Genomic DNA, 57671 nt, shown 5'->3' with positions numbered 1-57671 from the left:
GGCTCTTTGTGAAAAACCACCAGAATTATCCAGCCGTGGAGGAGCTTATTATTCCGATACTGCATGCTCAATTATCAGCGCGCTCTATAACAATAAAAAAGAAGTGCATGTGGTTAACACGGCTAATCGCGGAACCACGCCAGATTTACCGGATGATGCAGTGATTGAAACCAATGCGGTGATTGATAAGCAGGGCGCACGCCCGCTGGCGTATGGGCGTTTACCGGTGCGTATTCGCGGGTTAATTCAGAGCGTGAAAGCCTTTGAAGAACTGACTATTGAAGCGGCAATGACCGGCAATACCCAAACCGCGCTACTGGCGTTGGCCGCTCACCCGTTGGTGCCGTCCGTGGCGGTTGCCGGGAATATACTCAAAGATTATTTAGCCGCGAACCGAGATTTCTTGCCGCAATACACTCTTGCCATGGATGAATAGTTATTAAAGGAATATTTCATGCAAAATTTTCTGGAAAACAGAGTTATTCCCGTCTTAATGAAAGTCGGCAATAACGTTATTTTGGTCGCCATTCGTAACGGTATCGCTTTTACATTGCCGTTTATTATTGCCGGAAGTCTGTTTCTCATTATCGCTAATTTGCCCATTCCTGGCTGGAGTGATTTTCTTGGAGTCTATGCCGATAAACTCAGTGTGCCGGTGCAGGCAACCTTCGGGATTATCGGTTTGGTTGCCGCGATTGGCATCAGCTATAACCTGGCGAAGCAATACGACCTCGATGGCTTAAGCTGTTGTTGTATTACGGTGTCGGTTTTTGTGCTGGCCCAGCTTGATAGCCATTATAAAATTAATGTCGATAACTTTGGCGCTGCCGGCTTGTTCTCGGCGATTATTTTGTCGATATTTACGGTCTATACGGTGCGCTTTTTTATCACGCACAAAATCTATATCCGAATGCCCGAAGGTGTTCCTCCCGCCGTGCTGCAATCTTTTATCAGCCTGGTACCAGCGGTGGTTTGTCTGACGTTAGTCTGGTTTGTGCGCGTGATTCTGGATTTTGATATCAATGCCTTCTTTACTTTGCTGCTCAGCCCCCTGGTTCACGGCTTAGATACCTTGCCTGGCATGTTAATTCTGGTCGCGCTCATTTCGTTATTATGGAGCTGTGGTATTCATGGCACCAACGTACTGTCCGGGATCACCAGCCCGATATTTTTAAAATTCATCGCTGAAAACACCCAGGCGTATCTTAGCGACCAGCCCGTTCCGCATATTACTGCCGAAGGATTTTATAACTTCTTTATTTGTGCCGGTGGTTCGGGAGCGACTATGGGGTTAGTGCTGGCCATGCTGCTGTCGAAGAGTCGCTATTATAAATCCATTGGTCGTGTCTCGTTTGGCCCGTCTATTTTTTGCATCAACGAGCCGGTTATTTTTGGCGTACCGATGGTACTCAACCCAATAATGATGTTCCCGCTGATCGTCGCTCCACTGGTGATTTGCACTTGTTCATATCTACTGATGGATTACGGCATTATCGGCAGGCCGGTATTCCAAATCCCCTGGACGATGCCGCCCATTCTTAATGCGTATTTCGCCACGGGCGGGAACATTCCAGCGGCAATCTGGTCAGGCTGCATGATTCTTATTTCGACGCTGATCTACTATCCATTCTTCAGAATAATGGAGGTCAAACAGCTGGCTATTGAAGCACAGGAAGCGGAATTAACGGCTGAAGTGGTACACTAACGGCCCGACGATAACGCGAATAAAAGAACCCCTATGGCTGCGCGATATATAGAAATTAAGAAGAGTATTCAGGAAGATATCCTCAGCCATCGCTATCAGGTTGGCGAAAAAATCCCTTCAGAAAGAGAACTGGCGGCACAATATGGCGTAACGCGGGTTACGCTGCAAAAAGCGATGAATGTTCTTGAACAAGAGGGATTTATCGAGCGAATCCATGGCAAGGGGATGTATGTCACCAAAGTGATTGAAGACAACGTCTATATGCTCAATAGCGGTACCGGGGATTCTATTTTAGGTTTTTCCCGGGAGTTTGGTCAGCAGGCGAAAATCTCAAGCGAGCTGGTGACGCATCAATTAATACCCGCACCGCAGGCGGTAGCGTCGCAGTTGGAGACAAAACAGGATGTTCATTTTATCCGCCGCATCCGCCTGATTGACGACGTTGCAGTGCTGGTTGAAGACTCCTGGATTAACAGCGAAATCATCGCCACCATTCCGACAACGGTGCTTGAACAAGGCTCGTTGTATGAATACATCGAAGAATACACCGGTAAGAAAATTAAGTTTTATAACTCGGTGATTGAAGGCGATTTATTTAATGACGATCTGGCGGCCTTGCTGTCTATTTCACCCGGCCTGCCGATGCTGAAAGTCTCCGGCGTCACCAAACTGGAAGACGGCAAAGCGTTCAACTTTTCGTGTAGTTACAACCGCGCAGATATGTTCAAAATTAAAAATAGCTGGGTGGGTAAATAACAAACACTAAACAGGTTTTGTAGGGTGGATAAACGTCAGCGTCATCCACCATTTGTGCCTGTAATCTAAGGTAAAAAGCGTCAGGTGACGCTTCGCTTATCCGACCTGTAAAAACTAAACCACCGCACCTTCCAGCGCTTTAGTAATCACCTCAGAAAGCTCCTTCACGTCGAACTTCGCGACATAGCCGTTCGCACCCACTTTGCGCACGTGATCTTCGTTGGCACTGCCTGATAAAGACGAGTGAATGACCACCGGGATCTGCTTTAACGAGATATCCGTTTTGATATTTCGCGTCAGCGTAAAGCCATCCATTTCCGGCATTTCGATGTCGGTTAAAACCATACCAATTCGATCGGTTACCGGTTGGCCTGCGGCTTTAGCTTCTGCGGCGATAACCTTGATTTTCTCCCAGGCCTCAAGTCCTGTGGAATACATCTCGACTGGGATCCCCATTCCTTTAAGGCCTTGTTCAAGCATCATGCGGGCGACTTTGGAATCTTCGGCAACAATCGCCACCGCACCAGGTTTCAGTGGATTGGTTTGTCCTTCGATGGCCTTCACATCCACATTGCGCCCTGAAGGAATAATGTCATACAGGATCTGCTCAACATCCAGTACCAGTGCCAGCTCGCCCTTGTACTCTTCGCTATCGAGCGAAGCAATGCTGGTAATGTTGCGGCTGCTGACGCCTGACTCGGCGGCGTGAACCTGGCTCCAGTCGAGGCGGATAATATTTTCAACCGACTCGACCGCAAATGCCTGCGTGCTACGGGCGTATTCGGTTATCAGTAACAGATTCAGACCCGTTTCAGGCGTGCATCCGGTAACGGCGGGCAGGTCGATTACCGGGATAATCTGGTCGCGAATATTGGCCATTCCTAACAGTGGCGACATCATTCCAGCCGCGCGATTGATTTTCTGCATGGGCACAATTTCACGCAGTTTAAAAACGTTAATGCCGTACAGCTCTGATTTATCAGAGTGCTGGCCTTTGCCTAAGCGGAACAACAACAGCTCAAACTTGTTGGATAACGCCAGGTTAGCCCTTTCATCAATATCTTTTTGAAAACTATCCATTTAAACCTCTGTTCGATAACCTGGCGGGTAGTCGCCCCGGCGCTTGTCTAAGTTATCGGCAGAATGAGGGAAAAGTGGAGTGGCTTGAATTAACGAAGTGAGGGAATGGGAGGTGGGATAATGATGAAGTTAATAAAAAAACACCCGGCAAGCCGGGTGTTTTAGAGAAGAGGGATTTTGTTGCCGAATTATGCAGCTGGTTTAACCGCTGGTTTTGCCGCTGGCGCTACTGTGTGAGTCGCTTTTTTGTGGTGCTTTTTGGCAGCCTGAGCTTTCTGAGGAGCGGCAGCTGGAGTCACAGCTTTAGTCGCTTTTTTGTGGTGCTTTTTAGCTGCTTGCGCTTTCTGCGCTACAGGTGCTGCTTTATGGTGTTTTTTGTGGTGCACAGTAGTGGTGCTGTGTTTTACCGGAGCAGGTGCGGCGGTGGTTTCAGCAGCGAAAGCAGCAGAAGACAGACCCATTACAGCAACAGCAATCAGAGTTAATACTTTTTTCATTTTGATAGTCTCGTATTCGTTTATGTATGGGTTGTTGGCCCGTTGAAATAACTTTATTCCAACAAACAAATACGTTCAGTGAGTGATTGGTGTCGGTAAGTAACGGAATGTACAAACCGTTAACACAGCCGCTGCGGATGGGTATATACCGTCGCACGGCCTGGTTTGCTAAAACCGATAAGCGTCAGATTGCAGCGCTGCGCGACTTCTACGGCAAGCGTGGTGGCGGCAGATACTGCAAACAGAATTTCGACACCGCACTGAGCAGATTTTTGCACCATCTCATAGCTGGCCCGGCTGGAGACGAGCACCGCACCATTATTCCAGGCTTCACGGCAACGCACGCCGAGCAGTTTATCCAGCGCCACATGGCGGCCAATATCTTCTTTACCATCCAGAATAGTGCCGTTTTCATTCAGCCACAGCGCGGCATGAGTACAACCAGTGAGTTGCCCGACAGGCTGGTAATCGCGCATCTGGTTTAAAGCTGCATCCAGCTTGTTCAAATCGAAGGTTTGCGTAAATGGAAGAGGCGTTATCGGGCGGCCAATATCATTGAGTTGTTCCACGCCACAAACGCCGCAACCGGTACGCCCGGCAAGGGAGCGGCGGCGCTCTTTCAATCCCATAAAGCGGCGGCTGGAAAGCTCAATTTGCACTTCTAAGCCATTACAAACGGGTAAAACATCAATTCCGTAAATGTCTGCCGGAGATTCAATAATCCCTTCTGATAAAGAAAAACCGAGCGCAAAAAGTTCCAAATCTTTGGGCGAAGCCATCATGACCACATGCGAAATACCGTTGTAGACCAGCGCTACCGGCACTTCTTCTGCCAGCCAGTCTTCTTTGGCCGCGAGCAAATCCTGGCGTTGCCACAGCTCTATAGTCCGCGCACCAGTGACGGCCTTCACAATTTTGCTTTGATTTGGGTTGGAATTGTTCACTTTGTCTTAACCTGATTGGAACAGCCTTAATTCTAATGTGGTATTCTGGAAACACTAACCCTTCTGGAGTAGGGGATATTTCCAGTTCGGTTTGATTGTGGACTTTTGCGGCGCAGACCGCAAAAAAAATACACCTATAAATAATGTGAAAATGTCGAAACAAGGAGCACCCATGCAGGTCAGCAGAAGACAGTTCTTTAAGATCTGTGCTGGCGGTATGGCAGGGACTACAGCAGCGGCACTGGGTTTTGCCCCGGGCGTTGCACTGGCGGAAACACGGCAATACAAATTACTACGTACCCGTGAAACGCGTAACACCTGCACATACTGTTCCGTCGGTTGCGGGCTATTGATGTACAGCCTCGGTGACGGCGCGAAAAATGCCAAAGCATCAATCTTCCATATTGAAGGCGACCCGGACCATCCGGTAAACCGTGGTGCACTTTGCCCGAAAGGCGCAGGACTTGTGGACTTCATCCACAGTGAAAGCCGCCTGAAATTCCCGTCTTATCGCGCGCCAGGCTCGGATAAGTGGGAGCAAATCAGTTGGGAATCGGCATTTGACCGTATCGCCAAACTGATGAAACAAGACCGTGATGCCAACTTTATTGCGCAGAACGACCAGGGAACGACGGTCAACCGTTGGCTCTCCACCGGTATGTTGTGTGCATCAGCATCCAGTAATGAAACCGGCTATTTAACCCAGAAATTTTCCCGCGCCCTCGGCATGTTAGCCGTGGATAACCAGGCGCGTGTCTGACACGGACCAACGGTAGCAAGTCTTGCTCCAACATTTGGTCGCGGTGCGATGACCAACCACTGGGTTGATATTAAGAACGCCGATCTCGTGATTGTGATGGGTGGCAACGCCGCAGAAGCGCATCCCGTCGGGTTCCGCTGGGCGATGGAAGCCAAAATCCATAACGGCGCGAAGCTAATTGTTATCGATCCGCGCTTTACGCGAACCGCTTCGGTGGCGGATTTCTACACCCCGATTCGCTCAGGCTCAGACATTGCTTTCTTGTCTGGCGTATTGCTGTATCTGATAAACAACAATAAATACAACCGCGAGTATGTCGAGGCTTACACCAACGCCAATCTGATTGTGCGTGAGGATTACAGCTTCGATGACGGCCTGTTCTCCGGCTACGACGCGGCAAACCGTAAATACGACAAAACCTCCTGGAATTATGAGCTGGATGAGAAGGGCTTCGCGAAACGCGACCTGACGCTGACCCATCCGCGCTGTGTATGGAACCTGCTCAAAGAGCACGTTTCCCGCTACACGCCAGAGGTGGTTTCCAATATTTGCGGTACCCCGAAAGATGACTTCATTCAGGTCTGTGAATATATCGCAGCGACCAGCGTAAAAGATAAAACCGCATCGTTCCTGTATGCACTGGGCTGGACGCAACACTCCGTGGGCGCGCAGAACATTCGTACCATGGCGATGATCCAGCTGCTGCTCGGCAATATGGGAATGGCAGGCGGCGGCGTCAACGCCCTGCGTGGACACTCCAATATTCAGGGGCTGACCGATCTCGGTTTGCTGTCACAAAGCCTGCCAGGCTACATGACGTTGCCGAACGAAAAACAGCCCGATCTCCAGACATACCTTGCCGCCAACACGCCGAAACCGCTGCTGGAAGGCCAGGTCAACTACTGGGGCAACTACCCGAAATTCTTCGTTTCAATGATGAAAGCCTTCTTTGGCGACAAAGCCACAGCGGAAAACAGCTGGGGTTATGACTGGTTGCCGAAGTGGGACAAGGGCTACGACGTCCTGCAATATTTCGAGATGATGAACCAGGGCAAGGTGAACGGATATCTGTGTCAGGGCTTCAACCCTGTCGCGTCGTTCCCGAATAAAAACAAAGTCATTGCGTCGCTGTCGAAGCTGAAATTCCTCGTGACCATCGACCCGCTGAACACCGAAACCTCTAACTTCTGGCAAAACCACGGCGAGATGAACGATGTCGACCCGTCGAAAATCCAGACTGAAGTGTTCCGCTTGCCATCGACCTGCTTTGCCGAAGAAAACGGTTCTATCGTTAACTCCGGCCGTTGGTTGCAGTGGCACTGGAAAGGTGCAGATGCCCCAGGAGAAGCGCTGAACGATGGCGAAATCCTTGCGGGTATCTTTAGCCGCTTGCGCCATATGTACCAGACTGAAGGCGGTGCGCTGCCAGAGCAAGTGCTGAACATGAGCTGGAATTACCTGACACCAGACAACCCGGCTCCGGAAGAAGTGGCGATGGAGAGCAACGGTAAAGCGTTGCAGGACGTGGTCGACCCGGCAACCGGCGCGGTACTGGTGAAAAAAGGCCAGCAGCTTAGCTCGTTTGCTCAATTGCGCGATGACGGCACCACTTCCAGTGGCTGCTGGATTTTCGCCGGTTCCTGGACTCCAGACGGCAACCAGATGGCACGCCGTGATAACGCCGACCCATCAGGTTTGGGTAACACGCTGGGCTGGGCCTGGGCGTGGCCGCTTAACCGTCGCATTCTGTATAACCGTGCTTCTGCTGATCCAGCGGGTAAACCGTGGGATGAAAAACGCCGTCTGATTTCCTGGGATGGCGCGAAGTGGAGCGGCGCGGATATTGCCGACTACAGCACTGCTGCTCCGGGCACTGACGTTGGGCCGTTCATCATGCAGCCGGAAGGTTTAGGGCGCTTGTTTGCTATCGACAAAATGGCAGAAGGGCCGTTCCCTGAGCATTACGAGCCGTTTGAAACGCCGCTTGGCACCAACCCGCTGCACCCGAACGTGGTTTCTAACCCGGCGGCGCGCGTGTTTAAAGGTGACCTGGAAGCGATGGGCAAGCACGATAAGTTCCCGTATGTCGGCACCACCTATCGTCTGACCGAGCATTTCCACTACTGGACCAAACACGCGCTACTGAATGCCATCGCGCAGCCAGAGCAGTTTATCGAGATTGGCGAAAAGCTCGCGAATTCACTCGGCATTGCTCACGGCGACACGGTGAAAGTCTCCTCCAACCGTGGCTTTATCAAAGCCAAAGCGGTGGTGACCAAGCGTATTCGCCAGCTGGATGTGAACGGCCAGAAAGTGGACACCATCGGTATTCCGATTCACTGGGGTTACGAAGGGGTAGCGAAGAAAGGCTTTATCGCTAACACCCTGACGCCATATGTCGGTGATGCCAACACGCAAACGCCTGAATTTAAGGCGTTCCTGGTCAATGTGGAAAAGGTGTAACGGAGACGAATTATGGCTTATCAATCTCAGGACATCATCCGTCGTTCCGCTACTAACGGCTTCACACCCGCGCCTCAGGCGCGGGATCATCAGCAAGAGGTCGCAAAACTTATCGACGTCACCACCTGTATCGGCTGTAAAGCCTGCCAGGTGGCGTGTTCGGAGTGGAACGACCTGCGTGATGAAATCGGCAGTAATGTCGGCGTTTACGACAACCCGGCTGATTTGACCGCCAAATCATGGACGGTCATGCGCTTCTCGGAAGTGGAGCAAAACGACAAGCTGGAATGGCTTATCCGCAAAGATGGCTGTATGCACTGCGCGGATCCAGGCTGCCTGAAGGCGTGTCCGGCTGAAGGCGCCATCATTCAGTACGCCAACGGCATTGTCGATTTCCAGTCCGAGCAGTGCATTGGCTGCGGTTACTGCATCGCCGGTTGCCCGTTTGATGTACCGCGCCTGAACCCGGAGGACAACCGCGTCTACAAATGCACCCTGTGCGTAGACCGTGTGACCGTCGGCCAGGAGCCTGCCTGCGTGAAAACTTGTCCAACCGGTGCGATTCATTTTGGCTCGAAAGAGTCGATGAAAAACCTGGCGGGCGAGCGTGTGGCTGAGCTGAAAACACGCGGTTATGACAACGCCGGATTGTACGACCCGGAAGGCGTTGGCGGCACCCACGTTATGTACGTGCTGCATCATGCGGACAAGCCAACGCTGTATCACGGCCTGCCGGAGAATCCGTCCATTAGCCCAACCGTGAAATTCTGGAAAGGTGTCTGGAAGCCGCTCGCCGCTATTGGCTTTGCTGCAACCTTCGCCGCCAGCGTGTTCCACTATGTGGGAGTCGGCCCGAACCGTGCCGATGATGAAGACGAAAATTTGCACCATGACGATGACGAGGTGCGCAAACCATGAAAAAACAAGTGACCATTCAACGTTACAGCGCACCCGAGCGCATCAACCACTGGGTAACCGCCTTCTGCTTCATACTGGCGGCGGTGAGCGGGCTGGGGTTCTTCTTCCCATCCTTTAACTGGCTGATGCATATTATGGGTACGCCGCAGCTGGCGCGCATCCTCCATCCGTTCGTCGGTGTGGTGATGTTTGCCTCGTTTATCATCATGTTTTTCCGTTACTGGCACCACAATCTAATCAATCGGGATGATATCTTTTGGGCGAAGAATATTCGTAAGATCGTCGTCAACGAGGAAGTGGGTGACACCGGGCGTTATAACTTTGGCCAGAAATGCGTGTTCTGGGCGGCGATTATTTTCCTGGTGTTGCTGCTGGTGAGCGGCGTGATTATCTGGCGTCCTTACTTCGCGCCTGCTTTCTCAATCCCGGTGATTCGCGTAGCCCTGATGGTGCATTCATTTGCCGCAGTGGCACTGATTGTGGTTATTATGGTCCACATCTACGCCGCCCTTTGGGTGAAAGGCACGATTACCGCGATGGTGGAAGGCTGGGTCACAACGTCCTGGGCGAAAAAACACCATCCGAAATGGTATCGTGAAGTTCGCCAAAAACAGGAAAAACGACAGGAATGAGTATTCGCATAATCCCGCAAGATCAGCTGGAGAAGAGCGACAAACGTGCGGCGGAGACTATCCCGCCGTTACTGTTCCCCCGGCTGAAAAATCTCTACAACCGCCGAGCAGAACGCCTGCGCGAACTGGCGACCGACAATCCGCTGGGTGATTTCCTGCGCTTTGCGGCACTTATCGCACATGCGCAGGAAGTGGTGCTGTACGACCACCCGCTGGAAATGGACTTAACGGCGCTGATTCAGAAATCTTCTGAAACCGGCAAGCCGCCGCTGGATATCCATGTTCTGCCGCGTGACCCGCACTGGCAGCGTTTGCTCAACTCGCTGATTGCTGAGCTAAAACCAGAGATGAGCGGCCAGGCACTGGCAGTTATCGAAAATCTGGAAAAGGCTTCAACGCAAGAGCTGGAAGAAATGGCGACCGCGCTGTTTAACGCTGATTTTGCACTGGTTTCCAGCGACAAAGCCCCATTCATTTGGGCTGCGTTGTCGCTTTACTGGGCGCAAATGGCGAGCCTCATCCCTGGGCGTGCGAAAGCGGAATACGGCGAACAACGCCAGTTCTGCCCGGTTTGCGGTTCGATGCCGGTTTCCAGCATCGTGCAGATTGGCGGCACCAGCGGCCTGCGTTATCTGCACTGCAACCTGTGCGAAACCGAATGGCACGTGGTGCGGGTGAAATGCAGTAACTGCGAACAAACTCGCGACCTGAACTACTGGTCGCTGGAAAGCGAGCAGTCAGCAGTTAAAGCGGAAAGCTGTGGCGACTGTGGCACTTACCTGAAGATTCTCTATCAGGAAAAAGATGCCAAAGTAGAAGCCGTCGCTGACGATTTAGCTACGCTGGTGCTGGATGCACGCATGGAGCAAGAAGGCTTTGCCCGTAGCAGCATTAATCCTTTCCTGTTCCCAGGGGAAGGCGAGTAATTGATGCAGTGGGATGCTTTGCATCCCACTGTGTTATTCGAAAAATACCTTCACTCTGGACAGCGTCTCTTCTGTTACTTCTTCAGGTGCTTTTTCAATGAAACGCATTTGTCTGGCACGGAAATCGATTGATTTAACGTGATGGCAAATGACAATTCCTCGAGTGTGCGTTTTTGTCAGATGTACTTCGAATGCATTGCCACGAACACGAGATGTTATTGGTGCCACAATCGCCATGCCAGACTTGCGGCTAAATTCGACTGGAGACAATACTAGCGCAGGCCGAGTTTTGGCTTGTTCGTGACCTGCAGCAGGATCAAAATCGAGCCACACTAAATCGCCTCTATCAGGCATATAAAGACTCACCTAATCGATCTCCTTGCCAACAGGAGGAGAATTCAGCCACTCACGGTCTTCATCATCTAGCTCGAAACTTCCTTCAGGTGATTGGGCCAGTAACTCACTTAGCGTGTATATCGGCTTTGCGACTCGCAACATAATCCCTCCCTCAACGGCTTCAATATCCACTTTGTCACCTATTCTCATCCCAGCTTTCTCCAGAACAGCAGCAGGAATAATGGCCCCTGCGGAATTACCCCATTTACGAATCAGCGTTTTCACAATGATCACCAAATTAAACAATGTTTAAACTCATTTTAACACGATGGGTAAATCGCACAATGTTTAACCATCTACATTATTTACGGTATCTAATGTTGTTTCGTGAATGAGCTTGCTGGGTACTATAAACTTCAAAAAGCGTACTGTTATCTGCTTTTTCCTGATAGTTTTCATTTGTTCGAGGCGCCTTCCAGAATGCTGAGATAGTGAAAAAACTCGGTTCACGCGATCCCATAAATACGATATAACTGTTCATCCATACAGCATAAAAGGAATTCCGCTATGTCCCTCGAACCCGCAATCGCCGGGCTGGTTGATGAGTTCATCGCCTCCGGTCGTCCTTCTTCACGCCAACAAACTTTTGCCGAACGCCGCGCCGGGTATATCGCCAGCACTGTTTTAGCGGGTGACACGGAAACCCGAGTCGACGTGAAAGACATCAGTCTTAATGGAAGCACGTTACGCATATTTTCCCCGCTCAATGCGACAGGATCCCTACCTACCGTTATCTACTACCACGGAGGTTGCTTTGTTAGCGGTGGGTTTGAAACTCATGACAATCCGTTACGCCAGCTTTGCTATCACAGTGGCTGCCGGGTGATTGCCGTGCAGTATCGCGTAGCCCCGGAGCATACTTATCCGGCAGCGCATGATGACGCTGAGCGTGCAGCGGATGATATCTGGAAAGCGGCTGATCAACTGGAAGTGAACCGTCAACGAATTACGCTCGCGGGAGACAGCGCCGGTGGGCACATTGCCCTGGTCACCGCCCTGCGCCTGAAAAGTGCAGGAAACTGGTTACCTGCGCGGCTGATGTTGATTTACCCAATGCTGGACGCGACGGCGGAATCTGTCAGCTATCAGGAAAATGGCTACGACTACATCATTACCCGCGATACGCTGCTTTCAGGTTACGAAGCCTATATGCCCGATCTAGACCCAATGGATGATGAAGCCAGCCCATTATTTCGTGAAGATTTTGCAGGTTTGCCACCGGTACATATCATCACCGCTGAATACGACCCGTTGCGCAATGAAGGCGAGGTTCTGCATGAGTGCCTGATGGACCAGGGCGTTGAGTCCACCTGTCAGCGCTATCTCGGTGTGATCCATGGTTTTTTCCAGCTTGGAGGCATCAGCCAGGCAGCCCGCGATGCCATGCGTGATGTTGCATGGCGGGTAGGTCAATAAGCTCAATGAACTCCTCGCACCATTCCGGCCAGGTTACGCTGGCCGGGGCTTTTTGTTCAGAGAAACCCGACTCTGCGCACTCAGCCTTCCGTCAGCTCATCATAAAGATTGCGAAGACGGGTTCGTAGATAAAGCACGGCCTTGTGCATGCGGGATGTCGTCTGCGTCATCACGAACCGGCGTGCGACCAACGATAAAAGCTTTCAGCTTCGAGCGACACGCATTGAGCGCCAACATGACTCGAAAATGTCCTGCCGTCCCGGCTTTCATTACCGTTACTCAGCTTGCGTCGGTTTTTGGGCGTTATCATCCGGTTTCTGACGCCAGAATCCACCTCGGCGCTGCTGAACAAATTATTCGCGCTGCTCTGGTGTCATTTGCATCCAGCGTTCATGCATACGACGGCGCTCCCGGCCGTGTCCACGCATATCAAAATCTCTCATCATTTTTACTCCTCATCAGATTAGTTAAGTATTGCTACTGATGAGGTAGAAGAATGAGAAGCATAAATATTGTCAGGAAAATGAAATTTTTTTCTGTGCGGAATGAAGGTGCACGCTCTCCAGCACGGAATTTTTGAAAGGGAAATAGTGGGGGATGAAAATACCAGCCAGCATGTACTGGCTGGTATAAATGGAAAAAATCAGTCTTTCTTAATCATCTGCACGACTTGATCGTCATTAATCTGGCGTTCGTTGCCTTGCTGGTCGGTATAGCTAATCAGGCCAGTGTCTTTATCCACCTCCGGCTTGCCTTGCGTCACAATCATGTCGCCCGTTTTGGTCGACATCACGTAGTCACTTGAACAAGCGGTAGCAGACAGCGCAACACCAGTTAACAGCAAAATTTTCATCAATTTGGTCATGCAGAAACATCCCTTTTAAAGTGAATGGGGATATTACCTGTTGGGAGTAAGACAGATTGTTAAGGTGTATTACGAAGGGTTTAGGGATGATGGCCAATCACCTCGTCGTAAAACAAAAAGCCCACATGGGTTTACCATACGGGCTTTCAGCTTATCGGCGATTTAGAGGAACTCAGGTACTCAAATGAGCTTGTTTTCTGCGTGCGACATCAATAAACAAAAGGCTGGCGGCGAACGACAAACAGGACGCGATAATCAAGACCAGAAGATAGGACGTGACATAGCTATATTCTTTGTCCAGATGGGACAATTGTTCTGAAATCAGGTCGATGTTTTCCACCGTGTAGTTTCTGCACGCATAGAGCCCGTACCAGAAGGCGCTGAAGGCTATCATGCAGGTGTAGCAGAACCAGGTGAGCTTTTTATCAATGTACTCAAGATAAAATTTTGGGTCAGAGTAGGCGACTTTGAGAAGCCCAAAAAAACAGCCAAAGTAGATGCCAATCAACCACTTCAACACATCCCAGTTCATACAAACCTCTTAAATTGCTGCTACCTGTTTCGTCAGGCATTAAAAAAGGGCTACGCGTTACGTAACCCCTTGTTTTCTTTTGCTTACGCCAGATAATTTTTTTTGGCGGTAACAATATCGGCACAGTATGTCACATGCCACAGTGACAAAGAAGTCCGTATAGGTTGTGCGGCGGGGGCGTAGGGTGGATAAGCGATAGCGTCATCCACCATTTTGTCGGGTGACGCTAACGCTTACCCGACCTACAAAACCTAGTGAATTCCTGGCACTGTTTCGCCGCTGATCATTACCAGCCCGCGATCTGTTCTTCCTGCTCCGGCGATTGCTGGCGTTGCAACAACAATATGGTTAGCGCTACGCAATATTCCCGCATGGTTTCCGAATCGGTAGTAAGCGCGCCGCGATAATTATTGGGTTCTGCCACATCCACCGTCAGGCGCTCAATTAAATGCGCGGGCAGCGGTGCTTTTAGCGCAACTTTCAACACTTCTAGCGCGGCAAGCAAACGCCCACACAGCGCCATACATTCGGTGCTGTCGTCGTTTTCAATCAGCGCATTGACATAGTGCTGGCAGGAGTCGAGCACCTGGAAAAGATCATGCGTGGCACCGAGCGGGGTTTTTAATGAAGTTGCAGCTAAGGACGCTGGAATGAGTTTGGGGAATTGGTTGAAAACGCCTGGGAGGAAGGAACTGGAGCGTCTGGAGGGAGTAGATAATAAAATAGAGTAAATTATCTCATTATTAATTAGCGTGATAATTAGAATGTCTATAAATAAGATGGATTGTTATTTATGCAATAGAGTGTTTTTTACATTAAAACAGAGATTACAAATACTACAGCTTTTTGGATTCAGAATGCTTCCCATTATTGCTAATACAATAAAACAACCTATCAACTATTCCACGATATTTTCTCAATGTGAGTTATGAATTTTGTGAATATATAAGAAGTTATGTAACAGGAATAATTTGACTGATGGGGTGATGGCTACTTGCAACTATGAAATAAGAAAGCATGTATTTTGAATGAAAAAAAATGGCGGAAGATCACAGGAGTTGAACCTGCCCGGCACCGCTGGCGGCACCAACTGGATTTGAAGTCCAGCCGCCTCACCGGAGACGACGATCTTCCTGGCCTCGATTGCTACATGGAGGCGGTGCGCATTATACCCAGTTTCCACAAACCACCAAACAATGCTTTCCCCTTTACCCCATGATTCTTCTGAAACTATTAGCCAGATCAATCAAACCGCACGAAAAACACCCACTCTTTGACTCTTAGCCTGCTAAGAGGGCGACATCGCTCACACTTATCAAGAAACGTAATCTGATAACCAGAAATTGGAATTCCTGCAGCCCGCCCGATGCTCTACAACGATAGCCAGAGAATTTTCGCAGTCGTTTGGCCGAGGAATGCAGCAATGAAAAGTCAGATACTTTCCGCGAAGGAAAAGTTTGGGTACGGCCTGGGCGATGCAGCTAGCCATATCATTTTCGATAATGTCATGATGTACATGATGTTCTTCTATACCGATATCTTCGGTATCCCCGCCGGGTTTGTCGGCACCATGTTCCTGCTGGCACGTGCGCTGGATGCGATTTCAGACCCTTGCATGGGGCTGATTGCTGACCGCACCCGCAGCCGCTGGGGGAAATTCCGTCCGTGGATTTTATTCGGCGCCATCCCGTTTGGCATTGTCTGCGTGTTCGCCTACAGCACGCCAGATTTCAGCCTCCACGGCAAAATGATTTACGCCGCCATCACCTACACGCTGCTGACCCTGATGTACACCGTGGTCAACATCCCTTATTGCGCGTTGGGTGGCGTTATCACTAATGACCCAACGCAACGCATCTCCCTGCAATCCTGGCGCTTTGTGCTGGCGACGGCGGGCGGCATGCTGTCTACCGTGCTGATGATGCCGCTGGTGAAATTGATTGGTGGCGAAGATAAAGCCTTCGGCTTCCAGGGTGGTATCGCGGTGCTGTCCGTGGTGGCATTTATCATGCTGGCGACCTGTTTCTTCTTCACCAAAGAACGCGTTGAAGCGCCACCGAGCACCACTTCTGCCCGTGAAGATTTGCGGGATATCTGGCAAAACGACCAATGGCGCATTGTCGGCCTGCTCACCATTCTCAACATTATGGCGGTGTGTATCCGTGGCGGCGCGATGATGTATTACGTCACCTGGATCCTCGGCTCCCCGCTGATGTTCACCGCGTTCCTGACGACGTATTGTGTCGGCAACCTTATCGGCAGCGCCGCCGCCAAACCGCTTACCGACTGGAAATGCAAAGTTAGCGTCTTCTGGTGGACTAACGCCGCACTGGCGGTTCTTAGCTTCGCCATGTTCTTCGTGCCAATGAGCTCCGTGGTGTTGATGTTCGTCTTCATCTTCGTGATTGGCGTACTGCACCAGCTCGTCACCCCAATTCAGTGGGTGATGATGTCCGATACCGTGGATTACGGCGAATGGACCAACGGTAAACGCCTCACCGGAATCAGCTTTGCAGGCACGCTGTTTGTGCTGAAACTCGGCCTTGCCCTGGGCGGTGCGATGATTGGCTGGATGCTGGCAGGCGGCGGTTACGACGCCAGTGCAACGACGCAAAACAGCGCCACCATCAGCATTATTATCGCGCTGTTCACCATCGTACCGGGCATCTGCTACCTGATTAGCGCCATTGTCGCGAAACGCTTCTACACCCTGAAAACGCCGTTCCTGACGAAAATCCTCGGTGAACTGGCAGCCGGTGTGCGTCGCAATCAGCAAGATTTTGAAATCTCACCAGTATCTAAAGAATTCCAGTAGTCAAAGGACTTAAACCATGAAAATTAGTGACGGTAACTGGCTGATCCAGCCTGGACTTGCGTTGATTCACCCGATTCAGGTGTTTGACGTAGAGCAGAACGGTAACGAGATGGTGGTGTATGCAGGCACCAAAGATGTCAGCGAGCGTGGCAATCAGCTTGATACCCCGTTGTTTACGCTGCGTTTCTTCTCGCCGCAGGAAGGTATCGTTGGGGTGCGCATTGAACACTTCCAGGGCGCGGTGAATAACGGCCCGCATTATCCGCTCAATGTGCTCAAAGACGTGCACGTGACGATGCAAAACACGGCTGACTTCGCCGAGCTGAAAAGCGGCAACCTGAGCGTGCGTATCGCCAAAGGTAACGACTGGGCGCTGGATTTCCTGCGCGATGGCGTACGCATCACGGGTAGTGCATTCAAAAATAACGGCTACGTGCAGGATGCGAATACCGGCCGCACGCACGTATTCGAACGTCTGGATTTGGGCGTGGGCGAGGCGGTGTATGGCCTCGGCGAGCGTTTTACCGCGCTGGTGAAAAACGGCCAGACGGTGGAAACCTGGAACCGCGATGGCGGCACCAGTACTGAGCAATCCTACAAAAACATCCCGTTCTACCTGACTAACCGTGGTTACGGCGTGCTGGTGAATCATCCGGAATGTGTCTCTTTTGAAGTCGGTTCCGAAAAAGTCTCCAAAGTGCAATTCAGCGTGGAAGGCGAATACCTCGAGTACTTCGTTATCGACGGCCCAACGCCGAAGGCGGTACTCGACCGTTACACCCGCTTCACAGGCCGTCCGGCGCTGCCGCCAGCGTGGTCATTCGGTTTATGGCTCACCACGTCATTCACCACCAATTACGACGAAGCGACGGTGAACAGCTTTATCGATGGCATGGCCGAGCGCAATCTGCCGCTGCACGTTTTCCACTTCGACTGCTTCTGGATGAAAGCCTTCCAGTGGTGTGACTTCGAGTGGGACCCGGTGACCTTCCCCGACCCGGAAGGGATGCTGAAACGCCTGAAAGCGCGTGGTCTGAAAATCTGCGTGTGGATTAACCCGTACATCGGCCAGAAATCCCCGTTGTTCCGCGAAGGGATGGAAAAAGGTTATCTGCTCAAACGCCCGAATGGCGCGGTATGGCAGTGGGATAAATGGCAGCCAGGGCAGGGAATTGTAGATTTTACCAATCCAGCAGCCTGCGAATGGTATGCCGGCCACCTGAAACGCCTGGTGCGCATGGGTGTGGACTGCTTCAAAACCGACTTCGGCGAGCGCATCCCAACGGATGTGGTCTGGCATGACGGCTCTGATCCGCAAAAAATGCATAACCATTACGCGTTCTTCTACAACGAACTGGTGTGGAATGTGCTCAAACAGGAACTCGGCGACGAAGAAGCGGTGCTCTTCGCCCGTTCAGCTTCCGTCGGTGCACAACAATTCCCGGTTCACTGGGGCGGCGACTGCTACGCCAACTATGAATCTATGGCGGAAAGCCTGCGCGGCGGGTTATCGCTGGGGATGTCCGGCTTTGGTTTCTGGAGCCATGACATTGGCGGCTTCGAAAACACCGCGCCTGCGCATGTCTACAAACGCTGGTGCGCGTTCGGGCTGCTCTCCAGCCACAGTCGCCTGCACGGCAGCAAATCCTACCGTGTGCCTTGGGCGTATGACGATGAAGCCTGCGACGTGGTGCGCCACTTCACGCAGTTGAAATCGCGCATGATGCCTTATCTCTATCGCCAGGCTGCGCAGGCCGCAGAGTTCGGTACGCCGATGATGCGTTCAATGATGCTGGAGTTCCCGGACGATCCTGGCTGCGATTATCTTGACCGTCAGTACATGCTGGGCGATTCGGTGATGGTTGCGCCGGTGTTCAGTGAAGCGGGCGATGTGCAGTTCTATCTGCCAGAAGGCCGCTGGACGCATCTGCTGACCAATCATGAAGCGCAGGGCAGTCGTTGGCACAAACAGCAGCATGACTTCCTGAGCTTGCCGGTTTATGTGCGTGACAACACGCTGCTTGCACTGGGTAACAACGACCAGAAACCGGATTACGCATGGCATGAAGGCACCGCTTTCCAGCTGTTTAATCTGGATGATGGCCGCGAAGCTATCTGCGAAGTCCCGGCGGCAGACGGTTCGGTTATCTATACGCTGAAAGTTAAGCGTGAAGGCAATGCGCTGACGGTGCAGGGTGACGGCCAGGCGAAAGACTGGACACTGTGTTTGCGCAACATCGGTGACGTGAAAGGCGTGAAGCAAGGTAAGAGTGCGGCGGGTGAGCACGGCGTGGTCGTGACGCCGGATTCCGCAGAGTCGCGGCTGGTTATCGAGCTTTAATTTGGTCTTTCTCCTTCTCCCTGGGGAGAAGGTTGGGATGAGGGGTTGATTTTTCACCCTCACCCTGGCCCTCTCCCTGAGGGAGAGGGACTAAAAACTTATCCCTTCATCCAGACCCGCAGGCCATCGAGGAACATTTGAGTTGCCAGCATCACCAATACCAGACCCATTAAACGTTCCAGCGCATTCACGCCTTTCTCTCCCAGTAAACGTAAGAAAAGCGACGATTGCAGCAAAATCGCTACGGTTCCGCCCCATGCCAGCAGCAGCGCGGCGACTAAATGCCCCATCTGATTCGGATACTGGTGCGATAACAACATTAACGTTGCGAGTAATGTAGGCCCGGCAACTAGCGGGATCGCCAGCGGCACGATAAACGGCTCTTCACCCGCAGGCAGGCCAGAGGCATTCCCTTCATGGCTTGGGAAAATCATTCTAATCGCAATCAGGAACAGAATGATCCCGCCGGAAATTGAAACGCTTTCTGCGCGCAGGTTCAGGAATCCGAGGATTTTTTCCCCGGCAAACAGGAAAATAAGCATGATTATCAGAGCAATAAGCAACTCGCGGATCATAATAGCCCGGCGACGTTTCGGCTCAGTATGCTTGAGTACCGACATAAAAATCGGCAGGTTTCCCAACGGGTCCATAATCAGGATTAACAGTACTGCCGCAGAAATAATTTCAGTCATTAATGGTGTTCTCTAATTATTAAAATCTTCATTGATAAGCTGTATTTCTAATAGCTTGCATATCATTGATTAATTTCACTTGCGACTTTGGCAGCATTTTGTAATGTGGACGTATGTTCCAGTAAATGCACACAACGCAAACATCTCTGCAGGATTAGTCGCTATGAAAAATGTTGGTTTTATCGGTTGGCGCGGTATGGTCGGTTCCGTACTCATGCAACGCATGGTTGAGGAGCGTGATTTTGACGCCATTCGTCCGGTTTTCTTCTCCACTTCCCAGTTAGGCCTCGCGGCCCCGTCTTTTGCTGGCCAGAACAACGGCACGTTGCAGGACGCATATGACCTGGAAGCGCTGAAGGCGCTGGACATTATCATTACCTGCCAGGGCGGCGATTATACCAACGAAATCTATCCAAAGCTTCGTGAAAGCGGTTGGCAAGGTTACTGGATTGATGCGGCTTCTTCTCTGCGTATGAAAGATGACGCGATTATTATTCTCGACCCGATTAACCAGCACGTTATTCAGGAAGGTCTGAACAACGGCGTCAAAACCTTTGTTGGCGGCAACTGTACCGTCAGCCTGATGCTGATGTCCCTCGGCGGCCTGTTTGCAAACAACCTGGTTGAATGGGTGTCTGTGGCGACTTATCAAGCGGCTTCCGGCGGCGGTGCGCGTCATATGCGTGAACTGCTGAGCCAAATGGGTCAACTGCACAATCATGTGGCGACTGAGCTTGCCGATCCTGCTTCTGCTATTCTGGATATCGAACGCAAAGTTACCGATTTGACCCGTAGCGGCGGCCTGCCAACGGATAACTTCGGCGTGCCATTAGCGGGAAGCCTGATCCCATGGATTGACAAGCAGCTCGATAACGGCCAAACCCGCGAAGAGTGGAAAGGTCAGGCTGAAACTAACAAGATCCTGAATACTGGCAGCATTATCCCGGTTGATGGCTTGTGTGTTCGTGTTGGCGCACTGCGCTGCCACAGCCAGGCGTTCACTATCAAACTGAAAAAAGACGTCTCGCTGCCAACCATCGAAGAGATGCTGGCCAGCCATAACGAGTGGGCGAAAGTGGTGCCAAACGATCGCGAAGTCACTATGCGCGAACTGACTCCTGCGGCAGTGACTGGCACACTGACCACTCCGGTCGGTCGTCTGCGTAAACTCAACATGGGTCCGGAATACCTGTCAGCCTTCACAGTTGGCGACCAATTATTGTGGGGCGCTGCAGAGCCGTTGCGCAGAATGTTGCGCTTGCTCGCATAAGTACACTTATTTACAAGAGGGGCATTGCAGCCCCTTTTTTTATCACGTCATATACCCTTCATACTTCAAGTTATGGGTGTGTTGGTTGCACTCCGTCACCCCAGTCACTTACTTAAGTCAGCTCCTGGGGATTCCTGAGTTTACCGCCTTCCCATAACTCGATTTTTTTGGGTATACATGGAACGTATGACTTTAGTTCATTAATTTTCGGGAGCAAAACAGAGCGTTGGCTATGCTTTATTCAGGGCGGCGAAAACTGTCGTGATGAGTTGTTGGGCGGAGCAGCTTACAGGAGTTCTTTTACGCTGCCTGTTAGGTCAATGATAATTTTCACCTGAGCGCGTAAGCGTAGCGCCGGGATGAGACAAAAAAACAGGACGATACCCATGTCTGTTCATCCAGAAAAAGACGTGATAAATGCGCTAATTGCGGGTCATTTTGCTGATCCATTTTCCTTGCTGGGAATGCATAAAACAGAAGCCGGGCTGGAAGTTCGTGCCCTGTTGCCTGACGCCACCGAAGTGTGGGTCATCGAACCAAAAACTGGGGGAAAGGTCGGTAAGTTAGAGTGCATCGATTCACGTGGTTTCTTTTGCGGGATTATCCCCCGTCGTAAAAATCTATTCCGTTATCAACTGGCTGTCATGTGGCATGGCCATGAAAATCTTATTGATGATCCGTATCGCTTTGGGCCGTTAATCCAGGATGTGGATAGCTGGTTATTGTCCGAAGGCACGCATTTACGCCCTTACGAAACACTCGGTGCTCACGCCGACACAATGGATGGCGTCACCGGCACACGTTTCTCCGTTTGGGCACCGAACGCCCGCCGAGTCTCTGTCGTTGGGCAGTTTAACTATTGGGATGGTCGTCGCCATCCAATGCGTTTACGCCGCGAAAGCGGGATCTGGGAACTTTTCATTCCCGGTGCTCATCCTGGGCAGTTATACAAATTTGAACTGATTGATATCGAAGGTAATTTGCGCCTGAAGGCTGACCCGTATGCCTTTGAGTCACAAATGCGGCCAGAAACGGCATCGCTTATTTGTGGCTTGCCGGAGAAAACTACGCTCAGCCCTGCACGCCAGCGTGCCAATGGTTTTGATCAGCCGATTTCAATTTATGAAGTGCATCTCGGGTCCTGGCGTCGCCACGCCGACAATAATTTCTGGCTCAGCTACCGCGAACTGGCGGACCAACTGGTGCCGTACGTGAAAGAGATGGGCTTTACCCACCTCGAACTGTTGCCGATTAACGAGCATCCGTTCGATGGCAGCTGGGGTTACCAGCCACAAGGGCTGTATGCACCAACGCGCCGTTTCGGCACGCGTGAAGACTTCCGTTACTTTATTAATGCCGCCCATGCTGCGGGCTTGAACGTGCTGCTCGACTGGGTTCCAGGGCATTTTCCGACGGATGATGCGGGTCTGGCGAAATTCGATGGTACCTCGCTCTATGAACACGGCGACCCGCGTGAAGGCTATCACCAGGACTGGAACACGCTGATTTATAACTATGGACGGCGTGAAGTCAGCAACTATCTGGTGGGCAATGGGCTGTACTGGATTGAGCGTTTCGGTATCGATGGATTACGCGTCGATGCGGTGGCGTCGATGATTTACCGCGATTACAGCCGCCAGCCTGGTGAGTGGATCCCGAACGATAAAGGCGGGCGTGAAAACCTCGAGGCCATCGAATTCCTGCGTAGCACCAATCGCATTATCGGCGAACAGACGCCAGGTGCGGTGACGATGGCGGAAGAGTCGACGGATTTTAATGGTGTCTCGCGTCCTGCGTCGATGGGCGGGCTGGGGTTCTGGTTTAAATGGAACCTGGGCTGGATGCACGACACGCTTGATTACATGAAACTCGATCCGGTTCATCGCCAGTATCATCACGACAAAATGACCTTCGGCATGTTGTACAACAGCACCGAAAACTTCGTTCTGCCTTTGTCGCACGATGAAGTGGTGCACGGTAAAAAATCTATTCTCGACCGCATGCCGGGTGACGCATGGCAAAAATTTGCCAACCTGCGTGCTTACTACGGCTGGATGTGGGCGTTCCCTGGCAAAAAATTGCTGTTTATGGGCAATGAGTTCGCTCAGGGACGGGAATGGAACCACGACAGCAGCCTCGACTGGCACTTGCTGGAAGGGGGCGATAACTGGCACCACGGCGTGAAACGACTGGTGCGCGATTTAAACCGCACCTATCGCCATCATGCCGCGATGCACGAGCTGGATTTCGACAGCTACGGTTTCGAATGGCTGGTGGTTGAAGACAACGTTAACTCGGTCTTTATCTTCGTGCGCCGCGATTCGCAGGGTAATGAAATCATTGTCGCCAGCAACTTTACCCCGGTGCCGCGTCACCACTATCGGTTCGGCATTAACCAACCTGGCCGTTGGCGTGAAGAGCTTAATACTGACTCCATGCATTATCACGGCAGCAATACCGGCAATAGCGGGTCGGTGCACAGTGATGCAATCCCAAGCCATGGGCGCGAGCATTCATTAAGCCTGACGCTGCCACCGCTTTCTACCATCTGGCTGGTACGGGAGGCTGAATGACTCAACTCAGCGCTGGGAATTCCGCGCCGTACGGCTCGTACTACGACGGGAAAGGGGTGAATTTCACTCTGTTTTCCGCCCATGCTCATAAAGTCGAACTGTGCGTGTTCGACGAGCATGGCCACGAGCAACGCTATGATTTACCGGTACGAACCGGCGACATCTGGCACGGGTATTTGCCTAACGCCAGACCTGGTTTGAAGTACGGCTACCGCGTGCATGGGCCGTGGGAACCGCAAAACGGCCACCGATTTAACCCGGCCAAATTGCTGCTCGACCCTTGCGCCCGCGTGGTGGCGGGTGGGGTTGAACATCATCCCCATTTGCATGGCGGTTATGACGAACCGAATCTGGAAGACAGCGCCCCGCATATGGCGAAATGCGTGGTGGTGCAGGATAAGTTTGACTGGGAAGACGATGAACATCCGCGCACTGCGTGGGGCGATACCATAATTTACGAAGCGCATGTTCGCGGTCTGACGCTGCTTCACCCAGGCATTCCCGAAGAATTGCGCGGAACTTACGCCGCACTTGGCCATCCGGTGATGATTAACTACTTCAAACGCTTAGGGATCACGGCGCTTGAGCTATTGCCGGTGGCACATTTTGTTAGCGAGCCGCGCGTTTCACATCTCGGACTGAGCAACTACTGGGGCTATAACCCGCGCTCCATCTATGCCGTCGAAGGTTATTACGCGGTAAATCACGATCCGCTCAATGCCGCCAATGAGTTACGAGGTGCGATTAAAGCGCTACACAGCGCGGGTATTGAGGTGATTCTCGACATTGTGCTCAACCACAGTGCCGAGCTGGATCGCGATGGCCCGACTCTCTCACTAAGCGGAATCGATAACCGTAGCTATTATTGGTTAATGGAGAATGGCGATTACCAAAACTGGACGGGTTGCGGTAATACGTTGAATTTGAGTACCCCAGGGGTGGTCGACCAGGTCGTGGATTGCCTGCGCTACTGGGTGGATAGCCTGCATGTTGACGGTTTCCGTTTTGATTTGGCGTCGATCATGGGGCGTACGCCGGAGTTTCGCCAGGATGCACCGCTTTTTGAAGCCATCAAAAACGATCCGGTGTTGTCGCAAATAAAACTGATTGCTGAACCGTGGGATATTGGCCCGGGCGGTTATCAGGTCGGCAACTATCCGCCGTTATTTGCGGAATGGAATGACCATTTTCGTGATGGCATGCGGCGTTTCTGGCTGCGACAAGATCTATCGTTAGGAGGATTCGCGTGCCGCTTTGCCGGTTCGAGCGATGTGTATCGTCGAGGCGAGCGTAAGCCTTCAACCAGCATCAATTTAATCACGGCGCATGATGGTTTCACGCTGCGTGATTGTGTCAGCTTCAATCAAAAACACAATGAAGCGAACGGCGAAGACAACCGTGATGGCACCAACAATAACTACAGTAATAACTACGGCTTCGAAGGGCTGGAAGCCTCGTTGTATATCAAAGAACGGCGGCGCGACAGTGTTCACGCCTTACTGACATTGTTACTGCTTTCCCAGGGGACGCCGATGCTTTTGGCCGGTGACGAACATGGTCACAGCCAGCACGGTAATAACAACGCTTATTGCCAGGATAACCAACTGACATGGCTTGACTGGGAGCATTGTAACGATGGCTTAACCACATTTACCGCGGCATTGATTCATCTACGCAAGACGATTCCGGCACTTACCCGAAACGTCTGGTGGGAGGACGGTGATGGCAATGTGCGCTGGTGGAATAAAGAGGCTCAGCCTCTGAGTGCTGACGAGTGGGAAAACGGCGTTCATCGCCTGCAAATCCAGCTTTCAGAACGTTGGCTTATTACGATTAACGCTACCGAAGAAGTGGCCGACATCGTACTACCCGAAGGGGAATGGCGCGCCATTCCTCCGTTTGCCGGTGAAGACAACCCGGTGGTGATGGCTGTATGGCATGGTCCGGCGCACGGAGTCTGCGTATTCCAGAAGTCATAAAAAAGGAGTCAGTCATGGTTAGGCTTGATAAGAACGATCCTCTGATGTTGGCAAGACAACTGCCAAATAAATCTGTCGCCCTGATTCTGGCTGGTGGGCGCGGTACCCGATTGAAAGATTTAACCTCAACGCGCGCCAAGCCTGCCGTCCACTTTGGTGGCAAGTTCCGTATTATCGATTTCGCGCTGTCGAATTGCATTAACTCGGGTATTCGCCGTATCGGCGTTATTACCCAATACCAGTCACATACGCTGGTGCAACATATTCAGCGTGGCTGGTCGTTTTTCAGTGAAGAGATGAACGAGTTTGTTGATTTGCTTCCGGCGCAGCAGCGTGTACACGGTGAAAACTGGTATCGCGGTACAGCGGATGCGGTGACGCAAAACCTCGACATTATTCGCCGATACAAAGCGGAGTACGTGGTGATCCTCGCGGGTGACCATATCTATAAGCAAGACTACTCGCGCATGTTGATTGACCACGTCGAAAAAGGCGCGCGCTGTACGGTGGCGTGTATGCCTGTGCCGCTGCATGAAGCCTCGGCGTTTGGTGTGATGGCGGTGGATAACGAAGAAAAGATCATTGAATTTGTTGAAAAACCGGCCAATCCGCCTTCGATGCCAGGTGACGATAGCAAAGCGTTAGCCAGCATGGGGATCTACGTTTTCGACGCCGATTACCTGTACGAACTGCTGGAAGCCGACGACAAAGACGAAAACTCAAGCCACGATTTCGGGAAAGATATCATTCCGTACGTCATGAAATCCGGCTCGGCATTCGCCCATCCATTCCCGCTTTCTTGCGTGCAGTCTGACCCGGATGCCGAGCCATACTGGCGCGATGTCGGGACGCTGGAAGCCTACTGGAAAGCCAACCTCGACCTCGCTTCGGTCACGCCAGAGCTGGATATGTACGACCGGGATTGGCCGATCCGTACTCATATGGAACCGTTGCCTCCGGCGAAATTTGTACAAGACCGCTCCGGCAGCCACGGCATGACGCTGAACTCTTTGGTTTCTGGCGGCTGCATTATTTCGGGTTCCGTGGTGGTTCAGTCGGTGCTGTTCCCGCGTGTGCGCATCAACTCGTTTTGCAACATTGACTCTTCAGTATTGCTACCTGATGTTCAGGTTGGCCGCTCTTGCCGTTTGCGTCGTTGCATTATCGACCGCGCTTGCGTCATTCCTGAAGGCATGGTCGTTGGGGAAAACGCCGAAGAAGATGCACGCCGTTTCTACCGTTCAGAAGAAGGTATTGTGCTTGTAACCCGGGAGATGCTGGCCAAATTGCATGGTTAAAACCCGTTATATTTCAAGTTGCTGGTGCGTTGGCTACGTTTGCTCGCCCGAATCACTTACTTCAGTAAGCTCATCGGGACTCACTCTCTTGCCGCCTTCCTTCAACGCGAATTATTTAGGGTTTGAGGGTATCTGAGGATGGGATTGACCCATGTGTGGCGCGCCTGACATTCATTAAGAGAGCGCCACGATTTTCCATACGGGAGCGATAATGCAGGTTTTACATGTATGTTCTGAAATTTTTCCACTGCTGAAAACAGGTGGTTTGGCGGATGTAATCGGTGCGCTGCCTGCGGCGCAAATCGCAGGCGGTGTAGAAACGCGAGTTTTGCTGCCCGCTTTCCCTGACATTCGTCGTGGCATCGTGGACGCGCAAGTTGTCGCCCATCGCGACACCTTCGCGGGTCATATGACTTTGTTATATGGCCACTTCAACGGCGTGGGGATTTACCTCATTGACGCACCACATTTGTACGATCGCCCGGGTAGCCCGTATCACGATACCAATCAGTTCGCGTACACCGATAACGTGCACCGTTTTGCCCTTTTAGGATGGGTGGGTGCGGAGATGGCATGTGGCCTGGATCCCTTCTGGCATCCGGATATTGTGCATGCACATGACTGGCACGCGGGCCTGGTGCCAGCCTATCTGGAAGCGCGTGGTCGTCCGGCAAAGTCGGTCTTTACCGTGCACAACCTGGCGTACCAGGGGCTGTTTTTCGCGCATCATATGCATGAAATTGACCTGCCATGGTCGTTCTATGACATAAACGGTCTGGAGTTTAATGGTCAAATTTCGTACTTGAAAGCCGGTCTTTATTATGCTGATCATATTACGGCAGTCAGCCCGACTTATGCCCGAGAGATAACCGAACCGCAATTTGCCTATGGCATGGAAGGGCTTTTACGTCAGCGTCACCGCGAGGGGCGATTGTCCGGCATCCTCAACGGGGTGGACGAAAAAATTTGGGATCCGGCACATGACTTACTTCTGGCTTCGCGTTACACCCGCGACACGCTGGAAGAAAAGGCGGAGAACAAGCGTCAGTTGCAAGTAGCGATGGGGCTGAAGGTTAACGACAAAGCGCCGCTGTTTGCAGTGGTGAGCCGTTTGACCAGCCAGAAAGGTTTGGATTTGGTGCTGGAGGCGTTGCCGGGTTTACTCGAGCAAGGCGGGCAACTGGCGTTGCTGGGGGCAGGTGACTCGGTGATGCAGGAAGGTTTCCTTGCGGCGGCGGCGGAGCATCCGGGGCAAGTTGGGGTTCAAATCGGTTATCACGAAGCATTCTCGCACCGGATTATGGGCGGGGCTGATGTGATACTGGTGCCAAGCCGTTTTGAACCTTGTGGTCTGACACAACTGTATGGTCTCAAATATGGCACTTTGCCGCTGGTGCGGCGCACGGGTGGGCTTGCCGATACGGTTTCGGATAGCTCACTGGAAAACCTGGCTGACGGTATCGCCAGTGGATTTGTGTTTGAAGACAGTAATGCCTGGTCGCTGTTAAGAGCGATTAGGCGTGCCTTCGTGTTGTGGTCCCGCCCGTCGTTGTGGAGATTTGTGCAACGTCAGGCGATGGGCATGGATTTTAGCTGGCAGGTGGCGGCGCATTCCTACCGCGATCTGTACCAACGTTTGCTGTAGCCATCCACCAGGAATCACTGATATGAACGCACCCTTTTCTTATGCGTCACCCACGTTGAGTATTGAGGCTTTAAAGCACTCAATCGCCTATAAGTTGATGTTTACGGTAGGGAAGGACCCCGCCATTGCCAACAAACATGAGTGGCTGAACGCCACATTATTTGCCGTTCGTGATCGCCTGGTTGAGCGTTGGTTGCGCTCTAACCGCGCTCAGCTTTCCCAGGAAGTTCGTCAGGTTTACTATCTGTCGATGGAGTTTCTGATTGGCCGCACACTCTCTAACGCACTGCTTTCGTTAGGCATTTATGAAGATGTCAAAAACGCATTGGAAGAGATGGGGCTGGATCTTGAAGAGTTGATTGACGAAGAGAACGACCCCGGCCTCGGTAATGGCGGGCTCGGTCGTCTCGCCGCCTGTTTTCTCGATTCATTAGCGACACTGGGTTTGCCTGGCCGTGGTTACGGTATTCGTTACGACTACGGCATGTTTAAGCAAAATATTGTTGATGGTCGCCAGAAAGAGTCCCCCGACTACTGGCTCGAATACGGCAACCCGTGGGAGTTCAAACGCCACAACACGCGCTACAAAGTTCGATTTGGTGGGCGTGTGCAAATGGAAGCTAAAAAATTCCGTTGGGTAGAAACCGAAGAGATTTTGGCGGTAGCGTATGACCAGATAATCCCGGGCTACGATACCGATGCCACTAACACACTGCGCTTGTGGAATGCCCAGGCGAGTAGCGAAATTAACCTCGGTAAATTTAACCAGGGCGACTATTTCGCGGCAGTAGAAGACAAGAACCATTCAGAAAACGTTTCGCGGGTACTTTATCCGGATGACTCGACCTATTCAGGCCGTGAGCTGCGTTTGCGTCAGGAGTATTTCCTTGTCTCCTCGACCGTGCAGGATATTCTGAGTCGCCATTACCAACTGCATAAAACCTATGACAATCTGGCGGATAAAATCGCCATCCACCTTAATGACACGCACCCGGTGTTAGCGATTCCTGAGCTGATGCGCTTGCTCATCGATGAGCATAAGTTTACCTGGGAAGATGCATTTGAAGTTTGCTGCCAGGCCTTCTCGTATACCAACCACACTTTGATGAGTGAAGCGCTGGAAACCTGGCCGGTGGACATGTTAGGCAAAATTCTGCCGCGTCATTTGCAGATAATCTTTGAGATTAACGACTACTTCCTGAAAACCTTGCAAGAACAGCACCCGAACGATACCGGCTTGTTGGGGCGCGCATCGATTATTGATGAATCGAATGGACGAAAAGTTCGCATGGCGTGGCTTGCGGTCGTGGTCAGCCATAAGGTAAATGGCGTTTCTGAGCTGCACTCGAACCTGATGGTGCAATCATTGTTCGCTGATTTTGCCGCTATCTTCCCGATGCGTTTTTGCAACAAAACCAACGGTGTGACTCCGCGCCGCTGGCTGGCGCTGGCAAACCCGCCGCTTTCAGAAGTGCTGGATGAAAATATTGGTCGCACCTGGCGCACCGATCTCAGCCAGTTGAACGACCTGAAACAGCATATTGATTACCCGACGGTGAATCAGGATGTGCGTAAGGCGAAGCTTGCTAACAAGAAGCGCCTGGCAAGTTACATCGGCCAGCATCTGAATGTGGTGGTGAACCCGAATGCGTTGTTTGATGTACAAATTAAACGTATTCACGAGTACAAACGCCAGTTGATGAATGTGCTGCATGTGATTACGCGCTACAACCGCATTAAGGCCGATCCTACAGCTGACTGGGTACCGCGCGTGAATATCTTCGCCGGTAAAGCGGCGTCCGCGTATTACATGGCGAAACACATCATTCATCTCATCAATGATGTGGCGGCGGTGATCAACAACGATCCGGTGGTGAAAGATCGTCTGAAAGTGGTGTTCATCCCGAACTACAGCGTCAGTCTTGCGCAGATCATTATCCCGGCAGCTGATCTCTCTGAGCAAATTTCATTAGCGGGAACCGAGGCATCTGGCACCAGTAACATGAAGTTTGGTCTTAACGGCGCGCTGACCATCGGCACGCTCGACGGGGCAAACGTAGAAATGCTGGAGCACGTTGGGGCAGATAATATCTTCATCTTTGGTAATACGGCGGACGAGGTCGAAGCGCTGCGGCGTAAAGGCTATAAGCCACGTGAATACTATGAAGGTGATGAGGAACTGCACCAGGTGCTGACGCAAATTGGTACCGGGACGTTCAGCCCCGGCGAGCCAACGCGTTACCGCGACCTGCTGGATTCATTGATTAACTTTGGTGACCACTATCAGGTGCTGGCAGATTACCGCAGTTATGTGGACTGTCAGGATAGGGTAGATGAGCTGTATCGCCAGCCAGAAGAGTGGACGATTCGCACCATGCACAATATTGCCAACATGGGTTATTTCTCGTCAGACAGGACGATTCAGGAATACGCCGATGAGATTTGGCATATTAAGCCGGTGAGATTGTAAGGCGACGGGGCGGATAAACAGTGGCGGTTGACGCTGCGCTTATCCGCCCTACCGCTCTGAACGTAGGGTGGATAAGCCAAAGGCGTCATCCGCCGCAAAACAATCTCAGCACAACTCCAGTTGAACATTATTCTCGGCAATCACCTGCATCACGCCTGCTGGCGGAATGATATCGGTATAGACCGCGTCCACCAGCGCAATGCTGCCAAGATTCACCATCGCATTGCGACCAAATTTTGAGTGATCGACAACCAGCATCACACAGCGTGAGTTCTCAATAATCGCGCGCTTGGTGCGGACTTCATGGTAATCAAACTCCAGCAATGAGCCATCGCCGTCGATGCCGCTAATCCCCAGAATGCCGAAATCCAGCCTGAACTGAGAGATAAAATCGAGCGTCGCCTCGCCGATAATGCCGCCGTCACGGCTGCGCAACTCGCCACCCGCCAGAATAATGCGGAAATCCTCTTTCACCTTGAGCGTATTGGCCACGTTCAGGTTATTGGTCACGACTCGCAAATTACTGTGATTAAGCAGCGCATGAGCCACCGCTTCCGGAGTGGTGCCGATATCAATAAACAGCGTGGCACCGTTCGGGATCTGACTGGCAACTTTCTGCGCGATGCGCTCTTTTTCTGCCGTTTGCGTCGCTTTGCGATCGTGCCACGGCGTATTTACCGAACTCGACGGTAATGCAGCGCCACCGTGATGGCGCATGATCAGGTTCTGTTCTGCCAGATCGTTCAGATCGCGACGAATCGTTTGTGGGCTAACAGCAAACTCTTCGACCAACTCTTCGGTGCTGACATAACCCTGTTTTTTAACCAGTTCGACAATCGCATCATGACGTTGTGTTTGCTTCACGCTGTTTTATTCTCCTGAAATGCTATGTTCGTTTTCGCGCATGCAAAGTATCAACCAGCGCCATTGCAAGACCCACAACCAGGCCGGTAATGTGAGCGGCATTGGCGATCGACATTCCTAAGACATCGAAAAATCCTATCACAATCCACAGAACCGCAAAGGCTAAAAGACCGCGCTGCATATAGATGCCGCTCTCCGGGTCACGTTCGCCACGCAGCCAGACATAACCCATTAAAGCGTAAACCACGCCCGATAAACCACCGAAAAGTGGGCCACCGAATTTGGCCTGCACGAAGCCGCTTAGTAAGGCTGAAACCAGCGTCAGGGTGATTAGTTTTCCGCTGCCGAGGCGCTTTTCTAATGGGCCGCCGAGATACCACCACCACAGCAAGTTGAAAGCGATATGCATAATTGAGAAGTGCATCAGCGCGTGGCTGAAATAGCGCCACAGTTCATAGTGCAGGCTGTCTTTATACGGCCAGGCTAACCACACCATCACGGCGCGGTCACCCATGACTTGCATCATTAAAAACACCAGCACGCAGGCGGCCATGATAACCATGGTGAAGGGGCCCGCTTTTTGCCGAATCGTCGCGAGGAAAGGGTAACGCTGGTAATGCAAACCACTGCCGGTTTGACCTGTATTCCAGCTGGCAGCCAGATAACGTGGGTCAGCAGGATTGGCAAGGAATTGCTCAAGCTCGGCTCGAACACGCGATTCGTGGCTGTCGTTTGCCAGCCAGACATCACTTTGCTCGTGTTGTTGAATCGCGAGGATAATGCCCTGCGTCGCCATATAGTCGACAAATGCCTGCGCGACTCGCGGGTTGGCAAACGAGGTAATCATGATCATAAGGTTTTAACCAATTCCAACGAGATAAAAGGAAGCAGTATACCTGTTACAAACCGATTTAAGACGCCCCGTGTGCCACTTCAGCCGGGAAATGGCGATGCCAGGCGTCAAATCCGCCATCGACGCTATAAACCTGGTCGTAACCCTGTTGCAGCAGATACTGCGCGGCACCTTTGCTGCTGTTGCCGTGATAGCACATTACCATCACCGGTGTTTCAAAATCGGTTTCCTGCATAAACGCCACCAGACGATCGTTGGTCAGATGGAATGCGCCAGGTGTATGGCCCATCGCAAAGCTCTGCGGGTCGCGGATATCAACTAATACTGCGGTTTTCTGTTGCAACTTCTGGTGTGCTTCTTCCACACCAATACACTCAAAAGTTTCCATGGATTTACTCGTCACTTTATTCAATCGGCTTGCGCCATATTAAGGGAATCATCCCTATGGCCGCTGATATACCCGTCACCCTTCAAGTTGCAGGGTTGTTGGCTGCCCTCATTCACCCGACAAATCTGCCGGGAGCAGATTTGAACGCTGTGAGCTGCGTCCCGAAGGGGTGAGGCCCAGGGATGGGCCGAATAATCACTTACTTCAGTAAGCTCATCGGGATTAATGAGAGACTCCTGTCTCTCACCGAAGGCCAGCCTTTGGCTGGTCAAATTCGTTCCCGACGAATTTGTCATTCGTTTGCCGCCTACCTGCATCTTGAAGTAGCTCGAGTATATTAACGTCATTATGTTATCCATATCACGCAGAAATGTTTTTTTTTCGTTACAAAGCGCGCGTGGACTTGCTAGTATGAGCGATAACGAACATATTTGAACTTTAACGAAAGCGCGTGAGGGTGACATGGAAACTAAAGATCTGATTGTGATTGGCGGAGGAATAAATGGGGCAGGTATCGCCGCTGACGCCGCAGGCCGTGGTTTATCCGTGTTGATGCTTGAAGCTCAGGATCTGGCGAGTGCGACATCTTCTAACAGCTCGAAATTGATCCACGGTGGCTTGCGCTACCTTGAGCATTACGAGTTTCGCCTGGTGAGTGAAGCATTAGCCGAGCGTGAAGTGCTGCTGAACATGGCTCCCCACATTGCTTTCCCGATGCGTTTTCGTCTGCCACACCGTCCGCATCTGCGCCCGGCATGGATGATTCGTATCGGTCTGTTTATGTACGACCATCTCGGTAAACGCACCAGTTTGCCTGCGTCCACCGGTTTGCGTTTTGGCGCGGACTCGGTTCTCAAATCTACTATCGTGCGCGGTTTCGAATATTCCGACTGTTGGGTCGACGATGCGCGCCTGGTTTTAGCGAACGCGCAAATGGTGACGCGTGAAGGTGGCGAGGTGAAAACCCGCACGCGCGCCACGCGCGCCTGGCGTGAAAACGGCTTCTGGATTGTCGAAGCACAAGATAGTGACACCGGCGAAACGTTCAGCTGGCGTGCTCGTGGCCTTGTGAATGCCACTGGCCCATGGGTGAAAAACTTCTTTGACGACGGCCTGGAATTGCCTTCGCCATACGGTATCCGACTGATCAAAGGTAGCCACATTGTGGTGCCGCGCGTACACAATCAGAAGCAAGCTTACATTCTGCAGAACGAAGATAAACGCATCGTGTTTGTCATTCCGTGGATGGATGAGTTCTCCATTATTGGTACCACCGATGTGGAATATAAGGGCGACCCAAAAGATGTCCACATCGATGAAAATGAAATTAACTACCTGCTGGATGCTTACAACGCACACTTTAAAAAGACGCTGAGCCGCGATGATATCGTCTGGACTTACTCAGGTGTGCGTCCGTTGTGTGATGATGAGTCCGATTCCCCGCAGGCTATTACCCGCGATTACACGCTCGATATTCATGATGAGCAGGGCAAGGCTCCGCTGCTGTCCGTGTTTGGTGGCAAACTCACGACTTACCGTAAGCTCTCCGAACACGCCCTGGAGAAACTGAAAGGCTACTACCCGAAAATGGGTCCCGCCTGGACCAAAGATTGCACCTTGCCTGGTGGCGACATTAAGGGCGATCGCGATGATTACGCCGCGCAACTGCGCCGCCGCTACACCTTCCTGAGCGAAAGCCTGGCGCGTCGTTTCTCACGCACTTACGGCAGCAACAGCGATTTGATTCTGGCAGGCGCGACCAGCGTCAGTGATTTGGGCGAAGACTTCGGCCATGAGCTTTACGAAGCAGAACTGCGCTACCTGGTGGAGCATGAGTGGGTACGCGGTGTTGATGATGCCATCTGGCGTCGTACCAAATTAGGCATGTGGCTGAATGAAGAACAGCAGGCGCGGGTGGCGCAGTGGTTGGTAAAGCGGGGCACTAAGGCGAAGTTATCGCTGGCATCATGATGTAAATGGTGGATGACGCTCGCGCTTATCCACCCTACAGCACCTTTCCCGTAGGGGGCTGACGCTCGCGCTTATCCACTCTACACACCTTTCCCGTAGGGCGGATAAGCGTAAGCGCCATCCGCCAGTTTTTTTCCAGCAACTAAACCCCGTAACCCATCATCTTCAGCAATTTTTGCGCATGCTGCACCGCATCCTGGCGATGTGCGACACCCAACTTCTGATACAAATTTCGAATGTGCGTTTTAATCGTGGTAGCCGCAACATCCAGCTCACCGGCGATTTGCTCATTGCTGTAACCGGAATAAATCAGCCCCAACACCTGCCACTCGCGTTGCGTCAGCGGACTGGTGCGAATTAATTCCGGCACCTCAGGATGTGTCAATAAACGGTTCACAAAGTTCTCATCGAAATGGGCGAACTTATGACGATGATGCTGGTTAATCTCACGCAGAATGCGCTGTGCACGATGCTGGTCCAGTTCCGGAAGCGTATTGAGTTGAATCAGCTGGCGTAACTGTTGCGCCATGGCTTCTCCCTCAATCACAAAGTGGCTGATAAACCCGGTGCGGTTAGCCAGCGCCAGTGCTTCCAACAGCACGCGTTGAGCATCACTCTTGCGACCGGCCTGCCAGTAAAGCTGATTTAGCAGCAGCAGGTTGCGGTTGAGATCGCTCATTAATCGCAGGCTGCGGGCATTTTCGTTTAACTCTTCCAGCACCATTTCAGCCGGCTCAAAATCGCTCAGCAAAATCTGCGCTCGCGCGATGTTACGCCACTGGCTTTGCAGGAAATGGTTATTGGCAAATTCAGGTTTCGGCGTCAGACGTAGCCAGTTGGCGGCGGATTGTTTATCACCGGTCATTTGCCAGTAAATCACCCGCACTTTGTCAGCGTTGGACACCCAGTCACTGTGGAATGCACCATTGCCCAGCAAATTTTCCAGACGGTTGAGGTGATTACGGGCGTTATCCAGATCACCTCGCGCCAGAGAACATTGCACTAATAATGCAAGGCACTGTAATTGCTGTTGTGGTTGATAGCCGGAAAGTACGTCCAGACCCATGCGCGTTGTGGCTTCGGCTTCATCTAGGCGCGACCACGCCCACAGCAATTGCGCACGAATACGCAGTAAAAATTCGTGCAGCGGGAGTTGCTCAAGGTGCTGCTCTTCAATCAGCGTAAAGGCCTTTTGCTGCGCTTCCCAGGCTGACTGGAGGAAACCCTGCGCCAGCAAAATTTCGCTCTGTTGGCATAAGCCCCACAGCGCGTAGTGCCACATGTCATGGCGGCGCGCCATCTGTTCGGTTTGTTGCATCACGGACAACGATTTAGTGAGATCACCTTTGCAGTGCAGCACTTCGCCATGCACGGACGTCGCAACAATACGGCTGTAAAAACTGGCGAGCGGCAACGTGTCGAGTGCGATCATCGCCAGCCGTTCTGCTTCTTCCGGGTTGCCATCGTTAATCGCAACCTGGGCGCGTAACGCATTAAATTCGCCGTGCATCGTTTCGTCCATCACGACATTCATTTCTTGCTCAGCACGTGCCAGCAGCGTGTTCACTTCGCTGTAGCGATGCTGGCTTTGCATCAGCCAGGCTTGCAGCAATACCAGTTTCGGATTTTCCAGCAAGCTTTCCCATGGCAGCGCTTTCAATGACTCTTCCAGCAACGCTAATTCGCTGTGATTAAACAGTGCCCAGGCGTGGTTGAGCAGGATATCACGCAGCAGGGTTGAGTCGCCTGCGGCCAAAGCGTGGTGAATCGCTTCGCTCGGGAAGCCCTGTGCCATCCAGCTTTCTGCTGCCGCACGATGGATTTCCGGAAGTTCGGTCGCCAGTTCCCACTGGCAACGCTGGCGTAAGAAATTGCCAAACAGCGGATGAAAACGGAACCATTCGCCGCTGTCATCCATGCGCTGAATGAATAGACCCTGGCGTTCAGTCTCTTCAAGGCGCATCTGGCCATTCTCTTCGCCCGTGACACGCACAATTAGCGCATCGTTCATGGAACGCAGAATCGAGCTACGCAGCAGGAAGTTACGGGTTTGTGCATCGACATTATCCAGCACTTCATCGGCCAGATAGTCAGAGAGATGGCTGGCGTTGATGCCTGAAAGACGGCGTGCTGAATGGTGCGCTGAAGAGTTACTGTTCTGGCGTGCGGAGAGCGCGATTAATTGCAGCGCCGTCGCCCAACCAGCGACATCATCACACAGGCTGTTGATCTCGGTATTTTCGAGAGGGGAATTGAGCCGATGATCGAAAAACTGTTTCGCTTCAAGGTGCGTGAAAGCGAGTTGTTGACTGCCGATTTCCAGCAGCTGATCGCGCACGCGTAAATTGGCGATTCCCAACTGCGGCAAATTACGCGACAGCACCAGCAGCGTCAGGTTTTCCGGCTGATGGCGAATGAAGAAGCGCATCGCTTCATGAATCACAGGGTTGGTAATGAGATGGTAATCATCAATGACCAAAAACAGCGGACGATGCCACTCCACCATTTCGATAAAAAGTTGGGCGAACAGGGCGGTTAAGCTTGAGTACTGGCGTTTTTGCGCCATCACTTCGCTGGTCACGCAATGGCCTGAAGTCGCTTGTTGAATGGCCGCTATCAAATAGCTGGCGAAACGTTCGTGCTGGTTATCACCCTCATCAAGGGAGTACCAACCTAATTCATTTTTCCCCGCAGCCCACTGAGAAACCAGCGTCGTTTTTCCATAACCTGCCGGACTGGTTACCAGCGCCACTCGATAATTACTGGCTGTTGATAATTTCATCAACAGACGGTCGCGGACCACTGTATTTTCCAGACGTACTGGACGACTTAATTTCGAGGGGATCAGCATGGTCTACCACTTCACTGTGTAAAAGAAATATGTGCGAATATGATTTTTTTTACGCTTCGTAATTAATACTTACTACAAAGTCGACCAGTTTGCGGGTTATTGCAAGATTGTTGAGGTTTTGAGGCGTTGTAAGTTGCTGCGGGTCACAAATCTATTGATTAGATGAATTCATTTATCCAGTGTTAGCTGCCGATGTGAAAACTCAGTGCTGGTGGGCGTTTCCGGTAATAGCGCCTAACTTTAAGTGGCGGCGATCACATTTTTAGCTACTCCCCGTTACTCCTCCCTCCCTAATCCCCCTCAGGAGGAGGAATTACCCCAGGCCACCCTGCACACTAGCGGGTAATGAAATTAGAACATCACAGGACCCGAGCCCCTATGTCACAGACGACCTTCAATAAAGCACAATTTCTGGCTGCACTGACACGTCAGTGGCAGCGTTATGGACTTCATTCTGCTGCTGAAATGAACAACCAACAATGGTGGCATGCTGTCAGCGGCGCGCTTGCAGAATTGCTGGCCGCCCAGCCAGTGGCTAAACCTGAAAAAAATCAGCGCCACGTAAACTACATCTCCATGGAGTTTTTAATTGGTCGCCTGACGGGCAACAATTTGCTGAACCTCGGCTGGTATCAGGAGGTGGCGGATGAACTGAAAGCGTTCGATATCGACCTGAGCGACTTGCTGGAGGCGGAGACCGATCCTGCGCTGGGGAATGGCGGGTTAGGGCGTCTTGCAGCGTGTTTCCTCGACTCCATGGCGACCGTCGGCCAGTCGGCGATAGGTTACGGCCTGAATTACCAGTACGGCTTGTTCCGCCAGTCCTTCAAAGATGGGCAGCAGATGGAAGCGCCTGACGACTGGCATCGTGGCAGTTATCCGTGGTTCCAGCACAACTCGGCACTCGACGTACAAGTGGGTGTCGGTGGTAAAGTCGTTAAAGACGGTAAGACGATTCGCTGGGAGCCGGCGTTTGTCTTCCATGGCGAAGCCTGGGATTTACCGGTTGTTGGCTACCGCAACGGCGTTTCGCAACCGCTGCGTTTATGGCAGGCAAAACACGCTCATCCCTTTGATTTAACCAAATTCAACGACGGCGACTTCCTGAAAGCAGAGCAACAGGGAATCGACGCCGAAAAACTGACAAAAGTGCTGTATCCGAACGACAACCACCTGAACGGCAAGAAACTGCGTTTGATGCAGCAGTATTTCCAGTGCGCGTGTTCGGTTGGCGATATTTTACGTCGTCACCATCTGGCGGGCCGTAAGCTTCAGGAACTGGCGGATTACGAAGTCATTCAGCTGAACGACACCCATCCGACTATCGCTATTCCTGAACTGTTACGCGTGCTTATCGACGAGCACCAGATGAGCTGGGATGACGCCTGGGCTATCACCAGTAAAACCTTCGCATACACCAACCACACTTTGATGCCTGAAGCGCTGGAGTGCTGGGATGAGAAACTGGTGAAAGCGCTGCTGCCGCGCCATATGCAGATTATCAATGAAATCAACGATCGCTTTAAAAAGCTGGTGACGAAAACCTGGCCGGGCGACGAAGCGGTATGGGCAAAACTGGCAGTGGTTTACGACAAGCAAGTTCGTATGGCGAACATGTGTGTGGTGAGTGGTTTTGCGGTGAACGGGGTTGCAGCATTGCACTCGGATTTGGTCGTCAAAGACCTGTTCCCGGAATATCACCAGCTGTGGCCGAACAAGTTCCATAACGTCACCAACGGGATTACGCCACGTCGCTGGATCAAACAGTGCAACCCGTCACTTGCGGCATTGCTCGATAAAAAGCTCAAGAAAGAGTGGGCAAACAATCTTGATGTGCTCGAAGGTCTGGAAAAATATGCTGATGATGCGAAATTCCGCAAGGAATACCGCGACATCAAATATCAGAACAAAGTGAAACTGGCAGCTTTCGTCAAAGTTCGCACTGGCATTGTCATTAGCCCGGATGCGTTGTTTGACGTGCAAATCAAACGCCTGCACGAGTACAAACGTCAGCACCTGAACCTGCTGCACATTTTGGCGCAGTACAAAGAAATCCGTGAAAACCCGACGGCAGACCGTGTGCCACGCGTGTATCTGTTTGGTGCGAAAGCGGCGCCGGGTTACTACCTCGCCAAAAACATCATCTTCGCGATTAACAAAGTGGCACACGCCATCAATAACGATCCGGTGGTTGGCGACAAGTTGAAAGTGGTCTTCCTGCCGGATTACTGTGTCTCGGCGGCAGAAGTGATGATCCCGGCGGCGGATATTTCCGAGCAAATCTCTACCGCAGGCAAAGAAGCCTCCGGTACCGGCAACATGAAACTGGCGCTTAACGGGGCACTGACTGTCGGCACGCTCGATGGGGCGAACGTCGAAATCGCTGAGAAGGTCGGTGAGGAAAACATCTTTATCTTCGGTCATACCGTGGAAGAAGTGAAAGCGCTGAAAGCCAAAGGCTATGATCCGGTGAAATGGCGTAAGAAAGACAAAGTGCTTGATGCGGTGCTCAAAGAGCTGGAGAAGGGCGTTTATAGCGATGGCGACAAACATGCCTTCGACCAGATGCTGCACAGCATTGGCAAACAAGGCGGCGATCCGTATTTAGTGATGGCCGATTTCACAGCGTACGCGGAAGCACAAAAACTCGCAGATGCCCTGTATCTTGACCAGGATGCCTGGACGCGCGCCGCCATTCTTAACACGGCACGTTGCGGTATGTTCAGCTCTGACCGCTCTATCCGTGATTATCAGCAACGTATCTGGCAGGCAAAACGCTAAGGGAACGCATGGACAGCAAACGTCTTGATAACGCCGCCCTGGAGGCGGGAATTAGCCCAAACTACATTAACGCCCACGGCAAACCGCAGGCTATTCCTGCGGATACCAAGCAGCGTTTGCTGGAAGCCATGAGCCGTACCCCCACCTTGAAAAAGGTGGGGGTTACGCCAGTGGCTAATGTCCTGGTATTTACTTCTGGCACGCGCATGGCGACGGTGCTGGAAGGAAACGGTGATTACACCTGGCAGTTGACCACTGAAGAGGGCAAACAGCATAAAGGGCATGCTCTGGCCGGCAAAAAGATGTTGCTGCCAGCGTCGCTGCCGGAAGGCTATCACGACCTCACAGTCAGCCAGAATGATCATCACTGGCAATGCCGCGTGATTGTTGCGCCAAAACGCTGTTATGAACCCGCAGCGTTAATGCAGGATGAAAAACTGTGGGGCGCATGTGTTCAGCTTTACACCTTACGTTCTACGCATAACTGGGGTATTGGTGATTTCGGTGATTTGCAGCGCATGCTGGTGGATGTAGCAAAACGGGGCGGGGCGTTTATCGGCCTGAATCCGATTCACGCGCTGTATCCTGCGAATCCAGAAAGTGCCAGTCCGTATAGTCCGTCGTCACGCCGTTGGTTGAACGTGATTTATATCGACGTGAATGCGGTTGATGACTTCTTACTGAGTGATGAAGCGCAGACGTGGTGGAAAATGCCGACCACGCAGGCGACGCTGCAATCGGCACGCGATGCGCAGTGGGTGGATTACTCCACCGTGACGGTTTTGAAAATGGCCGCGCTACGCATGGCGTGGAAGCAGTTTTCTTTACGTGGTGCGCGTGACGAACATGTCGTCGCGTTCCAGACATTTGTGCAGCAGGGCGGCGATAGCCTGTATTACCAGGCGGCATTCGATGCGCTGCACGCTTATCAAGTTAAAGAAGATGAAATGCGCTGGGGTTGGCCGGTGTGGCCGGAAGGTTTCCGCGACGCACATAACCCGGAAGTTAACGCCTTCTGCAACGAACATCGCGATGAAGTGAATTTCTATCTGTGGCTGCAATACCTCGCCTACGCACAGTTTGAGATGTGCTGGCAAACCAGCCAGAGCTTTAAAATGCCAATCGGCCTGTATCGTGACCTGGCGGTTGGCGTGGCAGAAGGTGGTTCGGAAACCTGGTGTGACCGCGAGCTTTACTGCCTGAAAGCCTCTGTGGGTGCGCCACCCGATATTCTTGGCCCGCTCGGCCAGAACTGGGGTTTGCCGCCGATGGACCCGCATGTGATTACTGCACGCGCCTATCAGCCGTTTATTGATCTGTTGCGTTCCAACATGACCAGTTGTGGTGCGCTACGTATTGACCACGTGATGTCGATGTTGCGTTTGTGGTGGATCCCGTATGGTGAAACCGCGGACAAAGGCGCTTACGTGCATTATCCGGTGGACGATCTGCTGTCGATCCTCGCGCTGGAGAGTAAACGTCATCACTGTATGGTGATCGGTGAGGATCTCGGTACGGTGCCGGTTGAGATCGTCGGAAAGCTGCGTGACAGCGGAGTTTACTCCTACAAAGTGCTCTATTTCGAACACGATCAGGAGAAGCAGTTCCGTGCGCCCAAAGCGTGGCCTAAACAGTCGATGGCCGTCGCAACTACCCACGATTTACCGACTCTGCGCGGCTACTGGGAAAGCGGTGACCTGACGCTGGGTAAAACTCTGGGCCTGTATCCTGATGAAGAGATGCTTACTGAGCTGTATCAGGATCGCGAACGCGCCAAACAAGGTTTGCTGGATAGCCTGCATAAATATGGCTGTCTGCCAAAACGCGCAGGACACAAAGCGTCGTTGATGGCGATGACGGGTACGCTCAATCGCGGTATGCAGCGCTACATTGCTGACAGCAATAGCGCCCTGCTGGGGCTGCAACCTGAAGACTGGTTAGGCATAGCAGAACCGGTGAATATTCCAGGCACCAGTTATCAGTACAAAAACTGGCGACGCAAGTTGTCGACTTCGCTTGAGGAAATGTTCGCAGACGATGAAGTGAATAAGTTGCTGAAGGATTTGGATAAGCGACGTAAGAAGCGATAGAGATAATTTTGGCGGATGATACTGCGTTTATCCGCCCTACGTTAAATGCATGCGTAGGGCGGATAAGCGCGAGCGTCATCCGCCATATTTATTAGTAGTACGAATGCTCGCCGCGCTGGTGCTCGGTCAAATCACGAACGCCTTTCAGTTCCGGGAACTCAGCCAGCAGTTGTTTTTCGATGCCTTCTTTCAGGGTCACATCGACCATTGAACAGCCGTTACACCCGCCGCCGAATTGCAGAATCGCAAAACCTTCATCGGTAATTTCCATCAGCGTGACACGACCGCCGTGGCCTGCCAGCTGAGGGTTAACCGTCGCTTGCAGCATGTATTCAACGCGTTCCATCAACGGCGCGTCGTCGGACACTTTACGCATTTTAGCGTTCGGTGCTTTCAGGGTTAGCTGTGAGCCGAGTTGGTCGGTAACAAAATCAATTTCGGCATCTTCAAGATAAGGTGCACTTAACTCATCAACATACGCGGTCAACTGCTCGAATTTGAGGGCAGTATCTGATGCTTCAACCGCATCCGGCGGACAGTAAGAAACCCCGCACTCCGCATTTGGAGTACCAGGATTAATGACGAATACGCGAATTTGCGTCCCTTCTTCCTGACCTGCCAGCAGTTTGGCAAAGTGGGATTGTGCTGTATCGGAAATACGGATCATAACGATTGCTCAATAGTTGACTATTTTAGTCGGTTATAATACGCCCATCATCGAGGGTCTACAAGGTTCGACAAAGGCACCACACCTGGATAGTCGCCGCGCCCTGCTTTTTCAGCAGCCGCGCAATTTCCGCCACCGTACTGCCCGTCGTGACGACATCATCCACAATAATTATATGGCGGCCTGCCACGGGAAAATCAACCCTGAACGCGCCTTTTAGATTGTTTCTCCGCATTCTGGCGTTGAGTTGATGTTGCGTTTGCGCGGCCCGGATGCGCCTGATTCCCTTAGGGAAATAGTCGCACTGAAGCCAGCGCGAAAGCGCGGTTGCCAGCAGATCACTTTGGTTAAAGCCACGATGCCAGGCACGACTTGAATGCAGCGGAACACTGACCATGCAATCCGGTTTGCACAAGGTTTGTGTGCGTTTTGCCTCCAGCACGCGCAGCATCATTAAGCGCGCCAGAGCAGGAGCCAGCGCGACGGTGCCGTTGAATTTAAATCGCTGGATCAGCCGGTTGAGCGGTTGGCTGTAATCGGTAACGAACACCAGCGAGTCCCACTGTGGAGGCTTTTGCAGACAACGGCCGCAAGGTAAATGGGGATTGGCGCAGGGCAACCCGCAGCGAGGACAGCACGGTGGTGGTGTCGGTAACGCCCTGGTACAGCACGAGCAAATTCCCCAATGCGCACAAGCAAGTGGCATCTTGCATAGCCAACACAGCCCTGGGATTGTTAGCATATTCGCATCCTTGCAGAACAAAATGAGAACAGTAACTGATGAGTAAGCTTTGGTGGCAGACAAAAGGTGAAGGAAAAGACGATCTTGTGTTGCTGCACGGATGGGGCTTGAATGCGGAAGTGTGGCATTACATTTGCGAGGAATTAAGCTCGCATTTTCGTCTTCATCTTGTCGACTTACCCGGTTATGGCCGCAGCCAGGATTTTGGTGCGCTGACTCTTGAGGAGATGGCCGAGACGGTGCTGGCACGAGCACCGGAGCAGGCGATTTGGCTGGGCTGGAGTTTGGGCGGGCTGGTGGCAAGCCAGGTTGCGTTAACTCATCCACAACGCGTGAGAGGGTTGGTGACTATCGCGTCTTCGCCGTGTTTCACCGCACAAGGGGACTGGCCGGGCATCAAACCTGAAATTCTGGCGAGCTTCCAGCAGCAATTGAGTGAAGATTTTCAGCGCACCGTGGAGCGTTTCCTGGCGTTACAAACACTGGGGACCCAGACCGCGCGCCAGGATGCACGTCGTTTAAAAGCAGTGGTCCTGGAACAACCGATGCCGAGCGTTGAGGTGCTAAATGGTGGCCTGGAAATCCTCAAAACAGCGGATTTACGCCAGCCGCTGAGCCAGCTAACTCTGCCATTTTTACGTTTGTACGGGTATCTGGACGGGCTGGTGCCGCGCAAAGTCGCGGGATTGCTGGATGCGCAATGGCCGCAAAGTGAAGCGGTGATTTTCCCGAAAGCGGCCCACGCGCCTTTTATTTCTCATCCGCAGGATGTTTGTCAGGTGCTGGTGGAATTTCAAAAGCAGCTTTAGTGGGATGTCGGATGACGCCTGCGGCTTATCCGACCTGCGCTGAACGTTGTCGGATGACGTCTGCGGCTTATCCGACCTGCGCTGAACGTTGTCGGATGACGTCTGTGGCTTATCCGACCTACTCTGAACGTTGTCGGATGACGCCTGCGGCTTATCCGACCTACTCTGAACGTTGTCGGTTTACGCCTGGGGCTTATCCGACCTGCGCTGAACGTTGTCGGTTTACGCCTGGGATTTAGGATTCGATTTTGTAGGGTGGATAAGCCGCAGGCGTCATCCACCATTTACAACATCTACGCTCTAAGCGTCCACACTTCCCGAACACATTTCTTACCTTCAGGGCAGCTTTTACATCTGCCTGTCAGGCAATCACTCGGGTCCTCGGTGATACGCATTGCTTTCCCCATCGCTTCAAGACGGCTCAGCATGGCATTCACCAGCGGCAGTGGGGTGGCAAGCTGTTGGCTAATCTGCGTTGCATCCATACGCCCTTGCAGCGCCAGCGCATCACGAATCTCAATTAAACTCGCCATGATTCCCCCTTAGTGACAATCGCCAGCGCTGCTTTCACAGCAGGCGGCCGCTTTGCGTGTCGACATCAGGCTGACGTTCACGCGACTCCGTGCGCGACGCAAACCGCCAATCAACAGCACATTGAACAACACTACCGCGAGGATACACACCAGACTGTATTGCGGATGCGCGTTAAACGTCACGGTCTGGTAGTAAAGCGTGGACAATGAATAAGCGATGTTCAGCCCCCACAGCACGGAGAACATCATCCAGCCACGACTTGACTCACGGGCGACAGCACCCATCACCGAAATACATGGAATGTAGAGCAACACGAAAATCAGGTAGCTGTAAGCCGCAGCTGCGCTACCAAATTTGCTGCTCATCACGCCCATCGCTCCGCTCGCCATTTCACCGTCACCTTTGCTGGCTTCGATTGGGTTGGCCAGCACGCTCAGGCTAAAGGTGTCTTTCAGGCTCTGCCAGGTTTCACCCGCCGCGCCACCTAACTCATCAAGCAGGTTGAAGTTTGCGGCATCAAAGGGCTCTTCATGCATATCTTCGGCGGTGTAAAGCGTGTTGAGCGTACCGACGACCACTTCTTTCGCCATTGCACCAGTGAACAGACCCACCGTTGCTTGCCAGTTGTCTTCATGCACACCAATGGGCTTGAGCAATGGAGTGAGAACCCGGCTAACTGACGCCAACGCCGAATCGTTAATGTTGTCTACTTCTTTGCCGCTAAACGAGAAGCTATTGAGCGCACCGATGAAAATACTGACGATGACGATCACTTTACCGGCACGCAATACGAACCCTTTCAGGCGTTGCCAGGTTTGCAGCAACAAGCTTTTCAGGTGGGGAACGTGATACACCGGCAGTTCCATGACAAACGGCGTCGCTTCACCGCGCATGATGGTGTGTTTGAGCATCAGGCCGGTGAGAATCGCCATCACAATGCCCAGAATATAAAGCGAGAAGACCACCAGCGCGCCTTGCTGACCAAAGAAGGCCGCGGCAAATACTGCAAAAATCGCCAGACGCGCACCACATGACATAAACGGTGCCATCATGATGGTCATCAGACGTTCCCGCGGAGCATCCAGCGTACGCGCACCCATGACTGAAGGGACGTTACAGCCGAAGCCGACAATCAACGGCACGAATGATTTACCGGGTAAGCCGAGCGATTGCATCAGGCGGTCCATCACAAATGCCGCACGCGCCATGTAACCGGAGTCCTCAAGGAAGGAGAGGAACAGGTACATCATGCCGATTTGCGGCACCAGCGGCAGCACGGTGTTGATACCACCGCCAATCCCTTGGGCGAGGAAAATCGTCAGCCAGCCTGGAAAATGTAATGTTGCGCCAATCCACTGAATACCGTGAATAAAGATAGCGGCAGAACCGCCGTCGAAGATGGGCTGCAATGCACCGCCGATGTTTATCGCCAGCAAGAACATCAGATACATGACCAGCAGAAAAACAGGTAAACCGAGGAAACGGTTAAGGATAACTTTATCCATCATCGCGGTGAGACGATGCGGTTCGGCGGTCAGGCTGTTACTGATGGAATCGCAGATAGCGGCGATAGTTTGATAGCGCGCATCGGCAATCAACAGCGCCGGATCGTCAATTTCAACGGCCAGTTGGCTACGAACTGCGTCAAGCTTATCCGCGGCACGACCGGCATATTCACGGCTGTAGATATCGCCTTCCAGCATTTGCAGAGCCAACCAACGACGCTGCTGCGCAGACATATCAGCAGGCATTTCTGCCGCCAGTTTGTCTGCTTCTTCGAGCAGTTTCGGGGGATAAAGTACGAGATCGTTATGTGCATTTGGCTGGCGGCGGTCGATGGCCAGCTTCAGACCTTCCATACCACGGCCACGCGTCGATACCAGTGGAACCACCGGGCAACCCAGGCGTGCCGCAAGTGCATCAATATCAATACGGATGTCTTGCTTCTCGGCGATGTCGAGCATGTTAAGTGCGACGACGCATGGAATACCCAGCTCGAGAAGTTGCAGCGTCAAATAGAGATTGCGCTCAAGGTTTGACGCATCGACCACGTTGATTAACAGGTCTGCGTCGCCGCTCAGAATATAGTGGCAGGCGATTTGTTCATCGAGAGAGGTTTGCGATGAAATGGTGGTCAGCGAGTAAGTGCCCGGCAAGTCGACTAGCGTGACTTGATGCGCCAGCGTTGAAAACTGACCTTCTTTACGTTCTACAGTAACACCCGCCCAGTTTCCCACTCGTTGGCGTGAGCCAGTGAGTTGGTTAAACAACGTGGTTTTGCCGGAGTTAGGGTTACCGATTAAGCCGATAGTGAGTTTTTTCATTTTATTCGTGAACTTAAAGAAAATAGCAACGAGCGCTAGCGCTCTCCCCGCCTGTCAGGCAATGGCTTCAACGTGCAGCAGTTCGAGATCTTTTTTGCGTAATACCAAACTGACACGACGCGTTTCGATATGAATGGGATCGCCTAACGGCGCGACACGTACAACGTTAAATGACGAGCCGGGCAACATACCGAGTGATAATAATTTCTGGCGATATGACGGGCTAATTTCGTTGGCAAAGCCGGTAATCTTCCACGAGCTACCTGGCAAGAATCGCATAGGACCTACTTAGAGCTGGGCTCTGTAATTACGCTAACGAGAAAATCGTTGGATAGAGGAGAATTAACGAACAAATCAATGATAATGAGAATGGTTTCTGTCTTCAATGATTATTTTTGAGATGAATTATACTTTTTTGCTTATTTTGCAGATTGAAGTGGTTTATTAAATTTGTGATGTTGGCGCGGTAATTTTATTAAAATCCTATAAATAACAAAAAGTTGAAATTATTTATAAATGATAATTATATTGTATTTTCTCTATTAATGTTGTCGTGATATTTCAAGTGTTACACGTTTGATAAATATTAGTGCTGTTTATCTATTATTACGGAATTTGATTTATATCAAACTCATTCTATTTTTTGATGAATTATCCCGGCTGATAATGAAATGTTATTAACTTGCGAACAGGGATTTAACAGACAATTTGTGCTTATTTGGGTTGCGGAAATAAAGGCGCTTAAATCCAACCCTCTCCCTTAAAGCAGGAGAGGGCGGAACCAGCAATTAGCGTTTCTTACCTAATGCCGCTGCCAGTGCGTCACTCATCGCAGAGTTACCGTTACTACTTGCGGAGTTATCACGTCCACGCGGTTTCTGCTGTTGTGCCGGACGGCGTTCGGTTTGCTCGCGTGGTGCGCTGCCACGGCGGTTGGATTCGCCAGGTTGCTCATCAAGACGCATCGTGAGCGCAATACGTTTACGCGCCAGATCCACTTCCATCACTTTCACTTTGACGATATCGCCGGCTTTCACCACTTTGTGGGGATCGTCGATGAATTTATCTGAAAGCGAGGAGATGTGAACCAGACCGTCCTGATGGACGCCAATATCCACAAACGCGCCAAAGTTGGTCACGTTGGTGACCGCGCCTTCCAGCACCATGCCAGGCTGTAAGTCGTTCATGGTTTCTACGCCATCAGCGAACTTCGCGGTTTTGAACTCCGGGCGAGGGTCACGACCTGGTTTTTCCAGCTCTTTGATGATGTCGGTCACCGTGGGCACACCGAAACGCTCATCGGTGAACTCACGGGCGCTCAGGCCGCGCAATGCTTCACCGTTACCCATCAAGTCTTGCAACGCTTGTTCGGTCGCCGCCAGGATTCGCTCGACAACCGGGTAGGCTTCCGGGTGAACCGTTGAGGCATCCAGCGGGTTATCACCGTGGTTAATGCGCAGGAAACCTGCACACTGCTCGAAGGCTTTCGGCCCTAAACGGCTTACTTTGAGCAACTGCTGACGATTCTGGAAGCGGCCATTTTCATCACGCCAGTTAACGATGTTCTGCGCCATCATGCGCGTTAAGCCCGCGACGCGGGTTAACAACGGCACTGATGCGGTGTTCAGATCCACGCCAACGGCGTTTACGCAGTCTTCGACTACCGCGTCCAGCTTCTTCGCCAGCTGTGACTGGCTAACATCGTGCTGATACTGGCCGACACCGATAGATTTCGGGTCGATTTTCACCAGCTCCGCCAGCGGGTCTTGCAGGCGACGAGCGATCGACACCGCACCACGAATCGATACATCCAGATCCGGGAACTCCAGCGCCGCCAGTTCTGATGCGGAATAGACGGAAGCGCCAGCTTCACTGACAATCACTTTCTGTGCGGTGACTTTCGGGAATTGCTGCTGCACGTCGAGGAAGAAGCGCTCGGTTTCGCGCGATGCCGTACCGTTGCCGATAGCGACCAGCTCGACGTTGTGTTTTTCGCATAGCGCAGCAACCGCAACGGCAGCTTTGGCCGCCTGGCCGGTATGCGGATAAATGGTGTCGGTGGCGACCAGTTTGCCGGTTGAATCCACAACCGCGACTTTCACGCCGGTACGCAGACCCGGATCGAGACCCATTGTGGCACGCAGTCCCGCAGGTGCCGCCATCAACAGATCGTGCATATTACGGGCGAAGACGTTAATGGCTTCGTCTTCGGCGCGTTCACGCACGGTACCCATCAGCTCGGTTTCAAGGTGCATCAGCACTTTAATACGCCAGGTCCAGCTCACCACGGCACGACGCCAGGCATCAGCCGGGGCATTGTTCAGACGCAAACCCAAATGGTCGATAATCAGCTGTTCGCAATAGCTTTCACGCGGCGGTTCGTCATGCTGCGGATCGGCATTCAACGCAAGCTGTAAAATTCCTTCGTTGCGGCCACGGAACATGGCGAGTGCACGGTGAGAGGGAACGGTCGCAATCGGTTCGTGATGATCAAAATAGTCACGGAATTTTGCCCCTTCCTCTTCTTTGCCGCTTACGACGCTGGCAACCAGGTGGGCGTTCTTCCACAGATAGTTACGGACTTTTGCGAGCAGCGCCGCATCTTCGGCAAAGCGCTCCATCAGGATATAGCGTGCGCCATCCAGCGCGGCTTTGGTATCGGCAACACCTTTATCGGCATCAACGAAACGGGCGGCTTCTTCTTCAGGTGTGTGAGACGGTTCGTTCCACAGCAACTCGGCCAGTGGCTCAAGACCTGCTTCAATCGCAATTTGCCCGCGAGTACGGCGCTTTTGCTTATACGGTAAATAGAGGTCTTCAAGCTCGGTTTTGCTCAGCGTGCCATTGATGGCAGCGGCAAGCTCGCCGCTCAATTTACCTTGTTCGGTAATAGACTTGAGGATTGTCTGACGGCGGTCTTCTAATTCGCGCAGATAGCCCAGACGAGTTTCCAGTTGACGCAGTTGCGTGTCATCCAGACCGCCGGTGACTTCCTTACGATAACGTGCAATAAACGGCACGGTATTCCCTTCATCCAGCAAGCGAACGGCGGCTTCAACCTGTTCATCTTTGGCCTTAAGCTCGCTGGCAATAATGCGGCAGAGTGAATCATTCATCATGGTTTTTTCATCTGTTTGAGTCGAAATTTCAGAGTGTAGTTATACGGATTGGGGGGCGAAATTGCCAGCCACAGCGCCCGAGAGATGATGAATCGGACAGTTCTGTTGCTGGCTTGCGGTCTATTTCACATACTCGATTTCATTGACGTACCACTGCGCTTCGCCCGCAGGTGTTTGCACGATGGCGAGGTCGCCCACTTCTTTTTTCAGCAGGGCGCGAGCCATCGGGGAATCAATAGAGATGTAATCTTTGCGCCCGAAGATTTCGTCATACCCCACGATGCGAAAACGCAACGTATTTCCTTCATCGTTTTCAATCTCTACCCATGCGCCAAAAAACACTTTGCCTTCTTGTTGTGGTGAATAGTCGACGATCTTTAACTGTTCGAGGCATTTTGTGAGATAACGCACTCTACGATCTATTTCTCGCAGTCTTTTTTTGTTGTACTGGTAGTCGGCATTTTCACTGCGATCGCCAAGACTTGCTGCCCAGGTGACCTTTTTTGTCACCTCCGGACGCTCTTCTCGCCACAAAGCGTCCTTTTCTTGTTTTAGCTTTTCATAGCCTTCACGGGTAATTAATGGCGTTTTCATCATCAAGCCTTGAATGGGTAGCACAATAGAGACGATTTAAACCGAAATATCAGGGTGATGGCAATCCCGGAGATTTGCGAACCTGGTCATTGTTTTTGGTTAAAAAGCGTCTATAACCATCTGTTTAATATGCTTTGTAACAATTTCGACTAGAATATATACCAGAATTGACTGGTCGTAACGCCGCAGTTTTTTAAGAATACGCACTCACTGTTCGAGCCTTTGGGAGTATAAGAATGCAAGAGAACTATAAGATTCTGGTCGTGGATGACGACATGCGCTTACGTGCGCTATTAGAGCGTTATCTCACCGAACAAGGCTTCCAGGTCCGTAGCGTTGCTAACGCAGAACAGATGGATCGCCTGTTAACCCGCGAGTCCTTCCACCTGATGGTGCTTGATCTGATGTTACCGGGCGAAGATGGCTTGTCTATCTGCCGCCGTCTGCGCAGCCAAAGCAACCCTATGCCAATCATTATGGTTACCGCGAAAGGCGAAGAAGTTGACCGTATCGTTGGGTTAGAAATTGGTGCGGATGACTACATTCCTAAACCTTTTAACCCACGTGAACTGCTGGCCCGTATTCGCGCGGTTCTGCGTCGTCAGGCTAACGAACTGCCTGGCGCACCTTCTCAGGAAGAAGCGGTTATCGCTTTTGGTAAGTTTAAGCTGAACCTCGGCACTCGTGAGATGTTCCGTGAAGATGAGCCTATGCCATTAACCAGTGGCGAGTTCGCGGTTCTGAAAGCGCTGGTGAGCCATCCACGCGAGCCGTTATCACGCGATAAATTGATGAACCTGGCGCGTGGCCGTGAATACAGTGCGATGGAACGTTCTATCGACGTACAGATTTCTCGTCTGCGTCGCATGGTTGAAGAAGACCCTGCGCATCCACGTTATATCCAGACCGTATGGGGCCTGGGCTACGTATTCGTGCCGGACGGTTCCAAGGCATGAGGCGAGTCCGCTTCTCCCCCAGAAGCTCGTTTGCCCGCACGCTGTTATTGATCGTCACCTTGCTGTTTGTCAGCCTGGTGACGACCTACCTTGTGGTGTTGAACTTCGCCATTCTGCCGAGCTTGCAACAGTTTAATAAAGTGCTGGCGTACGAAGTCCGTATGTTGATGACCGATAAACTGCAACTCGAGGATGGTACGCAACTGGTGGTTCCGCCTGCGTTTCGGCGTGAAATCTACCGTGAGTTGGGAATCTCTCTGTATTCCAATGAAGCGGCGGAAGACGCGGGTTTGCGCTGGGCGCAGCATTACGAATTCCTTAGTCATCAAATGGCGCAACAATTGGGTGGCCCAACAGAAGTTCGTGTTGAGGTTAACAAGAGTTCGCCGGTTGTCTGGCTGAAGACGTGGCTGTCGCCAAATATCTGGGTTCGTGTCCCCCTGACTGAAATTCATCAGGGCGATTTCTCACCGTTGTTCCGCTACACGCTTGCGATAATGTTGCTGGCGATTGGTGGCGCGTGGCTGTTTATTCGTATCCAGAACCGACCCCTGGTTGACCTCGAGCATGCTGCTTTGCAGGTTGGTAAAGGCATTATTCCGCCGCCACTGCGTGAATATGGCGCGTCGGAGGTGCGTTCCGTTACCCGAGCCTTCAATCACATGGCCGCAGGTGTTAAACAGCTCGCCGATGACCGCACGTTATTAATGGCGGGCGTCAGCCACGATTTGCGTACGCCGCTTACTCGTATTCGTCTGGCAACAGAAATGATGAGTGCAGAAGATGGCTATCTCTCTGAGTCGATTAACAAAGATATCGAAGAGTGTAATGCGATAATCGAGCAGTTCATTGATTACCTGCGTACCGGGCAAGAGATGCCATTGGAAACCGCCGATCTCAATAGTGTGTTGGGTGAAGTGGTAGCAGCTGAAAGTGGTTATGAGCGGGAAATTGATACCGACCTTCAAGCTGGCGAATTGCTGGTCAACATCCATCCGTTATCCATTAAACGTGCCGCCGCCAATATGGTGGTAAATGCCGCGCGATATGGTAATGGCTGGATCAAGGTAAGCAGCGGCGGCGAGTTAAACCGCGCGTGGTTCCAGGTAGAAGATGACGGCCCAGGGATTAAACCTGATCAGCTCAAACATCTGTTCCAACCGTTTGTGCGTGGCGATAGTGCGCGAACCACCAGTGGCACCGGTTTGGGACTGGCGATTGTGCAGCGTATTATCGACAATCATAACGGCCTGCTGGATATCGGCGTCAGCGAGCGGGGTGGTTTACGGATACGCGCTTATTTGCCGTTGCCAATGAACAAAACCGTCAGCCAGATTAAAGAAGGTTGAGTGACAAAGAAAAAGCGAACCTCTTGGGGTTCGCTTTTTGTATGTGTATCACTTAATTATTTATATTTTCGGTTGATTGTGAATTTAGATTCTTCATCGTATTAATTTTTATTGTGTAGGCTTGATTCTCGATTATTCCTAAAAAGTAAACCATAATAGATACCGTTATCAAAGTAATAATTATTTAAAATGATCCTGTATAACTTACCATTTGGTAAAGGAAGGAGTTAGAAAGTGACAAGGAAATTAGAGTTGTTCATCTCAGTAAATGACACAAGACCAATCGATATCTATAAGATATTGTTGGCTGGGTTGTTTTTTTCTATAGTTCCATTAGGTTTGATTTTTGGTTTTTTTGGATATTTTGGTTTTAATGTAATTACCTTGAATGGAGAGCAAGTTTTTGGGATTAAAGCAATAGCTGTTGGTTTACTTACCTCATGCATTGTCTCAGTTATTATAGCTGTCTTAGTGGGTACTTTTTGTTGTGTCGGTCTTTATATATATTCACAAATAAAAGAGCTATATGTTAAAGTTATAGGGTTAGCTCGCATCCAAAAAAATGATAAACCTCAGTAGCTATAATTCAACCTACAAATTTTGACATGTGTAGGTTGAATATCACTTTGGTAACTGAATGGCATGAGTTACAGGATCAATTTTTAATGTTCGTTGTGTGTCTATTGTATAGTAAAATAATTTATATCCATTTGGTTCTTTTTTATATACAAATAATTCAAGGAAAGAATCTTTGTTGTAGTTTGTTTGAAATGACAGTGTTACCTCGCTGTTATTTATAACTGTGCTATTAAGTAAAGTCGCTGATTTAAATTTCCCTAAATCTTCTTTTTGTTTGCCTAAAAATGAAACTAACTGTTGTTCTGTCATGGCTTTTTTTAAACCCAAAGCAGAGCTGGAGTATATATCGAAAAAGTTATTATTATTGTACATCTCACGGAAAACATCCACCTGGAGTATCGCATCTTTGGTTGACTGATTATCACATCCCGACAGCATAAAAATTATAAATAATGACATCCAAAAACGCATATAAATACCTTATTAGTCCAATCAGAATTTAGTTAATCATACACTTTGTATACATCTGGCAAGTCATTACTCCTGAAAAGGCTCCTCCCCCTATACCATAACCTACGCTCATTGTAACATTTGAAGGCTTACTAAGGTCTGATGTGATCAATCCAGTTTAATCACCTCGCCTAGCTTACCTGAGTCATCAATATAAAATCCTTGAAGGCACAAACCTCCTTCATCATTGTAAGTAAATTCCTCAATTAAAGAATAATGTTCATAATATGTTCTATACCTTAAAGCAACTTTTTTTGAGTTAATAACATTAGTATAGAATAAAGTGGAATGTTTAAATCTACCAAACACTTCCTTCTTTCCAATCATAATAGAAAGAAATTCATCTCGCGGTGTCATTTTCTGGAAGTTATCACAGGACTCATCATAGATTTTTTCTAACTCTAGGTTATTATAAAGATCCTGAAATAAACTGACTTTATTTTCAGCTTTTGTCCTTAAAGAATCATCACTTTTAAAGCTAACACCAAGCTTGTATGTTAATAGCAAACAACCTATTATAAAAAGTATCAGCACTGTCAGTTTTTTTTTATTCATTATCAACCCAATAGCTCAGATAAACATCTTGAATATTGAGAGCAATTAGTCAACTCACCAACCCATGCACCAATACCAGGACCAGCACTTAAAATTCCAGTAGGATGACCCGAAGAATCTTTTGTTCCAGCAAGAGAGAATTTACCTAATATGCCACCTCCCATCATTGCCCCTTTTGAATTTGCCTGTCCAGGGGAAGCGCCCGCTCCAGAGACGGAAAGTGACGCTGCTGCCCCCATCGCCAGGCCAGCCCCGTTATGATCGCATTGGGCATAATATGTGCAAATATCTTTATTGCCAGAAACTCGATCATTTGTTCCAACTGAGGATCCCACAACACTACTACCTCCACTAAAAGCATCCAGTGATATTCCCACATCAAGTGAAATAGATCCTGATAGAGGTTCGTAGTGCGGCCCGTTCGACGCATCTATTGCAGGATTAATATCTTCATAAGGTAAGTTAAATGCAGAACCAGCCCATTTTCCAAATTCGCCACCAAACGCCATTAGCCCCATCGAATCTATATTCTTGATCGGATTTAATGGATAAGTATATGTATTCCACCCACCCCGCAACCCAATCGGATCCTGACTGATATACCTTCCCTGAGCAGGGTCGTAATAACGGTGCCGGTTATAATGCAGCCCCGATTCTTCATCGATCTGCTGGCCCTGCATTCTCAGTGGCTGATACAGTTGCTGCGGATTATGTTCACTGAGCACATTGCCCCATGGGTCGATGGTGATGTGCAAGTCGATATGGCCCTCGCGATCCACCAGCGCCAGCGGCGTGCCGCCGAACTTCATGCCCGTCAGCCAGCTCTGTTCGTTGTAGCCCTATTGCGTCATCCTAGAACTGCCCCGTATTCAACTCGGCTGGTAAAACCATTTCGGGGTATAGTCATTTGAATTATAAAAACTATGATCCATATATATTTACAACAATAAAACCAATCAAAAAAAACACAATAAAAGATGTAAGAAGACCATAAATAAGACTACAAAAAAAAGCTTCTTTACTTATTGAATATAAAAAATAAAACACCCCCACCCCACCACCGATAATACTCAATAAGAAAAATAATTTAACATACCCCCCACCATATTTGCCGTATAAATTAATAAATACTGAATAAAGAAACACGGTCGCAACACTAATGCCTGATCCAATTAACACACTTAGTAGTATATTTTTCATATTCAATATGAATACCCATAAAAACCTTGCTTCGGTGGAAACGGTGATGTTCCCAAAGTATTATCATTACAAATAGCCATTGCTTTTAATAATAAATTGTTTGTTTCTTGCTTACAATTTCTTGTAATAAACAAATTAATATGTTCATTCTTTTTCTTATTTAATTCATTATATGCTTTTTCTACACAATAACTTGTGGCCAATGTTGGCTCAGCCAAGTTATTGTCCAGTGCTTCTCTGGCCGTTTTTATATCAATAGATTGATCTAAATTCCATCCTTTAAGATTTGCATCATTCCCCCAACTATACGTGTGCAATATATTTCCCTGACCATCTGTCGTTACTGTAAACGTATGTGTAAGTGGATTCCAACGAGATCTAGCATCATCACCAAGTGCAGCTAGATCTCTACTAACGACGTACGACTGAGCGGTTTCAATTAATCCCAATGGATCTATATTCTTAACTGGATTCAACGGATAACTATAACCATTCCACCCACCCCGTAACCCAATCGGATCCTGACTGATATACAGTCCCTGAGCCGGGTCGTAATAACGGTGCCGGTTATAATGCAGCCCCGATTCTTCATCGTATTGCTGGCCCTGCATTCTCTGCGGCTGATGCAGTTGCTGCGGATTGTGTTCGCTGAGCACATTGCCCCACGGGTCGAGGGTGATGTGCCAGTCGATATGGCCCTCGCGATCCACCAGTGCCAGCGGCGTGCCCAGATGGTCGCAGTGGTAGAGGTGGATTTTGCGGTCGTTTTCCGCTTCCGGCTCCAGCCACAGGGCGAGGTTTTCGGCTTTCAGACCGGTGTGCGCCTGTGGCTGGCTGCCGGTCATCTCGCAGGACACCACCTGCCACGCGCGGTTTAAGTCTTCGCGCGGGTGCCCGGTGAGAGTGAACCAGCGCCCCGGCTGGAGCTGCGGGCAGTTACTGGTGCCGCTGGCAAAATCCAC

General features: G+C 51.2%; 47 protein-coding genes, 1 tRNA gene and 2 pseudogenes (1 of these 50 running past the window's edge). 24 read left to right on the top strand and 26 right to left on the bottom strand.

The window, feature by feature from the left end; genetic code table 11:
* The 3 genes in view from WBL83_RS04835 to WBL83_RS04825 are tightly spaced (at most 33 nt apart) and all read left to right on the top strand, a layout consistent with a single transcriptional unit that may run on beyond the window.
* A protein-coding gene (locus tag WBL83_RS04835) for a 6-phospho-beta-glucosidase (RefSeq protein WP_424588087.1) crosses the window boundary here: on the top strand, positions 1 to 436 show its final stretch. The gene continues 887 nt to the left of window position 1, outside the view; 436 of the gene's 1323 nt are visible here — the last part of the coding sequence; its start codon lies off the left edge, out of view; its stop codon occupies positions 434 to 436.
* Between the two features lie 18 nt (positions 437 to 454).
* On the top strand, positions 455 to 1705 hold the full coding sequence (locus WBL83_RS04830) for a PTS sugar transporter subunit IIC (RefSeq protein WP_424588086.1): 1251 nt from the start codon (positions 455 to 457) through the stop codon (positions 1703 to 1705).
* Between the two features lie 33 nt (positions 1706 to 1738).
* A complete protein-coding gene (locus WBL83_RS04825) occupies positions 1739 to 2461 on the top strand; it encodes a GntR family transcriptional regulator (protein ID WP_424588085.1) in 723 nt (240 codons plus the stop codon).
* A gap of 114 nt (positions 2462 to 2575) precedes the next feature.
* Here the strand turns inward: WBL83_RS04825 and WBL83_RS04820 are convergent, their stop codons facing one another.
* The 3 genes from WBL83_RS04820 to fdhD form a co-directional block, all read right to left on the bottom strand.
* Positions 2576 to 3541, bottom strand: a complete 966-nt coding sequence (locus WBL83_RS04820) for a chemotaxis protein (RefSeq protein ID WP_424588084.1) — start codon at positions 3539 to 3541, stop codon at positions 2576 to 2578.
* A 188-nt stretch (positions 3542 to 3729) separates the two neighbouring features.
* Positions 3730 to 4038 (bottom strand): acid resistance repetitive basic protein Asr, encoded by a 309-nt coding sequence (gene asr / locus WBL83_RS04815; RefSeq protein WP_424588083.1) that lies wholly within the window; start codon positions 4036 to 4038, stop codon positions 3730 to 3732.
* Positions 4039 to 4157: 119 nt separating this feature from the next.
* Positions 4158 to 4982 carry a formate dehydrogenase accessory sulfurtransferase FdhD gene (gene fdhD / locus WBL83_RS04810; RefSeq protein WP_424588082.1) on the bottom strand — a complete coding sequence of 275 codons (825 nt, stop codon included), beginning with the start codon at positions 4980 to 4982 and terminating at the stop codon, positions 4158 to 4160.
* Positions 4983 to 5154: 172 nt separating this feature from the next.
* Here fdhD and fdnG point away from each other — a divergent pair, with 172 nt between their 5' ends.
* The 4 genes from fdnG to fdhE are packed head-to-tail and all read left to right on the top strand — an operon-like array spanning position 5155 to position 10681.
* Entirely contained in the window at positions 5155 to 8205 is a 3051-nt protein-coding gene (fdnG, locus tag WBL83_RS04805; RefSeq protein ID WP_424588081.1) for a formate dehydrogenase-N subunit alpha, read from the top strand.
* Between the two features lie 12 nt (positions 8206 to 8217).
* Entirely contained in the window at positions 8218 to 9123 is a 906-nt protein-coding gene (fdxH, locus tag WBL83_RS04800) for a formate dehydrogenase subunit beta (RefSeq protein WP_424588080.1), read from the top strand.
* Positions 9120 to 9755 (top strand): formate dehydrogenase cytochrome b556 subunit, encoded by a 636-nt coding sequence (fdoI, locus tag WBL83_RS04795; RefSeq protein ID WP_424588079.1) that lies wholly within the window; start codon positions 9120 to 9122, stop codon positions 9753 to 9755. Before fdxH ends, fdoI begins: the two co-directional genes overlap by 4 nt.
* Complete coding sequence (gene fdhE / locus WBL83_RS04790; protein WP_424588078.1) at positions 9752 to 10681, top strand: formate dehydrogenase accessory protein FdhE; 930 nt, start codon at positions 9752 to 9754, stop codon at positions 10679 to 10681. Before fdoI ends, fdhE begins: the two co-directional genes overlap by 4 nt.
* 33 nt (positions 10682 to 10714) lie before the next feature.
* Here fdhE and WBL83_RS04785 read toward each other — a convergent pair whose 3' ends face one another.
* On the bottom strand, positions 10715 to 11047 hold the full coding sequence (locus WBL83_RS04785; RefSeq protein ID WP_424588077.1) for a type II toxin-antitoxin system PemK/MazF family toxin: 333 nt from the start codon (positions 11045 to 11047) through the stop codon (positions 10715 to 10717).
* Positions 11048 to 11302, bottom strand: coding sequence for an AbrB/MazE/SpoVT family DNA-binding domain-containing protein (locus WBL83_RS04780; protein WP_083963253.1), 255 nt, complete (start codon positions 11300 to 11302; stop codon positions 11048 to 11050).
* Positions 11303 to 11584: 282 nt separating this feature from the next.
* Here WBL83_RS04780 and WBL83_RS04775 point away from each other — a divergent pair, with 282 nt between their 5' ends.
* Positions 11585 to 12493, top strand: coding sequence for an alpha/beta hydrolase (locus tag WBL83_RS04775; protein ID WP_424588076.1), 909 nt, complete (start codon positions 11585 to 11587; stop codon positions 12491 to 12493).
* Between the two features lie 153 nt (positions 12494 to 12646).
* Here the strand turns inward: WBL83_RS04775 and WBL83_RS04770 are convergent.
* From WBL83_RS04770 to WBL83_RS04750, 5 genes and pseudogenes are all read right to left on the bottom strand, one after another.
* Positions 12647 to 12763, bottom strand: a pseudogene (locus tag WBL83_RS04770) (RNA polymerase sigma factor); the annotation flags it as partial.
* A 373-nt stretch (positions 12764 to 13136) separates the two neighbouring features.
* A complete protein-coding gene (locus WBL83_RS04765) occupies positions 13137 to 13358 on the bottom strand; it encodes a YgdI/YgdR family lipoprotein (RefSeq protein WP_424588075.1) in 222 nt (73 codons plus the stop codon).
* A gap of 172 nt (positions 13359 to 13530) precedes the next feature.
* Positions 13531 to 13890, bottom strand: coding sequence for a hypothetical protein (locus WBL83_RS04760; protein ID WP_424588074.1), 360 nt, complete (start codon positions 13888 to 13890; stop codon positions 13531 to 13533).
* A 286-nt stretch (positions 13891 to 14176) separates the two neighbouring features.
* Positions 14177 to 14476, bottom strand: a complete 300-nt coding sequence (locus tag WBL83_RS04755; RefSeq protein WP_424588073.1) for a hypothetical protein — start codon at positions 14474 to 14476, stop codon at positions 14177 to 14179.
* Positions 14477 to 14929: 453 nt separating this feature from the next.
* Positions 14930 to 15024: transfer RNA gene (locus tag WBL83_RS04750), tRNA-Sec, on the bottom strand.
* Between the two features lie 289 nt (positions 15025 to 15313).
* Here WBL83_RS04750 and WBL83_RS04745 point away from each other — a divergent pair.
* Complete coding sequence (locus tag WBL83_RS04745) at positions 15314 to 16705, top strand: glycoside-pentoside-hexuronide family transporter (protein ID WP_424588072.1); 1392 nt, start codon at positions 15314 to 15316, stop codon at positions 16703 to 16705.
* Positions 16706 to 16721: 16 nt separating this feature from the next.
* The gene (gene yicI, locus WBL83_RS04740; protein WP_424588071.1) at positions 16722 to 19046 is read left to right on the top strand and encodes an alpha-xylosidase; all 2325 of its coding nucleotides are present in this window, start codon (positions 16722 to 16724) and stop codon (positions 19044 to 19046) included.
* 98 nt (positions 19047 to 19144) lie between these two features.
* On the opposite strand, the gene WBL83_RS04735 is transcribed toward yicI, so the two are convergent.
* On the bottom strand, positions 19145 to 19738 hold the full coding sequence (locus tag WBL83_RS04735; RefSeq protein ID WP_424588070.1) for a YhgN family NAAT transporter: 594 nt from the start codon (positions 19736 to 19738) through the stop codon (positions 19145 to 19147).
* A gap of 163 nt (positions 19739 to 19901) precedes the next feature.
* Between WBL83_RS04735 and asd the strand changes: the two genes are divergently transcribed.
* The 6 genes from asd (at position 19902) to glgP (ending at position 30973) form a co-directional block, all read left to right on the top strand.
* Positions 19902 to 21008, top strand: a complete 1107-nt coding sequence (gene asd / locus WBL83_RS04730; protein ID WP_424588069.1) for an aspartate-semialdehyde dehydrogenase — start codon at positions 19902 to 19904, stop codon at positions 21006 to 21008.
* 386 nt (positions 21009 to 21394) lie between these two features.
* Complete coding sequence (gene glgB / locus WBL83_RS04725) at positions 21395 to 23581, top strand: 1,4-alpha-glucan branching enzyme (protein ID WP_424588068.1); 2187 nt, start codon at positions 21395 to 21397, stop codon at positions 23579 to 23581.
* Complete coding sequence (glgX, locus tag WBL83_RS04720; RefSeq protein WP_424588067.1) at positions 23578 to 25560, top strand: glycogen debranching protein GlgX; 1983 nt, start codon at positions 23578 to 23580, stop codon at positions 25558 to 25560. The genes glgB and glgX overlap by 4 nt, the downstream gene beginning before the upstream one ends.
* A gap of 14 nt (positions 25561 to 25574) precedes the next feature.
* Positions 25575 to 26858: a glucose-1-phosphate adenylyltransferase gene (glgC, locus tag WBL83_RS04715; protein ID WP_424588066.1), complete on the top strand. Its 1284-nt coding sequence runs from the start codon at positions 25575 to 25577 to the stop codon at positions 26856 to 26858.
* A gap of 211 nt (positions 26859 to 27069) precedes the next feature.
* Complete coding sequence (gene glgA, locus WBL83_RS04710) at positions 27070 to 28503, top strand: glycogen synthase GlgA (RefSeq protein ID WP_424588065.1); 1434 nt, start codon at positions 27070 to 27072, stop codon at positions 28501 to 28503.
* A gap of 22 nt (positions 28504 to 28525) precedes the next feature.
* Positions 28526 to 30973: a glycogen phosphorylase gene (gene glgP, locus WBL83_RS04705; protein WP_424588064.1), complete on the top strand. Its 2448-nt coding sequence runs from the start codon at positions 28526 to 28528 to the stop codon at positions 30971 to 30973.
* Positions 30974 to 31078: 105 nt separating this feature from the next.
* Here glgP and WBL83_RS04700 read toward each other — a convergent pair whose 3' ends face one another.
* From WBL83_RS04700 to glpE, 3 genes are read right to left on the bottom strand one after another with little or no spacing between them, the layout of a single operon-like run.
* Positions 31079 to 31837, bottom strand: coding sequence for a DeoR/GlpR family transcriptional regulator (locus WBL83_RS04700; protein WP_424588063.1), 759 nt, complete (start codon positions 31835 to 31837; stop codon positions 31079 to 31081).
* A 22-nt stretch (positions 31838 to 31859) separates the two neighbouring features.
* Positions 31860 to 32690 (bottom strand): rhomboid family intramembrane serine protease GlpG, encoded by an 831-nt coding sequence (gene glpG / locus WBL83_RS04695; RefSeq protein WP_424588062.1) that lies wholly within the window; start codon positions 32688 to 32690, stop codon positions 31860 to 31862.
* Positions 32691 to 32748: 58 nt separating this feature from the next.
* On the bottom strand, positions 32749 to 33078 hold the full coding sequence (glpE, locus tag WBL83_RS04690; protein ID WP_424588061.1) for a thiosulfate sulfurtransferase GlpE: 330 nt from the start codon (positions 33076 to 33078) through the stop codon (positions 32749 to 32751).
* 462 nt (positions 33079 to 33540) lie between these two features.
* On the opposite strand from glpE, the gene glpD reads away from it, so the two are divergent.
* Positions 33541 to 35049, top strand: a complete 1509-nt coding sequence (gene glpD, locus WBL83_RS04685; RefSeq protein WP_424588060.1) for a glycerol-3-phosphate dehydrogenase — start codon at positions 33541 to 33543, stop codon at positions 35047 to 35049.
* Between the two features lie 142 nt (positions 35050 to 35191).
* On the opposite strand, the gene malT is transcribed toward glpD, so the two are convergent.
* Positions 35192 to 37900 carry an HTH-type transcriptional regulator MalT gene (gene malT, locus WBL83_RS04680; RefSeq protein WP_424588059.1) on the bottom strand — a complete coding sequence of 903 codons (2709 nt, stop codon included), beginning with the start codon at positions 37898 to 37900 and terminating at the stop codon, positions 35192 to 35194.
* A gap of 378 nt (positions 37901 to 38278) precedes the next feature.
* Here malT and malP point away from each other — a divergent pair, with 378 nt between their 5' ends.
* Complete coding sequence (gene malP, locus WBL83_RS04675) at positions 38279 to 40681, top strand: maltodextrin phosphorylase (protein ID WP_424588058.1); 2403 nt, start codon at positions 38279 to 38281, stop codon at positions 40679 to 40681.
* A gap of 8 nt (positions 40682 to 40689) precedes the next feature.
* On the top strand, positions 40690 to 42771 hold the full coding sequence (malQ, locus tag WBL83_RS04670) for a 4-alpha-glucanotransferase (protein WP_424588057.1): 2082 nt from the start codon (positions 40690 to 40692) through the stop codon (positions 42769 to 42771).
* Positions 42772 to 42862: 91 nt separating this feature from the next.
* Here the strand turns inward: malQ and nfuA are convergent, their stop codons facing one another.
* Positions 42863 to 43438, bottom strand: coding sequence for a Fe-S biogenesis protein NfuA (nfuA, locus tag WBL83_RS04665; protein ID WP_034460317.1), 576 nt, complete (start codon positions 43436 to 43438; stop codon positions 42863 to 42865).
* 58 nt (positions 43439 to 43496) lie between these two features.
* A complete protein-coding gene (gene gntX, locus WBL83_RS04660) occupies positions 43497 to 44180 on the bottom strand; it encodes a DNA utilization protein GntX (protein ID WP_424588056.1) in 684 nt (227 codons plus the stop codon).
* 38 nt (positions 44181 to 44218) lie between these two features.
* On the opposite strand from gntX, the gene bioH reads away from it, so the two are divergent.
* Together bioH and WBL83_RS04650 are read left to right on the top strand one after the other, a co-directional pair.
* Entirely contained in the window at positions 44219 to 44989 is a 771-nt protein-coding gene (bioH, locus tag WBL83_RS04655; protein WP_424588055.1) for a pimeloyl-ACP methyl ester esterase BioH, read from the top strand.
* 11 nt (positions 44990 to 45000) lie between these two features.
* On the top strand, positions 45001 to 45228 hold the full coding sequence (locus WBL83_RS04650; protein ID WP_424588054.1) for a hypothetical protein: 228 nt from the start codon (positions 45001 to 45003) through the stop codon (positions 45226 to 45228).
* A 54-nt stretch (positions 45229 to 45282) separates the two neighbouring features.
* On the opposite strand, the gene feoC is transcribed toward WBL83_RS04650, so the two are convergent.
* From feoC to greB, 5 genes are all read right to left on the bottom strand, one after another.
* Positions 45283 to 45522 (bottom strand): [Fe-S]-dependent transcriptional repressor FeoC, encoded by a 240-nt coding sequence (gene feoC, locus WBL83_RS04645; RefSeq protein ID WP_424588053.1) that lies wholly within the window; start codon positions 45520 to 45522, stop codon positions 45283 to 45285.
* A gap of 9 nt (positions 45523 to 45531) precedes the next feature.
* On the bottom strand, positions 45532 to 47847 hold the full coding sequence (feoB, locus tag WBL83_RS04640; protein ID WP_424588052.1) for a Fe(2+) transporter permease subunit FeoB: 2316 nt from the start codon (positions 47845 to 47847) through the stop codon (positions 45532 to 45534).
* Between the two features lie 54 nt (positions 47848 to 47901).
* Entirely contained in the window at positions 47902 to 48126 is a 225-nt protein-coding gene (feoA, locus tag WBL83_RS04635; RefSeq protein WP_424588051.1) for a ferrous iron transporter A, read from the bottom strand.
* Positions 48127 to 48635: 509 nt separating this feature from the next.
* Positions 48636 to 50966, bottom strand: a complete 2331-nt coding sequence (locus WBL83_RS04630; RefSeq protein WP_424588050.1) for a Tex family protein — start codon at positions 50964 to 50966, stop codon at positions 48636 to 48638.
* 120 nt (positions 50967 to 51086) lie between these two features.
* Positions 51087 to 51560 carry a transcription elongation factor GreB gene (gene greB, locus WBL83_RS04625; RefSeq protein WP_424588049.1) on the bottom strand — a complete coding sequence of 158 codons (474 nt, stop codon included), beginning with the start codon at positions 51558 to 51560 and terminating at the stop codon, positions 51087 to 51089.
* 236 nt (positions 51561 to 51796) lie between these two features.
* On the opposite strand from greB, the gene ompR reads away from it, so the two are divergent.
* The 3 genes from ompR (at position 51797) to WBL83_RS04610 (ending at position 54444) form a co-directional block, all read left to right on the top strand.
* Positions 51797 to 52516: a two-component system response regulator OmpR gene (gene ompR / locus WBL83_RS04620; protein ID WP_001157751.1), complete on the top strand. Its 720-nt coding sequence runs from the start codon at positions 51797 to 51799 to the stop codon at positions 52514 to 52516.
* A complete protein-coding gene (envZ, locus tag WBL83_RS04615) occupies positions 52513 to 53865 on the top strand; it encodes a two-component system sensor histidine kinase EnvZ (RefSeq protein WP_424588045.1) in 1353 nt (450 codons plus the stop codon). The genes ompR and envZ overlap by 4 nt, the downstream gene beginning before the upstream one ends.
* Before the next feature lie 234 nt (positions 53866 to 54099).
* Positions 54100 to 54444 carry a hypothetical protein gene (locus WBL83_RS04610; protein WP_424588044.1) on the top strand — a complete coding sequence of 115 codons (345 nt, stop codon included), beginning with the start codon at positions 54100 to 54102 and terminating at the stop codon, positions 54442 to 54444.
* 42 nt (positions 54445 to 54486) lie between these two features.
* On the opposite strand, the gene WBL83_RS04605 is transcribed toward WBL83_RS04610, so the two are convergent.
* The 4 genes and pseudogenes from WBL83_RS04605 to WBL83_RS04590 all read right to left on the bottom strand — a co-directional run.
* Positions 54487 to 54915 (bottom strand): hypothetical protein, encoded by a 429-nt coding sequence (locus tag WBL83_RS04605; protein WP_424588043.1) that lies wholly within the window; start codon positions 54913 to 54915, stop codon positions 54487 to 54489.
* A 147-nt stretch (positions 54916 to 55062) separates the two neighbouring features.
* Complete coding sequence (locus tag WBL83_RS04600; protein WP_424588042.1) at positions 55063 to 55509, bottom strand: sugar tyrosine-protein kinase; 447 nt, start codon at positions 55507 to 55509, stop codon at positions 55063 to 55065.
* A gap of 509 nt (positions 55510 to 56018) precedes the next feature.
* A pseudogene (locus WBL83_RS04595) lies at positions 56019 to 56306 on the bottom strand (RHS repeat-associated core domain-containing protein); the annotation flags it as partial.
* Between the two features lie 405 nt (positions 56307 to 56711).
* The coding region (locus WBL83_RS04590) for an RHS repeat-associated core domain-containing protein (RefSeq protein ID WP_424588041.1) at positions 56712 to 57671 on the bottom strand (960 nt) is incomplete at its 5' end.

It is taken from the genome of Buttiauxella sp., from assembly GCF_049686335.1.
Classification (GTDB): Bacteria; Pseudomonadota; Gammaproteobacteria; order Enterobacterales; family Enterobacteriaceae; genus Buttiauxella.
This window is presented reverse-complemented; position numbering and strand designations above follow the sequence as displayed.

Excerpts from the sequence above, each read along its gene's own strand:
- WBL83_RS04830 (WP_424588086.1), top strand. The coding sequence starts at position 455 with ATGCAAAATTTTCTGGAAAACAGAGTTATTCCCGTCTTAATGAAAGTC.
- WBL83_RS04825 (WP_424588085.1), top strand. The coding sequence starts at position 1,739 with ATGGCTGCGCGATATATAGAAATTAAGAAGAGTATTCAGGAAGATATC.
- WBL83_RS04820 (WP_424588084.1), bottom strand. The coding sequence starts at position 3,541 with ATGGATAGTTTTCAAAAAGATATTGATGAAAGGGCTAACCTGGCGTTA.
- asr (WP_424588083.1), bottom strand. The coding sequence starts at position 4,038 with ATGAAAAAAGTATTAACTCTGATTGCTGTTGCTGTAATGGGTCTGTCT.
- fdxH (WP_424588080.1), top strand. The coding sequence starts at position 8,218 with ATGGCTTATCAATCTCAGGACATCATCCGTCGTTCCGCTACTAACGGC.
- fdoI (WP_424588079.1), top strand. The coding sequence starts at position 9,120 with ATGAAAAAACAAGTGACCATTCAACGTTACAGCGCACCCGAGCGCATC.
- fdhE (WP_424588078.1), top strand. The coding sequence starts at position 9,752 with ATGAGTATTCGCATAATCCCGCAAGATCAGCTGGAGAAGAGCGACAAA.
- WBL83_RS04775 (WP_424588076.1), top strand. The coding sequence starts at position 11,585 with ATGTCCCTCGAACCCGCAATCGCCGGGCTGGTTGATGAGTTCATCGCC.
- WBL83_RS04765 (WP_424588075.1), bottom strand. The coding sequence starts at position 13,358 with ATGACCAAATTGATGAAAATTTTGCTGTTAACTGGTGTTGCGCTGTCT.
- WBL83_RS04760 (WP_424588074.1), bottom strand. The coding sequence starts at position 13,890 with ATGAACTGGGATGTGTTGAAGTGGTTGATTGGCATCTACTTTGGCTGT.
- WBL83_RS04745 (WP_424588072.1), top strand. The coding sequence starts at position 15,314 with ATGAAAAGTCAGATACTTTCCGCGAAGGAAAAGTTTGGGTACGGCCTG.
- yicI (WP_424588071.1), top strand. The coding sequence starts at position 16,722 with ATGAAAATTAGTGACGGTAACTGGCTGATCCAGCCTGGACTTGCGTTG.
- WBL83_RS04735 (WP_424588070.1), bottom strand. The coding sequence starts at position 19,738 with ATGACTGAAATTATTTCTGCGGCAGTACTGTTAATCCTGATTATGGAC.
- asd (WP_424588069.1), top strand. The coding sequence starts at position 19,902 with ATGAAAAATGTTGGTTTTATCGGTTGGCGCGGTATGGTCGGTTCCGTA.
- glgB (WP_424588068.1), top strand. The coding sequence starts at position 21,395 with ATGTCTGTTCATCCAGAAAAAGACGTGATAAATGCGCTAATTGCGGGT.
- glgX (WP_424588067.1), top strand. The coding sequence starts at position 23,578 with ATGACTCAACTCAGCGCTGGGAATTCCGCGCCGTACGGCTCGTACTAC.
- glgC (WP_424588066.1), top strand. The coding sequence starts at position 25,575 with ATGGTTAGGCTTGATAAGAACGATCCTCTGATGTTGGCAAGACAACTG.
- glgA (WP_424588065.1), top strand. The coding sequence starts at position 27,070 with ATGCAGGTTTTACATGTATGTTCTGAAATTTTTCCACTGCTGAAAACA.
- glgP (WP_424588064.1), top strand. The coding sequence starts at position 28,526 with ATGAACGCACCCTTTTCTTATGCGTCACCCACGTTGAGTATTGAGGCT.
- glpG (WP_424588062.1), bottom strand. The coding sequence starts at position 32,690 with ATGATCATGATTACCTCGTTTGCCAACCCGCGAGTCGCGCAGGCATTT.
- glpE (WP_424588061.1), bottom strand. The coding sequence starts at position 33,078 with ATGGAAACTTTTGAGTGTATTGGTGTGGAAGAAGCACACCAGAAGTTG.
- glpD (WP_424588060.1), top strand. The coding sequence starts at position 33,541 with ATGGAAACTAAAGATCTGATTGTGATTGGCGGAGGAATAAATGGGGCA.
- malT (WP_424588059.1), bottom strand. The coding sequence starts at position 37,900 with ATGCTGATCCCCTCGAAATTAAGTCGTCCAGTACGTCTGGAAAATACA.
- malP (WP_424588058.1), top strand. The coding sequence starts at position 38,279 with ATGTCACAGACGACCTTCAATAAAGCACAATTTCTGGCTGCACTGACA.
- malQ (WP_424588057.1), top strand. The coding sequence starts at position 40,690 with ATGGACAGCAAACGTCTTGATAACGCCGCCCTGGAGGCGGGAATTAGC.
- nfuA (WP_034460317.1), bottom strand. The coding sequence starts at position 43,438 with ATGATCCGTATTTCCGATACAGCACAATCCCACTTTGCCAAACTGCTG.
- gntX (WP_424588056.1), bottom strand. The coding sequence starts at position 44,180 with ATGCTAACAATCCCAGGGCTGTGTTGGCTATGCAAGATGCCACTTGCT.
- bioH (WP_424588055.1), top strand. The coding sequence starts at position 44,219 with ATGAGTAAGCTTTGGTGGCAGACAAAAGGTGAAGGAAAAGACGATCTT.
- WBL83_RS04650 (WP_424588054.1), top strand. The coding sequence starts at position 45,001 with ATGACGCCTGCGGCTTATCCGACCTGCGCTGAACGTTGTCGGATGACG.
- feoC (WP_424588053.1), bottom strand. The coding sequence starts at position 45,522 with ATGGCGAGTTTAATTGAGATTCGTGATGCGCTGGCGCTGCAAGGGCGT.
- feoB (WP_424588052.1), bottom strand. The coding sequence starts at position 47,847 with ATGAAAAAACTCACTATCGGCTTAATCGGTAACCCTAACTCCGGCAAA.
- feoA (WP_424588051.1), bottom strand. The coding sequence starts at position 48,126 with ATGCGATTCTTGCCAGGTAGCTCGTGGAAGATTACCGGCTTTGCCAAC.
- WBL83_RS04630 (WP_424588050.1), bottom strand. The coding sequence starts at position 50,966 with ATGATGAATGATTCACTCTGCCGCATTATTGCCAGCGAGCTTAAGGCC.
- greB (WP_424588049.1), bottom strand. The coding sequence starts at position 51,560 with ATGAAAACGCCATTAATTACCCGTGAAGGCTATGAAAAGCTAAAACAA.
- ompR (WP_001157751.1), top strand. The coding sequence starts at position 51,797 with ATGCAAGAGAACTATAAGATTCTGGTCGTGGATGACGACATGCGCTTA.
- envZ (WP_424588045.1), top strand. The coding sequence starts at position 52,513 with ATGAGGCGAGTCCGCTTCTCCCCCAGAAGCTCGTTTGCCCGCACGCTG.
- WBL83_RS04605 (WP_424588043.1), bottom strand. The coding sequence starts at position 54,915 with ATGCGTTTTTGGATGTCATTATTTATAATTTTTATGCTGTCGGGATGT.
- WBL83_RS04600 (WP_424588042.1), bottom strand. The coding sequence starts at position 55,509 with ATGAATAAAAAAAAACTGACAGTGCTGATACTTTTTATAATAGGTTGT.